Origin of the sequence: Microbispora sp. NPDC046933 (assembly GCF_040644635.1) — a bacterium.
Classification (GTDB): domain Bacteria; phylum Actinomycetota; class Actinomycetes; order Streptosporangiales; family Streptosporangiaceae; genus Microbispora.
The window spans coordinates 1-55,987 of the sequence record NZ_JBEYWW010000048.1 but is presented as its reverse complement, the minus strand read 5'-3'; the positions used below and the strand labels follow the sequence as shown (position 1 = coordinate 55,987).

Below are 55,987 nucleotides of genomic sequence, written 5' to 3'. Positions count from 1 at the left end.
GCCGGTCGCCCGCCTGACCACGCTGGGCATCCTCGGCGTGGAGCTGTTCTTCCTCATCAGCGGGTTCGTCATCCTGATGAGCGTCTGGGGGCACACGATCGGCGAGTTCGCCGTCTCCCGGGTGTCGCGGCTGTATCCGGCGTACTGGTTCGCCGTGCTCGTGATCTTCATCATGTACCGCTTCAGCGGGGTCGCGAGCTTCGACCCCAAGCTGAGCGACGGCGAGTATCTGCTCAACCTGACCATGTTCCAGGGCGCGTTCGGCGTGGGCCACGCCGGCGGCGTCTTCTGGTCCCTGTGGGTGGAGCTGCGGTTCTACGTCCTCCTGGCGCTGTTCTCCCTCGTGGGGATCACGCTGCGGCGCTGCCTGGTGTTCCTGGCGGCCTGGTCCGGCCTGGCGCTGCTGGCCGAGTTCACCCAGAACGAGACGCTCGTCTTCGTCTTCATGCCGCGGCAGGCGCCGTACTTCATCGCGGGCATGGCCTTCTTCCTGATCCACCGCTTCGGGGCGCGTTCCGGGGCCTTCGTCCCGTGGCTGCTCGTCGCCGCCGGCTACGGGATGTCCCTGCACGCCGCCACGGAGCGCGTGGGGGAGCGGGTGCGCCTGGTCGGCATCGCCCACTACCCGGCGCCCCCGGAGGCCGTCGTCGTCGCGATCACGGTCGTCTACCTTCTGATGGCCGCGGTCGCCCTCGGCTGGCTGCGGTGGGTGCGCTGGCGTCGCCTGGTCGCCCTCGGGGCCCTCACGTATCCGCTCTATCTCCTGCACCAGACGGTCTCGGCCGTCCTGATCCCCGCGTACCGGGACGTGCTGGACCCGTGGCTGCTGGCGGGAATCACGATGGCGGTCTCGATCGGGCTCGCGTACCTGGTCTACCGTATGGTCGACAAGCCCGGTCAGCGCTGGCTTCGCGCCAGGCTGGGGGCCCTGCTCGACCGCTCCCGGCGGTCCCGGCCGCGTGGCCGCGGCGGTACCTCCCGGACTGCGACGGCGATTCCGGCGCAAAGTCCCGAGGCATCTGTGCCGTAACTGTTCGGTAGCAGGGCATAGAGAAAGGGCTAGGCTCGGATATGACGGCGACGGATTTGATCGACGGCCTGAAACAGGCGGGGTGCGAATGACGGTTCGGCGGGTGATGGGCATCGAGACCGAGTACGGCATCGCCGTACCCGGTCAACCGGGAGCGAACGCGATGGTGACCTCCTCACAGGTCGTCAACGCGTACCTGGCGGCGTCGGCCGCCCGGGCTCGCCGGGCCCGGTGGGACTTCGAGGAGGAGAACCCGCTCCGCGACGCCCGAGGGTTCGACCTCGCCCGTGAGGTGGCCGACCAGAGCCAGCTCACCGACGAGGACCTCGGGCTCGCCAACGTGATCCTCACCAACGGCGCGCGCCTGTACGTCGACCACGCGCACCCGGAATACTCCACGCCCGAGTGCACCAACCCCAGGGCCGCGGTGATCTGGGACAAGGCGGGCGAACGGGTGATGTACGACGCCGCCGTGCGAGCGTCCTCCATGCCCGGCAACGCCCCCATCCAGCTGTACAAGAACAACACCGACGCCAAGGGCGCGTCGTACGGCTGCCACGAGAACTACCTCATGCGCCGCGCGACGCCGTTCGCCGACATCGTCAGGCACCTGACGCCGTTCTTCGTGTCGCGGCAGGTCGTCTGCGGCGCGGGCAAGGTCGGCATCGGCCAGGACTCGCGCGGCGAGGGCTTCCAGATCAGCCAGCGGGCCGACTTCTTCGAGGTCGAGGTCGGGCTGGAGACCACGCTCAAGCGGCCGATCATCAACACCCGGGACGAGCCGCACGCCGACCCGGAGAAGTACCGGCGGCTGCACGTGATCATCGGCGACGCCAACATGTCGGAAATTTCGACATATTTGAAGCTGGGCACGACGGCGCTGGTCCTGGCGATGATCGAGGAGGGGTTCCTCACCATCGACCTGACCCCCGAGTCGCCGGTCGCGGCGCTGCGCGCGGTCTCCCACGACCCGACCTGCAAGTACGAGATCGCGCTGCGCAACGGGCGGAAGATGACCGCCGTGCAGTTGCAGATGGAATACCTGGAGCAGGCCCGCAAGTACGTCGAGGACCGCTTCGGCTCGGGCGTGGACGACCTCACCAAGGACGTGCTCAACCGCTGGGAGTCGGTGCTCACCCGGCTCGCGGAGGACCCGATGCAGCTGTCCCGGGAGCTCGACTGGGTCGCCAAGCTGGAGATCCTGGAGGGCTACCGCACCCGCGACAACCTGCCGTGGTCGCATCCGCGGCTGCAGCTGGTCGACCTGCAGTACTCCGACATCCGCCCCGACCGCGGCCTGTACAACCGGCTGGTCGCCAGGGGCCGCATGCAGCGCCTGGTGACCGACGAGGACATCGAGCGGGCGGTCGAGACGCCGCCGACCGACACCCGGGCCTACTTCCGCGGCCGGTGCCTTCGGCAGTACAGCGAGTCGGTCGCCGCCGCCTCCTGGGACTCGGTCATCTTCGACATCCCGGGTCGCGAGTCGCTCCAGCGCGTGCCGACCCTGGAGCCGCTGCGCGGCACCAAGGCGCATGTGGGCGACCTGCTCGACCGGTGCCGTACGGCCGCCGACCTCGTCGCCGCCCTCACCGGCGAGGGCTGAGGCCCAAGCGGGGGAGGGGCGCCAACGGACCGGGCGGCCCGGTCAGCCGTGCCGGGTGACGCGCGGCACCGGCACATCCCCGGCGCAGCGCACCTCGACCTCCAGCTTGCCCTCGTCCGACTCGAACTTCACGCGGGCGCGGTCGTCCGGTCCAGGGTCGACGTCGTCCACCTCGAAGCCCTGCGCCGGGGTCCACGACTGGAGCCGGACCAGCCCGCCGTCGCAGCGGGCGATCAGGCTGCCCCCTCCGGTGGAGATCAGCCTGCGTCCCGTCGCGGGCGCGGCGATCGGCGTCCCGTCGCCGGGGGACGTCGCCGCCGGTGCCGTACCGGCCGGCGTGGAACCGGTCGTGGGGTCGGCCGTGGGGGCCCGCACGGGCGGCTTCGGGGTGTCCCGGGCGAGCGCGAGGCGGATCTCCTCGGCCGTCATCGGCCGCTCCGCCGGTCCCGTGAGCGGGCGGCCGAGCAGGCCGAGCACCGCGACGCCCGTGCCGGTGGCGAGGGCGGCGGTCACAAGCCACCCGGCGACGGCGAATACGAGACGGCTGTTCACGCCGCCCACTCTCCCACCGCGAACGCTAAGGGATTGCTAAGGCTCGGATAACGGACTTATGCCGCTTTCGTCGTACGGCTACCGTAGCCCTCAAATGCCAAGAGTGCTGCTCATCGAAGACGACGCCCCCATCCGCACCTCCCTCACCCGGAGCCTGCGTGATCGCGGCCATGCCGTCTCCTCCGTCTCCACCGCCCTCGACGGCCTCCGGTCGGCCGTGGAGGACCGCCCGGACCTGATCGTGCTCGACCTCGGCCTGCCCGACATGGACGGCGCCGACCTGCTGCGCATGCTCCGCGCGGTGAGCCGCGTCCCGGTCATCGTCGCCACCGCCAGGGACGGGGAGGCCGACATGGTCCGCCTGCTCGACGCCGGCGCCGACGACTACGTGGTCAAGCCCTACAGCGCCGCGCAACTCGACGCACGCGTCCGCGCCGTGCTCCGCCGGGTCGACACCGGGCGTACGGACACCTCCCTGACGGTGGGGACGCTGCGCGTGGACCCGGGCGCGAGGGAGGCGACGCTCGACGGCGCGGTGCTGGACCTGACGCCGCGAGAGTTCGACCTGCTGCACTATCTGGCGGCGCGGGCCGGGCAGGTCGTCACCAAGCGCGAGTTGCTCACCGAGGTCTGGCGCATCCCCTACGGGGGCACCGACAAGACGGTCGACGTCCATCTCTCCTGGCTGCGCCGCAAACTCGGCGAGACCGCCCAGCGACCCCGCTACCTCCAGACGGTCCGCGGGGTGGGCGTGCGCCTGACCGCGCCGTCGTGAACGGCTCCCTGAGCGCCCCGGATCGACCGGACGAGGGGCGCGTGACCGGTTCCGGGAGCGACGCCCCGCACTTTCCCGTGAGCCCCGGGGTGAGCCGATGAGGCGCTGGCTCGCGGCCCTCGTCGCGGCGACCACGTCGCTCGTCCTGGTGTCGCTGCTGGTGCCGCTGGCGTTGCTGGTGCGGTCGGTGGCGCACAGCGAGGCGATCGCCTCCGCGACCAGGGCCGCCGAGTCCGTCGCGGTGGCCGTCGGCGCGGTCGACGAGGAGACGCTGCGGCTGACCGCGGAGCAGGCGGGCGCGTCGAGCGGCCACCCCGTCACGGTCTTCCTCGCGGACGGCCGTGTGCTCGGGGCCGCGGCGACCCGCACCCGCGCCGTCGATCTCGCCGCACGCGGCCGGAGCCTGACCGCGGCGGCGCCGGGGGGCCGGGAGATCCTGGTGGCGGTGCAGGGGGCGCCGGGCGGCACCGCCGTCGTCCGCGCCTTCCTCGGCGACGAGGACCTCGACCGCGGCGTCCACCGGACGTGGCTCGCGCTGCTGATCCTCGGGGTCGCCCTGGTCGGGCTCGGCATCCTGGTCGCCGACCGCCTCGCCCGGGCGGTCGTGCGTCCCACCACGGCGCTCGCGCAGGTCTCCCATCGCCTCGCCAAGGGCGACCTGACCGCGCGGGCGACCCCGCAGGGCCCGCCCGAGGTCCGTACGGCGGGCCTGGCCCTCAACCACCTCGCGGGACGCATCTCCGGCCTGCTCGCCGAGGAGCGCGAGATGGTGGCCGACGTCTCCCATCGGCTCCGCACCCCTCTGACCGGCCTGCGGCTCGAAGCGGAGTCGCTGACGGACCCCGGCGAGGCGGCCAGGATGGAGGCCCGCGTCGACGCGCTGGAGCGGGCGGTCACGGCCGTCATCAACGACGTGCGGCGGCGGTCGCGGGAGCGGGCCTCCTGTGACGCCGTCGCGGTGGTGCGCGGCAGAGTGGAGTTCTGGTCGGTGCTGGCGGAGGACCAGTCCAGGACCTTCGCGCTCGACCTCGTGCCCGGCCCGCTGCCGGTGGCGGCCCCGGCCGAGGACCTGGCCGACTGCGTCGACGCTCTCCTCGGCAACGTCTTCGCGCACACCCCCGACGGGACGTCCTTCCGCGTGCGCCTGGCCTCCGGGCCGGGTCACGCGGTGGCCCTGACGGTCTCGGACGCCGGGCCCGGCTTCGGCCCGGGCGATCCGCCGCGGCGCGGGCAGAGCGGCGCGGGCTCGACGGGACTCGGGCTGGACATCGCCCGCCGCGTGGCCGAGGAGTCGGGCGGCTCCCTGGCGGTCGGACGATCGGACCTCGGCGGCGCCGAGGTGCGCCTGCTCTTGGGCCCGGGCCCTGTTCCCGGGTGAGACCGGCCTCGGACCGGTGCCGGGCACGGCTGGGCCGGGGCTGGCACGGGGACCGATGTCCGTGCTGACACGGATCACTCTCAGCCGGTCGCGAGCCTAACTTGGGAGCCGTGGCCACGACCGCGATGCCAGTGGGGCGCCCGGGCCCGATCCTCGCGATGGCGAGAGACCATGCGTACTCCACTGAAGATCACGGTAGCCGCCGCAGCGGTCCTGGCCGCTCTTCCGGCGGTCGCACCGCCGGCGTCGGCGTACACCGGTGCCGGCGCCCGAGGCAAAGCCGGCCGGCAGCGGGCCGGCCGCCACGTTCGCCGCCATCTTCGAGAAGAAGGAGGGCGCGTTCATCGCCCGCCACGGCATCAGCGCCGGCGAGTTCGAGACGATCAGCTTCGACATGCTGAACGACAAGGGTTTCATCCCCGTCTCGCTCAACCTGTACGGTGCGCCGTCCGACCCGCGCTATGCGGCGGTCTGGGTGCCCAACCCGGCGGGCGTCGCCTGGACCTACACCCTCTCCGTTCCGGCATCCGCCTATCAGTCCCGGTTCGACGACAGGGTCAAGGCCGGATACCGGCCGTCCGTCATAGCGGTCGGTCCTGACGGCAAGACGTACTCGACCATCTGGGTCAAGGACAGGATCCGCACCTGGTACGCCTTCCACGGAATGAGCGCCGCCCAGTATCAGAAGCGGTTCGACGAGATGGCGGCCAAGGGGCTGTACCCGGTCAGCGTCGACATGGAGAACGGCGTCTACGCCGCTGTCTTCACCCCCAGGTGACAGGCGTTCGCAGCGCTGATCTTCGGCTCGAAGCTGGCGTGACCAGGGGACGGGGCCCGGCGACCTGCGGCTGCGCGTGTGGGCGCGCGTGACCGGAAGCGATGCCGCAGGCAGGCGGCGGCGGGGCCCGAGGGCCCCCGGCCGGGTGCCCGCCGGTGGTGTGTCAGACCATGGCGAGCCGGTCCACCAGCAGCTCCACCCTCGGCTCGGTGTCCTCCGGCGGAAGCCGTCCCGCTCGGGTCAGGGTGGCCAGCCCGTGCAGGGCCGCCCAGAACACCTCGGTGAACAGCGCCGGGTGGACGCCGTCCCCGGCGACCTCGCCGAGGCCTTCCAGCAGGGCGGCGAAGGCGTCCTTCAGAGGTTGTGGGGTGTCCTCGTGCGCGAAGGCCAGGCCGCCGTCGAGCTCGAACATCGCGTCGTAGACCGCCGGGTTGCGTGCGGCGAATTCGAGGTAGGCGCGGGCGAGGGCGGTGACCCGGGTGCGAGGTCCGTCCGCGGCGGAGGTCGCGGCCCGCAGCGCCGCGGCCATCTCGGTGGCACCCTCGATGGCGACGGCGCCGATGATCTCGCGCTTGCCGCGGAAATGGCTGTAGAGGACGGGCTGGCTGTATTCGATGCGCTCGGCGAGCCGGCGGGTGGTGACCGCGTCCCAGCCCTGCTGCTCGGCGAGTTCGCGGGCTGTCGCCACGATGAGGCGCTCGCGCTCCGCCCGTTCGCGCTGCTTGCGTTCCTGTACCGACATGGTCCGATCCTAGCATCGCTAGACAATCAAGCGGCAGCAGTACTAGCGTTGACCCATTGGCTAGCAACACTAGATGCCAGGAGGGTCGTCATGCTTGCACAGTCCCCCGGGCGGCAGCGGGCTGTCGATCTTCTTCGTGACCTCTCGCCTGAGCTTGCTCGTCTCGCCCGCCGGATGTGGCTGCACGCGGACGAACAGGGTCTCCTACAACAGCTGCGCGACCATCTCGGCGAACTCCTGCGGGGAAACGATCCGCACACCGAGGGATTCGGCCTTCGCCCGCTTGGACCCCGCGTTCTCTCCCGCGACGACCAACGAGGTCTTCGCCGACACGCTGGACGACGCCCGGCCTCCGGCCTGTTCGACGAGCTCGTTCATCTGGTTGCGGGACAATGCCGCCAGCTGCCCGCTCATCGCGCCCGTGACCACCACCGTCATCCCGGTCAGTGGCAGAGCACCCGGCTCGTCGCCGGCCGGCGTCGGGGTGGTCGTGCCGCCCTCGTCGGCGGCCACCCCCGCCACACCGGGTTCGATCGTGTTCACCCCGGCGCGGACGAGCTTGTCGATGAGGTCGCTCAGCTCGGCCAGCTCAGCGACGATCACGGGCGCCTTCTCCGGGCCGATGCCGTCCACCTTCTGGAACGCCTCGGCGTCGGCCGCACGGATGGCCTCCAGGGTGCCGAAGTGCCGGGCGATGCGGCGGCTCATCGAGCGCCCCGTCCCCCTGACCCCGAGCGCGCAGAACACCCGGCTCAGCGGTCTGGTCTTGGCCCTGCCGATGGCGGTCAGGAGGTTGTCGGTGGACACCTCCCCCATCCGCTCCAGGCCCAGTAGCTGCTCGCGGGTGAGGAAGAACAGGTCGCCGAAGTCGGCGATCAAGTCGGCGTCCAGCATCTGCTGGACGCGGTTGTCGGCCAGCCCTTCCACGTCCAGTTGGTCACGGCCGACCGCGTACCGGATCGAGGCGATCGCGCGGCAGTTCCGGCCTCGCACGCACCTCCACCGCTCCTGCGACGTGTCGATCTCACCGCCGCAGGTCGGGCACACCTCCGGGAACACGATGGGCTGCTCGTCGCCGGTGCGCAGGTGCACCACCGGGGACTCCACCCGAGGGATCACGTCGCCGGCCTTGTAGACGACGACGCTGTCCCTGAGCATCAGCCCACGGCGCCTGATGTCGGAGGGGTTGTGCAGCGTCGCGTACGTCACGACGGAACCGTCCAGCTCCACGGGCTCCAGAACCGCCCGCGGGGCGATCACACCGGTCCGGCCGGTGTTCCACTCCACGTCGAGCAGCTTCGTGATCTTCTGCACGGCGGGCAGCTTGTACGCGATCGCCCACCGCGGCGCCCGCGAGCCGAACCCGGCCTGCGCCTGATCCGCCGCGTCATCCGCCTTGATCACGATGCCGTCGATCCCGAACGGCAGCTCCGGCCGCGCGGCCGCGATCTCCTCGATCCGCTGCTGCACCTGCTCCACACTCGTCGCGACGATCCCGGCGACCGCGGTGGCGGCCGTGGTCTGCACACCCTGCCCGGCGACCCAGTCCATCACCTGGCTGTGCGGCAACTCCCGGAGCCGCGTCGCGAGGTCGGAGGTGTCATCGGGCAGCGGCAGCGCGCCGTACCCGAAGAACGTCAGCTCGCACACGTACGGCCGGTCCTGCGCCCTCAGCGTGCCCGCGGCGGCACTGCGCGGGTTCGCGAACGTGGTCCCGTCATGCGCCTGCCGTTTCGCACACGCCTCCTCGAACTGCCGGGCGGTCATCATCACCTCGCCACGCAGCTCCACGGTGACCGGGTCGGCCAGCCGTCCGGGGAGACCGGCGATCGTGCCGATCGCGTGTGAGACGTCCTCGCCCGCGCTCCCGTCGCCACGGGTGACCAACCGGACGAGGCGGCCGTCACGGTAGCGGGCGGCGATCGCCAGCCCGTCCAGCTTCGGCTCCACGGACCACGCACTCACCGGGCGGCCGAGCCGGCGTTCCAGCGAGGCGGTCCAGCCGGCCAGCTCCTCAGGCCCGAACACGTTGTCCAAGCTGAGCATGGGCACGGTGTGCGGGACGTCACCCACGACTCCGGCGACCTTGCCCGTCGGCGAGGCCTCCAGCACCTGATCGGGGTGGGCCTTCTCGTAGGCGGCGATGCCACGGACGAGCCTGTCGTAGGCGTCATCGTCCAGCGGGGAGGTGCCGTCACCGTAGTAGGCCGCGGCTGCGTCGGCCGCCAGCTGGACCGCCTCGGCGTAGGCGGTCTCATCGGGGATCGCGTCGATCGGGGGCGCTTCAGTCATGCGGCAATCGTGCCGGGCGGGTCCGACAAAAGCGTCCGTCGCCTCTGCCGCGCATCCCACGACCAGTCCGCGCGCCGCATCCGGCAGCGCCGCGGTCAGGTGCCCGGTGTGCCGGTTCCACACCGGCCCGTACGGCCTGTGCGGGGCGAGCAGCGCTCCGACGAGTGAAGTCCCGCGACGAGCGGGCGGAAACCACGCCTTAGGGACCGCTTAGCGCGGCCATAGCGTGATCGCTGCGAGCCTCGGGGCATGAGACAGACAACGAAGATCGCTCTGGCCGCCGCCGTCACCGTCGCCGCCCTGGCCGCCGGGGGAACCGCCGTCGCCGCCGCCGTGCCCGCCCCTCTCTCCTCGACCGCCTCCGCTGCCGTCTCCCAGACCTCGGTCAGCCGGAGCCAGGCGATCGCGATCGCGATGAGGAGGGTGCCCGGCGCGCGGGTGACCGAGGTCGAACGCGAGTGGGAGCACGGCCACCGCACCTGGAAGGTCGAGTTGCGCAACGGACACCGGGAGTACCGGGTCTACGTCGCGATCGCGACCGGACGCATCGTCAAGTTCCGCGCACACCACGACGACTGACCACAGGAAGGCGGGCACGGGCGTCTCCTCCGGCCGCGTTCCGGAGGAGACCCCGGCGACCCCCGTCTCCGCGCGCCGGAGGCCGGGCGGCGTGAGAGCCTACGGGAGGCGCGGAGGGCCGTGCCGGCGGGGCCGGGTCGTGGGGGAGGGCCAGTAGGGATTGTCCCGGCGTGGCGGATCTACGCCGTAAAGGCCCCCACTCGTGAGTTCCCCGGGCGCCACGGGCCAGCCGTGACCGGGGGAGTGGGCGGAGGGGTGCGCCCCGGTGGCCCCGGTACGGCTGGGCAGCTCGCCGGCCGTCCGGCCCGGTGCCGCCGCCGGGATGCCCTGCCGCCGCAACACGTCCACGAGCATGTGCATCGCCTGGTCGGTGGTGAGCCGTTCCTCCGGGTCGTGCCGCAGCAGGCCCTCGATCAGCGGTCGCAGGAGGCCCGCCCGGCGCGGCGGCTCGGGCTCACGGCCGAGCAGCGCCGCGGCCGGCAGCGGGCCCATGGTCGGGTACGGCGGCCGCCCCTCGACCCCGCAGTACAGCGTGGCGCCGAACGACCACAGGTCCGCGGAGGGGGCCAGGCCCTTCCCGCGCAGCCGCTCGGGGGCGAGATAGGCGCCGGACCGCGCCACGGGCACCGTCGTCGACCCGGCCGGATCCCGATCGAAGGCGGCGATGCCGAAGTCGGTCAGCACCACCCGGTCCTCGGTCAGCATCACGTTGGTGGGCCGGATGTCCCCGTGGACGACGCCCATCGTGTGCGCGTGCCGTACGCCCGACAGGAGCTGGAAACCCACCCAGGCGGCCCAGTGGACCGGCAGCCGCCCGAGGTGGCGCACGGTGTCGCCCAGCGTGAGGCCCTGCAGGAGCTCTGTCACGATCCAGAGCCGGCCCTTGTCCTCCAGCAGGTCGTGCACGGTGATGACGGCCGGGTGGCTGAGCCGGGCCGCGGAACGGGCCTCCCGCAGCGCCTGCCGGCGGGCGGCGGGCAGGTCGGCCACGTCCACACGGTACGGCGGCTGCACTTCCTTGATCGCGACGTCGCGTTTGAGGCGGAGATCGTGTGCCTGCCACATGATCCCTCCGCCGTCGCGCCGGAAGGGCGTCAGCAGCTTGTACCGATCCGCCAGCAGTTGCCGTGCGTGCGATGCCATCGACCACCCGTGCGCTAGGTCCGTGATCCATCAATTGTCGTCCCGGACGCGGTCGCTCTGCGCCGAAAGGCGGCCACGGGGCGTGTGACGTCCATAACGATCCGGTCTAAAGAAGGCGGTTCCGGTGGGCGGGCGTGCCCGCCGCCGGGCCGGATCCCGCGCGTTTGCCTTCCCGGCGCTCACCGGGTTGTCTGGCCACAGTGGCCGGCCGAAGATCGCGCGCTCTTTCGCGCGCATTGTCGGTCGGTTCGGGGAAGATATGGGGAGAGGCGTCCCCCCGAGCAGCGGAGGTGTCAGGGATGGCGACCAAGGAGACCGGCGGCCAGAAGCAGACCGGGCGCCAGGAGCACGAAGTCGAAGAGGTCGAGGCGCAGGCGTCCCCGGACGTCCAGGAGCGCCACGAGAAGCTCACCGACGACGTGGACGCGATCCTGGACGAGATCGACGAGGTCCTCGAGGAGAACGCGGAGGAGTTCGTCCGTTCCTACGTGCAGAAGGGCGGGCAGTAGCCCCGGAGGGAGGCGTCCGGGCCGGTGGCGGCCGTGCCGGGGGGACCACCCGCCGGCAGGGCCGCCGCCCGGCCCGGAAAGCTCCCGTCGAACGCATCGCGGTGACCGGCGCATCGGGCGGGTCTGCATCGGGCGGGTCTGAATCGGGCGGGTCTGAATCGGGCCGGCCGGCGCCGGCGGCCTCGGCGCCGATGCCATCCGTTCCGCGGGTGTGCCCGTGACGCCCGTCATGCCGGGACGTGGGTGGCAACGCCACAAGCTCGGTCAGGCTGTGCCGAGATGAATGGTCGCGATCTCGAAGGGCCTCAGCGGGACGCGCACCGTCCGCCGTGACGCCGCGGGCCCAAGCCCGTCCGCACCATCGTTGGGGACCACCTCGTCGCGGGACACCTCCAGAGGGCTCAGGGGAGAGCCCGGCACGCCGGCCGTCCAGGCCGCGGTGAAATCTCCCCGGACGACCGCCTCGGTGGCCGTGGGATGCTCGGCCACCAGGCGGACCTCCAGCCGTCCGTCCCGCTCGCGCAGAGCGGTCATCATGACGCCGTCCCCGCCGATCGCGAGGCGGCCCTCTCCGCCCGGGCCGTCCGTCCCGGCGGCGCCGGTGCCCGGCACGGCGAGCAGGTCGTGGCGGAACTCCTCCGCCAGCCGGGGCAGCCCGGCCTCGTGCCACTCGCCCGCGTACGGCAGGACGGCGAAGCGCACGGTCAGCGGCCCCTGGCACTGGGCGGCCGGGGTGGGCACCTCGGGCCCGGCGGGCTCGTCGCGGTAGGGGTTGCGGTTCCTGGACAGGTAGCCGACGGACCGCACCAGCGTCAGCGCCATCTCGGTCCCGTCCCCGCCGATCTCGTATTCGGTGACGTGGTCGAGCAGCACGGCCAGGCCGCCGGCGGCGGCGAAGGACTCGGCGGGAAAGGTCGGGATCGGCCGCTCGCCGCCCCCGCCCTCGGCGGTGAGACCGCGCCGCACCACGGCGAACTGCCCTTCGGCGTACGACTCCGCCGCCGGGCGGGGCAGCGGCGCGTGCCAGCGGACGCGGTGGTCGCGGCAGCGCACGTCCATGGTGATCTCGCACCGCGCGAACGGCTCGCCCGCCCTGAGCTCCACCCGGGTCGTGACGGCCGTCGGCACGGTCTCGCCGTCGCCGTCGCCGAGGCCGGTTGGCCAGTCGTACACCCGCGTGATCTCGTACGCGCCGGTCAGCGGGCCCGAGCAGATCTCCTCGACGAGGACCCGGGAGGGCCGGTCGAGGAGCCGGTCGTCCGGCGGGGGCGCGTGGTTGTAGGTGTCCCCGGCGTCCCCGCCGTGGACGATCCGCCCGACACCGTGGACCTCGACGCCGTCCGCGCCGCGCAGCGAGAGCGTCCCGTCGCCGGCCACGCGCACCCGCAGCAGCCCGTTGTCCAGCACCGGCTCGAACCCGTACGGGTCGCTTCTCAGAGCGCCCGTGACGGGGGCGGGCCGGCCGGGCGCGGGCGGACGGGGGGTGAGGACGGCACGGCCGAGCGGCGGCACGGTGACCAGCGCGGCCACGGTGACCACGGGCTCGGCCAGCGTGCGGACCACCCACGGCCCGGGACCGGCCTCCAGGACGGCCCGGCGCAGGTCCTCGTAGGCGTACGCGCCGGAGGCGTGCCGGCTGACGGTGATGGTGAACACGCCGTCCCCGGCGTGCCAGGAGACGATCTCGTGGCCGTACAGTTCCCGCTCGTGGACGCGCCCGAGGAGCCGGGTGAGGTCGTCCATGACGGTCTCGTCGAGCAGCGTGGGAGCGTGTTCGAGCCGCTGCACGGGGACAGGCCGGCCCGAGGCGTCCGCCAGGGACGCGCGGTCCTCCGGCAGGTCGGCGAGCACCAGGCCGGTCCGCTCGAACGGGGACGGGTTGACGACCGCGAGCGCGCCCCTCGGCGCGGCCTCGGCGAGGGACGCCGCGACCAGGTCCACGACCGCCTGGGCCGTCTGCCCGGCCTCGGCGATCCTGGCGGCCACCTGCTGGGCGGTCTCGTCGGAGCCGCACCCTGTGACGGAGTCGTGCCCGCTGCAGGCGATGACCGACCGCCAGGCCATGTCGATCAGGCGTTCGCAGGCGGAACGGTCGGCGAGCCACAGCGCCGACAGCGGTTCCGCGTAGCGGATGAGGACCCGCTCGGCCCGCGCCATGGCCTGCTTCAGCGGCACCCGGGCCGAGATCACACCGGGCAGGATGTTGGCCCGCGCGTGCGAGCGCAGCTCGCCCGCCACCCGCGCCACCTCTCCATCCGCCGGATCGCCGGTCAGGGCCTCGGCGAGGGTGGCGACGCGGAGCCCCGACGCGGTGATCTCGCGGGTCGGCGCCGAGTGGTCCGCGCCGTACATCGCCAGTAGCGTCTCGCCCGCCGCCCAGCCCTCCGCCGTGGAGACGAAGGCCGTCACCCGGTCGGGCATCCCCTCGGCCGGGCCGGTGAACAGGCCGAAGGCGTTGCCGTACCCTCCGGGCAGATATCTGGTCCTGATGGTGGTGCCGTCGGCGCCGGTCCAGTCGAAGGCGTCGCGGTCCACGTGCGCCGGCACGCCGCGCCACAGGCACGCCAGGCGCAGCCCGGCCAGCGCCAGCATCTGCGGCATCTGGGCGCAGTGGCCGAACTGGTCGGGCAGGTAGCCGACGGGCATGGCGCCGCCCAGCGCGGCGGCGCCCCGCATGCCGTACTCCAGGTTGCGCAGCAGGGTCTCGCCCGAGCACAGGAACTCGTCGGCGAGGATCAGCCAGGGCCCGACGGCCAGCCGTCCCTCGGCGACGAAGCGGGCGACGTCGCCGCGCCGCGCGGGCCGGATCTCCAGGTAGTCCTCGATCGCCGCGAGCTGGCCGTCCATCGTGAACCGGTAGGCGGGGTCGGCGGCCATGGCGTCCAGGACCTCGTCGAGCACCCGCACCAGCCCGACCCGGAACCGCTGGAAGGGCAGGTACCACTCGCGGTCCCAGTGCGTGTGCGGGACCACCACGATCCTGTCGCTATCTGCTGAGGCTCTCCTCGGCGTGACCGCTGGCTCCACTCCCGCCCTCCTCGGCGTAGCTGCTGTCGGCCCCGGCGGTTGCCTCCCGCGGGGCGCCGGTGACCTCCTGGGCGCACTCCCCGCCGATGGGGATGCCCGCCCACCGCGCGTACCGGTGCACGATCCGCTGCGCCGTGACGATATCCTCCAGGGCCCCGCCGAGTCCGGTGAGCGGCGGTTCCTCCTGCGTGACGAAGCGGTGGAAGGCGCGCAGCTGGCGCTCGAACGCCTCGGCGACGTCCTCGTTGACGACCGTCCGCTCGGTGGTGCCGACCCGGCAGGTGACCGTCAGCCGGGTGGGCGCGTTCAGCAGATAAGGGGAGGGGAAGCGCAGCTCCAGCGTGCCGTGCTCGTGGTGCAGCGTCATGACCTGGTGGTAGGCCGGGTAGCTCGGGAGGTAGTGCCAGCGGATGCCGTACCTGCCGGAGCACTCGCCTCCGAGCGTCCCGCTGACCTCCAGGGACGGGGGGAACGCCTCCACCGGCCACACGGCCACGTGGTCCACCGTGTCGGGAGACCCGGTGAACAGCCGCATCAGCGACAGCTCGTGGCAGAGGCTGCTCAGCAGGACCTCCGCGTACAGCCGCCGCAGCCGCTCCGACGACGTGCCGAGCGCGGCGGTGAGCGCCCGCTCGTCGGCCTCCGCGTACGGGGCCAGCCGCTCGGGCGCGGGATGTCCGGTGCGCGCCCGGGCGAACAGCAGCTGCGACTCCTCCGACGGGTGGAGCACGGTGGCGTCCAGGTGGCGGACGACCTCCGGCCCGCCGGCCTCGTGCAGCGCCTCCAGCAGCCGCTGGGAGGCCGGGTCGTACTGCTTCATGTAGCCGGCCATCAGCCGTTCGCCGGAAAAGCCGCTCAGCTCGGCCCGGCTGTAGGCGAGGGGCTTCTCGCACAGCACCCACAGGCCGCGTTCGAGGGCGGCCCGCACCAGCGGCCCGTGGGACCCCGGCGTGAGCACGATCAGCGCGTCGAACCCGCCCCTGTCCAGCATCGCCAGCGGGTCGTCGTACGCCGGGACGCCCGCCTCCCGGCCGACCGTCTCCGCGTGCCCGCGGTCGAGGTCGCACACGGCCGCGACCCGGAACAGGTCGCGCCGCCGCGCCAGCAGGGGCAGGTAGACGACCTGCGCGACCACGCCCAGCCCGGCGATCCCCACCTTCACCGTCTCCACGTCCTCACCCTCCTCCGCTCGGCGACCTGCCCTGCACCTCCCCATCGGTGGTGGAGCGCAACCCCGTCAGGTGCAGACGGCCATCACCTCGTTGGCCGGCGTCTCCAGCCGGTGCACCCCGGGCCGGGCCGGCAGGAGGGCGAGGTCCCCACGGATCACCCGCCGGGTCTGCGGGCCCCACAGCACCAGCCCGTCGGCGTCCACGGCGAGGAACTCGTCCTCCAGCCGCAGCAGCAGCGGGGCGCCGGGGGAGGCCGACACCGCCGTCCGCCCCTCCGCCACGGCCCGTATGATCGCCCCGGCCGCCTCGGGGCCGCGGCCGTCGCCCTCGGCGAGCACCCACGTCGTCGGCGCGCCGGGCGGGTGGCCCTCCTCGGGCCGGTGGTAGTCGCCGCCGCCCACGACCACGAGGTCGCCGGTTGGGTCGCCGATCAAACCGTGCGTCCACGCCTGCGACCAGGCCAGCGGCGCGCCCCAGCTGCGGTCCTGCCAGCTCCAGTGCCACAGCTCGACGACCCGCGGCCGGTCGGTCATCGGGTGCCGCCAGGCGCAGTCGGCCGCCACCGGGTGGTTGACCGACAGCACCCCGCCCCGGTCCCGTACGGCCTTCGCCCACTCGTCGGGGGGCCGCCGGAAGTCGATCCAGCCGACGTCCCCGAGCGCGCCGGCGTGCCCGAGGTCGGTGGTCACCTCCTGCCCCGGCACGAGCACGAGACCGGCCAGCGCCGCGGCCGCCGCGAGCTCCGCGTGGTGGCTGACGGTGTTGTGGTCGGTCACCGCGAGGAAGTCCAGCCCGGCCGCGGCCGCCACGCAGGCCAGTTCGTAGACGCTCAGCGTGCCGTCCGAGTGGTCGGTGTGCGCGTGCAGGTCCCCGGCGAGCCAGCGGTATCCGGGCGGCGACGGCAGGCGGCGCCGTACGGCGGCGGGCTCGGGCGGGACGGGTCCCGGCACGCGGGAGAAGCGGGTGCGGCGCCGGCGCGGCCGGGCGGGCGGCCGCACGTGCCTGATCACCCGGATCTCGTACGGCAGGCCGCCGAGGGGCACCCGGTGCAGTCCCACCAGCACCCGCCACACCCCCGGCTCGATCTCACCGGGCAGGTAGCCGGGCGTGGCCCAGGAGGGGGCGATGGTGTACTCGGAGCGCGCGCCGCCCGACCAGCCGCGAAACCCGGAAGGCCCGGCGCAGCCGAGGTCGAGCACGCCGGCCGACCGGTCGTAGGACAGGCGCACCGTGAGGGCGGCCGTGCCGGGCCGCACCTCCACCGGCACCTCCGCCACCGGCCCGGCCAGCCGGTCGTCAAGCGTCCACGTCCCGCTGATCGCGGCCCTGGTCGTCACGCGCCACCCACCAGGGCGTCGTCGCGGTAGAGCAGCGCCCGGCCGGGACGGGGCACCGCCCAGGCGGCCGTCCCCGGCGGGGGATCGGCGCCCTCGGGGACCACCACCTGCAACAGGTGGTCCGCGCACTCCAGCGTGACGAGATGGGCCGTGCCGAGGTTCTCCACCACCGCCACCTTCCCCCGGAACGCCCCCTTCTCCCCGGGCGCCCGGGTGGTCAGGTCGGCGTACTCGGGACGCAGGCCGTACAGGACCTCGCCGTCGCGGAAGCCGTTCAGCAGGCGCGCGCCGTCCGGCAGGGGGAACTCGGCCCCGGCCACCCGCAGCACGCCGCCCTCGGCGACGCCCGGCAGCAGGTTCATCGGCGTGGACCCGATGAAGGAGGCCACGAACGGCGTGGCCGGGCGGCGGAATACCTCGGACGGCGTGCCGAGCTGCGTGATCCGCCCGGCCGACATGACCGCGATGCGGTCGGCCAGCGCGAGCGCCTCGCTCTGGTCGTGCGTGACGAACACCGTGGTCACCGCCAGCTCGCGTTGCAGGCGTTTGAGGAACGTGCGGGCCTCCAGGCGCAGCCGCGCGTCCAGGTTCGACAGCGGCTCGTCGAACAGGAACGCCTTCGGGTGGCAGGCGACCGCCCGGGCGAGCGCCACCCGCTGCTGCTGCCCGCCGGACAGCTGTCCGGGCCTGCGGTCCAGCAGCTCCGACAGGCTGAGCCGGGACGCCGTCTCGGCGGCCTTCGCCTCGCGTTCGGCCCGCGGGATCTTCCTGATCCGCAGCGGGTAGGCGATGTTGGCGGTCACGTCCATGTGCGGGAAGAGTGCGTAGTCCTGGAAGACCATCGCGACGTCCCGCCGTCCCGGAGGCGTCCCGGTCACGTCCACGCCGCCGATCTCGATCCGCCCCGAGGTGGGGGTCTCCAGGCCGGCGATCGTCCGCAGCAGCGTCGTCTTGCCGCAGCCCGACGGGCCGAGCAGCGCGAAGAACTCGCCGTCGCCGATCTCCAGGTCGAGCGAGTCGACCGCCCGCACCCCGCCGGGGAACTCCTTGGTCAGGCCGCGCAACGCGATCACCGCTTGATCCCCCCGTGGAAGCGGAAGCCGTACCTCCGGCTGACGAACACGTACATCACCACCACCGGCAGCGAGTAGAGCAGCGAGAACGCCGAGATCACGTCGAGGCGCGGCGCGCCCCCCTCGGTGTAGAGCGTGTAGAGGATGACCGCGCCCGGGGCCTTGTCCGGGTCGCGCAGCAGGATGAACGGCTGCAGGAAGCCGCCCCATACGTTGGCGACCGCCCACACCGCGATCGTCGCCAGGCCGGGCCGCACCAGCGGGATCACGACGTGCCGCAGCACCTGCCCCGATGACGCGCCGAACACCCGCGCCGACTCTTCATAGGACGTGGGCGTGGCGTCCATGAAGTCCTTCAGGATGAAGATCGCGGCGGGCAGCAGGCCGCCCGACAGCGTGAGCACGACGCCGAGGTGGGTGTCGATCAGGTTCAGCCGGGTCGCCAGCTCGAACAGCGGCACCATCGCCGCCGTCCCCGTCACCACCGACGACAGGAGCAGCAGCACGTAGAGCAGCGCGTCGCGGCCGGGCACCCGCGCCCGCGACAGCGCGTACGCCGCCAGCGCGGCCAGCGTCACGACCAGGGCCGCGCTGCCGCACGCCTGGATCAGCGAGTTGCGCAGCGAGCCCAGCGCGTACGGGTTGTCCAGCAGCGCCCGGAAGTTCGCCAGCGTGAACTCCGGCACCGAGGCCGTGATCGACGGGTGGGCGTCGAACGGCGCCGAGGCCAGCCAGAGCAGCGGCAGCGCGAAGAACCCCAGCACCAGGGCCAGGAACGTGGCCCGCCCGATGGTGCCGAGCACGTGGCGCAGCGGCGTCATCACGGCCTCACCTCCCCCCTCGATCGCAGGAGGCGCAGGTAGGCGAACGCCAGGACCAGGTTCACCACGAGGACGAGGAACGAGACCGCCGCGCCGAAACCGAGCCTGCCACCGCTCATCGCGACGTTGTAGATGTAGACGGGCAGGATCTCCGACCGCCCCTCCGGGCCTCCCGCGGTGAGCTGGAAGGCCGTGAAGTCGTTGAACGTCCAGAGCGTGATCAGCAGCAGGTTCGTCAGGACGTGCCCCTTGATGTGCGGGAAGACCACGTCCCTGAGCTGCTGGAACGTCGACGCGCCGGCGAGCCGGGCGGTCTCCAGGTGCGACGGCGGCACGTTCTCCAGCGCGGCGCCGTACAGCATCATCGAGAACGCCGTGCCCCGCCAGACGTTGAACACGATGATCGACGCCATGGGGTGGTCGAGCAGCCAGGCGAAGCCGGGCGTGTGCAGGATCGCGTTCAGCGTCCCGCCGTCGCGGTCGAGCAGCGCGATCCACAGGAACGCGACGACCGACGACGGCAGGATCCACGCGAGCAGCACCAGCCCCTCGGTGACGCTCTTCAGCGGCCCCCGCCGGTCACGCAGCGCCCACGCGATCGCGAAGCCCAGCACCGCCTGCCCGAGCACGGCCGAGCCGAGCACGAACTGCACGGTGAGCCACAGCGACGTGCGGAACCGCTCGTCGCCCAGCGCCTCGGCGTAGTTGGCCGCTCCGACCACCTGAGGATCGGCCGCCGCCAGGCCCGTGAGCCGGTAGTCCGTGAGGCCCAGATAGACGGTCCACAGCGCCGGGAAGACCAGGAACACCCCGATCAGCACCAGCGCCGGCAGCACGAAGGCGACGGCGGGGCGGCGGCCCAGCGTGCCGGGCTCAGCTCGCGACATGGGCGGGGCCGCCGACGAGGGACTCGACCTCGCGCTGGTAGGCGGCGGCGGCCTCGTCCACGCTCGTGCCCGACACGACCGCGGCCGTGGCCTCCTGCAGGGCGACCGACACCTGCGGGTAGACGGCCAGCGGCGGCCGGTACGCCGTGAGGGGCAGCACCTGGTCGGAGACGAACTTCAGCATCGGGTCGGCCCCCAGAACCTTGTCGTTCACGTCCTTGCGCGCCGTGATCCTGGCGGCCCCGGCGAGCTGCGATGTGGTGGCCTCGGCCGAGTGCATGAACGACAGCAGCTCCCAGGCCAGCTTCGGGTTCTTGGAGTTGGGGTTGAGCACGCGTACGGCGCCGCCGGACATGCTGACGAAGTCCTGGCCGCGGATGCCCGCGCCGGGGCGCTGGGCGGGGATCAGGGCGTAGCCGACGACGGAGTCGCGGTCCTTCATCGGGGCGACCCCGGCCTTCGGCTCGATCACCGACCGCCAGAAGTAGTCGCCCTCCGCCAGGATCGCGATCTTGCCCTCGGCGAACTGGGCGAACGACTTGTCCCGCCCCCGCGCCTCCTGCTGGAGCCTGGGGTCGCCGAGGCCGCCGGAGTAGACCTGCCGGTAGAAGCCCAGCACGTCCCTGAGCGCCCGGGAGGCGCCGGTCCACTTGCCGTCCGCGTAGATCTGCGCCCCCGCGCCCGCCAGCAGCGGCAGCGCGCCCTGCATGGTCGTCGCCTCGCCCATGGCGGTGCCGGCGTCGATCTGGATCGGGACCGGGACGCCGGCCCTCTTGAGGGCCGCCGCGGCGTCGAGGATCTCCTGCCAGCTCCGCGGCTGCCAGCGGTCCGGCAGGCCGGCCTTGCGGAACAGGTCCCTGTTGTAGAACAGCACCCGCCCGTCGGTGCCCTGGGGCAGGCCGTACCTCCTGCCCTCGAACGTGCCGAGGCCCTGCACGGCCTGCGGGATCCGGCTCCAGCCCTCCCACGAGTCCGCCTCGGGACCGGCCACCTCGGCGAGCGGCTTGATGTACCCGGCCTGGGCGAACTCGCCCACCCAGATGCCGTCGAGGTCGATGACGTCGGCGCCCGCCCGAGACTTGAGGTCGAGGGCGACCTTCGTCTTGTACTGCTCGTCGTCCACGCCGCTCGGCTGGAACACCACGCGGACGTCGCGGCCCTTGGCCTTCTGGGCGGCCTCGAACCGGGGGATGACCCACTTTGCCGTCCAGTCGGCGGTCTCGGCGTTCTTGCCGCCCGAGATGGCGTTGGCCGTGATCGTGAGGGTGACGGCGCCGCCGCCGGATCCGCCGCCGGTGCCGCAGGCCCCCAGGGCCGGCAGGGCCAGCAGGGCCGCCGCCGTCATCGCGAGCGCAGGTCTCATGGCCGACCTCTCCGTAAGTCCTGACGTACGGACAAATCGACCCTCGCACGCGATTACCAACACGTAAAGAAACGGTTTGGTGAACGAGTAAGGGACGCGTGCCCGGCCTCTTGAGGGATGTCTGGTTCGCGCTGAGCTGATCGGGAAGAGTGCAACCAGCGCTGAGACCTGAGTATGGTCGGGCGTAACAACGCACGCTTGGAGGGAGTCGCGTGGCATCTCAGCCAGCCTGGATGAACAGCCTCTTCACATATACGGGATCGTCGTCGTTCTCGGAGTTCCTCGGCGTGCACGCGCCGAACCTGCTGCCCGCCCGCGGTGAGACGCTGGCGGCGCCGGTGGGCGACGAGATCCCGCACGCGACCACCATCGTCGCGGCGACCTGCGCCGGCGGCGTGGTGATGGCGGGCGACAGGCGTGCGACCTCCGGGAACATAATCTCGCAGCGCGACATCGAGAAGGTGTTCCGCACCGACGACTACTCCTGCATGGGCATCGCGGGCACCGCGAGCACCGGCCTGGAGTTGGCCCGGCTCTACCGGGTCGAGCTGGAGCACTACGAGAAGACCGAAGGCCGCTCGCTGTCGACCGAGGGCAAGGCGCACCGCCTCGCCACCATGATCCGCGGCAACCTGCCCATGGCCATGCAGGGCCTCGTGGTCGTGCCGCTGTTCGCGGCCTACGACCCGGCCCGCGACGTCGGGCGCATCTTCAGCTACGACGTGGGCGGCGGGCCGTACGAGCAGAAGGAGTTCCACTCGATCGGCTCGGGCTCGATCTTCGCCCGGGGCTCGCTCAAGAAGCTCTACCGGGAGAACTCGAGCCCGCAGGACACCGTCCTGACCTGCCTGCACGCCCTGTACGACGCCGCCGACGACGACTCGGCGACCGGCGGCCCCGACGTGATGCGGAAGATCTGGCCGGTCGTGGCCGTCATCACCGCGGACGGCTTCCGCCGCCTTCCGGACGAGGAGGTCGCCGAGTTCGTGGAGTCAATGCTGGAGAGGCGGATGACCGCCCCCGAAGGCCCGACCGCGCCGCTGCGCTAACCCAAGAGAGGATCACCCCCGGTGTCCATCCCCTTCGGAGGATATGCCTCGCCCGAGCAGATCATGCGGGACAGGGCGGAGTATGCCCGCAAGGGCATCGCTCGCGGTCGCAGCGTGGTCGTGATGCAGTACGCCGACGGCATCCTGTTCGTGGCGCCCAACCCGTCCAAGGCGCTGCACAAGATCAGCGAGATCTACGACCGCATCGGTTTCGCCGCGGTGGGGCGGTACAACGAGTTCGAGTCGCTCCGCCTGGCGGGCATCCGCTACGCGGACATCAACGGCTACACGTTCAACCGCAACGACGTCACCGGCCGCGGCCTGGCGAACCTGTACGCCCAGCACCTCGGCATGATCTTCACCGAGTCGATCAAGTCGTTCGAGGTGGAGATCGTCGTCGCGGAGGTCGGCGACGCCCCTGAGGACGACCAGATCTACCGGATCACCTTCGACGGCTCCGTCTTCGACGAGCAGGGCATGGCCGTGATCGGCGGCCAGGCCGAGGCGGTCGGAGGACGCCTGAAGGAGCGCTACAGCGACGGGCTTCCGCTGCCGCAGGCCCTCGACGCCGCGTTGACCGCCCTGACCGAGCCGGGAGGGGAGCGTCCCCCGGCGACCCAGATCGAGGTCGCCGTCCTCGACCGGGGCAGGGAGCACCGCAAGTTCCTGCGCCTGACCGGGCCCCGCCTGGAGAAGCTCCTGGAGGCCGCCAAGGAGGGCCGGGAGGGCGGGCAGCAGCCCGCCGCCGAACAGGCCCCCACTGAGCAGACCGGGGCCGAGCAGACCGGGGCCGAGCAGGCTCCCGACACCGCCCCGCCGATCGCCCCCGACGGCGACATCGACACGGGCTCCGGCGAGTAGCCCGTCGTCCCGTTCGTACGGCCGCCGCGCCGCGCCCCTCGGAAGGGGGCGCGGCGCCGCCGTGTCCGCCGTGTCCGCCGTGTCCACCGTGTCCACCGCGTCCGCTGTGTCCGCCCTGTCGCGGCGCGGTGCCCGTCACCGCATCCGGAGGGGTGGTCGTGCCATGACCGGCAGCCATGACCGGCAGCCATGACCGGCTCAGGCGTTTCGGCTCAACCTAACTCCGATTTCGCTAGTCTCATCCGGTTATGACGACTTTTGATCTCTTTCGGCGAGCGGGCGTTCCGGCCGTCGCCGTCGCCCTCCTGTCGCTGACCGCCTGTTCCGGATCCTCCGGCACCTCGGCCTCGCCCACGGTGACGGTGACCGTGACGGCGTCGCCGTCGCCGTCGCCCGCGGAGCCGTCCGCCGACCCGGCGGCATCCGGCACGCCGGCGGCGGAGACGCCCACCGACTCGGGCACGACCGCGCCGACGCGGAAGCCGGGCAAGGCCGGGCCGCCGATCACGGACAAGACGCCGGCCCCCTTCGGCGGGACCCTCCAGTCGGACCCCGGGCACGACTTCACCAAGGGGCTCAGCCCCAGCAGCGACGGTGTCGTACGCGGTCAGCTGGTCGCCATGCACGACGAGAACGTGGCGGAATACCGGCCCGTGAAGTTCGTCAGGGAGTACGGCGGCAGCACCAGCGGCCACTTCGAGGGGCCGCCCGAGGGCGACGTGACGGCCTTCGCCGCGCCCATCGCGAAGAACGTGGTGTTCTTCAGCGCGCTCGGCTGCGACGGCAAGGACCAGACCATCGACGGCCAGTACCTCGGCACCCAGCGCTGCTCCCGGGACAAGCTGGTCCTGCGGGCCGACGCGGGCGACCTGCGGGCGCTCATCACCGTCCGGGGCGGGCAGATCGTCAAGGTGACGGAGATTTACGTCGCCTGACCGCTCCTTCTCCGCATTCCACCGCCCGATCACTGTTCGGCCGCCGGTTTATGGGAATAGTGTGAGGTGATGGATCGACGCATATTCGGGCTGGAGAACGAGTACGGCGTCACCTGCACGTTCCGCGGGCAGCGGAGGCTGTCGCCGGACGAGGTGGCGCGGTACCTGTTCCGGCGAGTGGTGTCCTGGGGCCGATCGAGCAACGTCTTCCTGCGCAACGGCGCACGTCTCTACCTGGACGTGGGCAGCCATCCCGAGTACGCCACCCCTGAGTGCGACAACGTCGTGGAGCTGGTCACCCACGACAAGGCGGGGGAGCGGATCCTGGAGGGCCTCCTCGTGGACGCCGAGAAGCGGCTCCGCGAGGAGGGCATCGCGGGAGACATCTACCTGTTCAAGAACAACACCGACTCGGCCGGCAACTCCTACGGCTGCCACGAGAACTACCTCGTGGGCCGGCACGGGGAGTTCGGGCGGCTGGCCGACGTCCTGATCCCTTACCTGGTGACGCGGCAGATCATCTGCGGCGCGGGCAAGGTGCTGCAGACCCCGCGCGGAGCCGTCTACTGCGTCTCCCAGCGGGCCGAGCACATCTGGGAGGGCGTCTCCTCGGCGACCACCCGGTCCCGGCCGATCATCAACACCCGTGACGAGCCGCACGCGGACGCCGAGCGGTTCCGCCGGCTGCACGTCATCGTGGGCGACTCGAACATGAGCGAGACCACGATGCTGCTCAAGGTCGGCGCGACCGACCTGGTGCTGCGCATGATCGAGGCCGGTGTGGTGATGCGTGACCTGTCCCTGGAGAACCCCATCAGGGCGATCCGGGAGGTGTCCCACGACATGACGGGCCGGCGCAGGGTGCGCCTGGCCAACGGCCGCGAGGCCTCGTCCCTGGAGATCCAGCAGGAGTACCTGACCAAGGCGCAGGACTTCGTCGACCGGCGCGGCGGGGACGCCACCGCCAAGCGGGTGCTGGAGCTGTGGGAGCGCACGCTCCGGGCGGTCGAGACGGGCGACCTCGACCTCGTCTCGCGGGAGATCGACTGGGTCACCAAGTACCAGATGATTGAACGTTACAGACAGAAGTACGACCTGCCGCTGTCGTCGCCGCGCGTCGCGCAGCTCGATCTGGCCTACCACGACGTCCACCGCAAGCGCGGTCTGTTCTACCTTCTGCAGAAGCGGGGGGCCGTCGAAAGGGTGGCCGACGACGTCCGCATCTTCGAGGCCAAGTCGGTTCCGCCGCAGACCACGCGGGCGAAGCTGCGCGGGGAGTTCATCCGCAAGGCCCAGGAGAAGCGGCGCGACTTCACCGTCGACTGGGTCCACCTGAAGCTCAACGATCAGGCCCAGCGGACGGTGCTGTGCAAGGATCCGTTCCGCAGCGTGGACGAGAGGGTCGACAAGCTCATCGCGGGCATGTGATCTCTTACACCGCTCTGACGGCGGGTTCGGGTAGCCTGGCCCGGACCCGCTGTCTGTTTGAGGATTCCCATATGCGCCGTCGTACGGCACTTGTCGCCGCCCTACCCCTGTTGCTCGCCGCCGCCTGCGGAACCGCGCAGAAGAGCGCGTCCAGCGCGAGCCCCACCTCCAGTGGCCAGGCCGCCGCCTCGGCCATCAAGGTGACGGGAGAGGCCGGCAAGAAGCCCACCCTGACCTTCCCGGCGGGCAAGCCCTCGCTCACGTCCGCCTCCGTCAAGGTCATCGAGGGCCAGGGCACCCCGGCCAAGGACGGCGACGTCCTCACCGCCAACGTCACCGTCTACAACTGGGACGGCAAGGAGAACAAGGCGGCCGGCTCCGACTACGACCAGGGCAAGTCGGAGTTCGTCTCGGTCAGCCCGCAGCTGCCCAAGGCGCTGCACGAGGCACTGGTCGGCGCCAAGCCGGGCGGACGGGTGATGGCGGTGGTCGCCAAGGACAGCCTGAGCGCGGAGCAGCTCGACCAGGCCAAGCAGCAGGGCCAGGACTTCAACACCACGTCCCAGGTGCTGGTCATCGACGTGGTGTCGGCCACGCTGAAGTCCGTCGAGGGCACCGCCGTCGACCCCGGCGTGAACGGCGTGAAGGTCGAGAACCCCGGCGGTGAGAAGGCCCCGGCGCTGACCACCAAGACCAGCGAGAAGGCGCCCAAGAAGCTGGTCGTCAAGACCGTGATCAAGGGTGGCGGCCCGGAGGTGAAGGCCGGTCAGACGGTCCTCGCCCACTACGTCGGCAAGATCTGGGGCACCGACAAGCAGTTCGACTCCAGCTGGGAGCGCGGCCAGCCCGCGACGTTCGCCCTCGACCAGGTCGTCAAGGGCTGGGCGCAGGGCCTGACCGGCGTTCCGGTCGGCAGCCGCGTCCTGCTGACGATCCCGCCGGACCTCGGCTACGGCAAGGAGGGCAACGCGCAGGGCGGCATCAAGGGCACCGACACGCTCGTCTTCGTCGTGGACGTCCTCGGCGCGGCCTGACAGCCGCCTACGACCACAGGCCCCTCTCGCCGGACGGCGGGGAGGGGCCTGTGTCGCATGGGGCGTCAGCCGAGGATCTGATAGCTGTCGCCGTAGACCTTCCAGCGCAGCGGCGGGTCGAGGTCGAGGTTGCCGTTCCTGAGGAACACCCGCTGGGCGGTGTCGACCCGGCTGGTGTCGCTGTGTGCCTCCTCGGTCTTCATCGCCGCCTTGCGGGCGTCGAGGAACGCGTTGAGGTAGGCGACCTCGTCGCCGCCCTGCGCCGGGGTCTTCGCCTTCTTCATCGCCGTCTTTCGGATGCCGCCGAAGCTGACCGGGTCGGTGCCGGGGCCGTGCATCACCATGGCGTCGTAGTAGACGAACTGCCCGAGGGCGCGCAGCCCGTCGGCCTTGGCCTGGGCCACGGAGGGGTTGAAGTAGACCCGGTCGCGCTCGTCGTTCTGCGCCTGCTGGAACGCGGGATCGGCGGCGGCGGCGCGCCAGTCCCTGGGGAAGTCCGGGTCGAGCCCCTTGTGGGAGTCGGTGCCGTTCACCTTCCGCAGCGCGGGCAGATACCTGGCCAGCACGTTGCCGGGCTTGCGCTTGGTGTAGAGCTCGACCAGGTCGAGCATGTCGCCGGTGCCCGAGCAGAAGCCGATGATCCCGGCGGTGTAGCCGCGCCCGTCGTCGATGTCCTCGATGTACTTGTACTGGGCCTTCCAGTCGAGCGAGGAGTTCTCCGCGCTGGAGACGAGCTCCATCGCGATCTCCTTCTTCTTCGGGTCCGTGAGGTCGGCCGGTGCGGCCCTGGCCGTGACCTGCAGGATCTCCACGGCGGGGGCGGCAGGGGAGGGCGGGCCGCCGGCGGCTCCCGCCGCGCCCGCGGGGAGTACGGCCGCGGCGGCGGCCACGAGCAGCAGAGCCGCGCGCCGGGGAGCGTGCCTGATCAGCGGGTCTTTCACGTGTGTCGCTCCGTTCTCCGCCCGCGGCCTGCTGGTTCGGGGGAGGCGGCGGGGCGGGGGGTGAGCCCTCCGTGAGGGGGATTTAGTTAGGAAGGTTTCCTAATGAAAGCAGGGCCTCGCGACGGTGTCAACGGCGCCCTTGACCGGCCGTCCGATGGTCCAGGCCGGGCGGCCTAGACTCCGGCTGTGACGAGCGACGACCTGGAGTCGATCAGCGTGCTCGGCGATCCCGTACGGCGGGCGCTGTACCGGTTCGTGGCCGAGCAGGGGCGGGACGTGGGCCGCAACGAGGCGGCCGAGGCGACCGGCGTCCAGCGCACGCTGGCGGCCCACCACCTGGACAAACTGGTGGAGGCGGGCCTGCTGGAGGCGGGCTTCCGGCGGCTCAGCGGCAGGACCGGCCCCGGCGGCGGCCGCCCGGCCAAGGTCTACCGGCGGGTGCGCGAGGAACGGACCGTGAGCCTGCCGCCCCGCGACTACCAAACGCTCGCGCTCGTGCTGGCGGAGACCGTCGACCTGCTGGGCGGCGAGGAGAAGGCCGAGGAGGCCGCCCGTCGGGCGGGGGAGCGCCTTGCCGCGTCCGATGCCGGTTCCGCCGATCTCCTGGAGGTGCTGCGTGCGCGCGGTTACGAGCCGTACGAGGAGGACGGACGGGTGCGGCTGCGCAACTGCCCCTTCCATGCGCTGGCCGGCAGTCATCCGTTGCTCGTGTGCTCGATGAACCTCGCGCTGTGCGAGGGGCTGCTGGCCGGCCTCGGGGAGAACGGTGTCACCGCGGCGCTCGACCCGAGACCGGAGGAGTGCTGTGTGTCCTTCGGGCCTTCTAAAAACAACGTAGATTGACATAGAATCGGGGCATGCATCTCGCCCAGCTCAACGTCGCCCATCTCAGGGAACCCCTCGACTCCCCCGCGCTGGCGGACTTCCTCGCCGCTCTGGGACCGATCTACCAGGTGTCGGACGCCGCGCCCGGCTTCGTCTGGCGCATGAAGGAGGGCGATGAGCCCACGGACCTGATCCAGCACGACTACGGGCCGATGCTGGTCGTGAACCTCTCGGTCTGGGAGTCCCGCGACACGTTGTGGAACTTCATCTACCGCAGCGCCCATCTGGAGGTGATGCGGCGCCGCCGGGAGTGGTTCCACCGGATCGCCGAGCCGTACACGGTGATGTGGTGGGTGCCCGAGGGCCACCTGCCGCCACTCGACGAGGCCATGGCGCGCCTGGACCTCCTCCGGACCCAGGGGCCGGGGCCGGAGGCGTTCACGTTCAAGGATTTCTACGACAGCAGTGACGCCGCGTGCCTCCCGGCGGCGGCGGAGGTCACGAAGTAGGCCAGATCCTCATCCAGGCCGCGGCCCATGGTGGACAGCCGCACCGGTGACGCCTTGAGCGCCTCGTGCAGGCCGTCCACCGGCACCGTGACGATCTCGTGCCGGTCGGCGAGGGCCGCGGCCTGCTCACGCACGGCCGCCCCGAACGCGCCGGGCAGGTCCGGCACGACGACCTGGGCCGGGGCCAGCGCGACCCGGCCGTACGCGGTGAGCGAGTGGTGCGACACCCCGACGTGCCGCTCGCGGCGGTCGCCCTCGCTGACCCGCAGCGCGGCCACCGGCCGCCCCGCCAGCACGGCGGCGGCGTTCACGGCCTCGCCCGCGGCGACGCCGGAGAAGCCCCAGCGGGTGCCGGTGCCGAGGTTGCCCGGCCCCTGCGCGACCACGGCGACGTCGGCGCCGAGCACGTGGCGGGCGGCGAGCAGGCCGGTGTGGAGCGTGACCGCCTCGACGTCCCCGCCGAAGGACTGGCCGGTCGTCACCACCCCGCACAGCCAGTCGCGCTCGCGCAGCGCCGCGCAGGACATCGAGAACCAGGCCGGCAGCGCACCGCCGTCCTGCATCACGTACGCCACCCTGATCCCCGGGGAGTCCGCGATCCCCGGGGAGTCCGCGTACAGACCGCACAGGATCGCGGGCAGGGCGGAGTGCAGGTCGGCGACCACCACGGGCATCCCGCCGACCGAGTCGGCCTCCCGCAGCGCCTCGTGGTGCGGGGACCCCTGCTCGTCCGCGCCGAGCACGGTGGCCTGCAACGGGGTGTAGCGTGCTTTCACCAGGTGACCGGGGCCGGAAGGATCTTGCGGTAAACGGTCCGGGACGGCCACCACCATGGCGTACCCTCCCGTACCGAGACCCATGGCGAGGGCGGTCGTGTTGAGCAGCACGGTGTCGCCCACTTCAGGGCGTCCCACCAGCGGGGGATAGGCGAGCGCCCGGCACTCGCCCTCGGCGACGGCGACGTCGAGTTCCACCGCCCCCGGCCACTCGCGCCGGACCCGCACCACCTCGCCCTTGCGCCATCTGATCACGCCGAAAAGGGTAGCGTTCTCCACGGGAAGGGAGGCCCGGATGTCGCGGCGGAAGACCGAGCGGCTGCTCAACCTGGTTATCTGCCTGCTCGCGACGCGGCGGCCGTTGAGCGCGGAGCAGATCCGGCAGGCCGTCCCCGGGTACGACCCGGACAACGACGAGGCCTTCCAGCGCATGTTCGAGCGCGACAAGAACGAGCTGCGCGAGATCGGCATCCCCATCGAGGTCCACAAGGACCCCTGGGAGGACGACCCCGGCTACCGGATCGTGCGCGAGGCGTACGAGCTGCCCGAGATCACGCTGGAGCCCGACGAGGCCGCCGTCATCGGCCTGGCGGCACAGGTGTGGCAGCGGGCGAGTCTCGCGGAGGCGGCCAGCGGGGCGCTGCTGAAGCTCACGGCCGGCGGCGTGTACGCCGACCTCGCGGAAAGCCCCCTGGAACTGCGGGTCGACACCCGCGACCCGGCGTTCCCCGCCCTGTGGGAGGCCGTGCGGGACCGGCGCGCGGTCGCCTTCGGCTACCGGTCGGCCGGCAGCGAGTCGGTGCTGCGGCGGACGGTCGAGCCGTGGGGGGTCGTCAGCAGGCGCGGCCGGTGGTATCTGGTCGGGCACGACCGCGACCGCGGCGCCGCCCGCGTCTTCCGGCTGAGCCGGATCACCGGTGCCGTGTCCACGCTCGGGCGGCCGGGGGCGTTCACCGTGCCCGAGGGGCTGGACCTGCGGGCCATGGTGGGCTACCAGGAGCTGCCGAACGAGCGGGTCGCGCTGGTGCGCGTGCGCAAGGGCACCTGCCTCGGCCTCCGGCACGCCGCCCAGGCCGTGCGTACCGGGCCGGGAGAGTGGGACGAGGCCGAGGTGACCTTCGCCGACCCGGAACGGCTGGCCGGGTGGCTGGCCAGCCTCGGCCCTGACGCCGTCGTGCTGGACCCGCCGGACGCGCGCGAGGCCGTGATCCGCCGTCTGAAGGGGGCGTTGCAGTGAGCTCGGACCGGCTGCCGCGGCTGCTGGCGCTCGTGCCGTACCTGATGTCGCATCCGGGCGCGCAGGTGCCCGAGGTGGCGCGGCTGTTCGGCCTGTCGGAAAAGCAGCTCATCGACGATCTCCAGCTCGTCTGGATGTGCGGCCTGCCCGGGCACACGCCCGGCGACCTGATCGACGTCTCGTGGGACGGCGGCGAGATCCTCATCGACAACGCCGAGGCGATCGCCCGGCCGCTCAAGCTCGGCGTGGACGAGGCGAGCGCGCTGCTCGTCGCGCTGCGCATGCTCGACGAGCTGCCCGAGTTCCAGGGCCGCGACGTGCTCGGCCGCGTCATCGCCAAGCTGGAGCAGGCGGCGGGCGAGGGCGCGGCCACGGTGAGCAGCCAGGTCCAGGTGGAGATCGGCGCGGCCCCGGACGCCCACGCCGTCATCACCGACGCCGCCCGCAGGGGCCGCAGGCTGTCGCTGCGCTACTACGTTCCGGGGCGCGACGAGATCACCCCCAGGGAGGTCGACCCGCTGCGGGTGGTGCTCGTGGACGGGCGGCACTACCTGGAGGGCTGGTGCTACCGCGCCGAGGCGATGCGGATGTTCCGCCTCGACCGGATCATCGAGGTCGAGGTCCTCGACGTGCCGGCCGATCCGCCGGCCGAGGCCGAGCCGATGGACGTCGCCAAGGGCGTGTTCCGGCCGTCGGACAGCGACGAGCTGGTGGAGCTGGAGCTGACCCCGGCGGGCCGCTGGGTGGCGGAGTACTACCCCTGCGAGGAGGTCGCCGAGCTGGGCGAGGGCCGTCTGCGCGTCTCGCTGCGGGCCCGCGACCAGTCCTGGCTGGTACGGCTCGCGCTCCGGCTGGGTGACAGCGGCCGGGTGCTGTCCCCGGCGTCCCTGGCCGAGCGGGTCACGGCCACCGCCAAGCAGGCTCTGGCCAACTACGAGACCGTCTGACCTGAAGAAGGACCGGCATGACATGGATCTTCGCCCTGTCCGCGGTGGCCGTGGCCGGGCTCGCCGTCCTCGCGTGGCCCGCCGCCCGGGTGCTCGCCGCGGCGCGGGACCTGCATGCCGAGGTCAAGCGGGCCAAGGGGCGGCTCGGAGTGCCCGAATAGGGGACTTTGCGCACGATTGATGTGATTTTGAAGCCCGAGGACAGGTGAACTTTGGCGTGCGGTGCGCGTACGATCGGGGGGTAGTACCCACGGCCCTCGCGGTAAGGACATGACATGCCCAACCTCGGACCCATGGAATGGATTCTGATCCTCCTGGTTCTGATCCTTCTTTTCGGCGCCAAGAAGCTCCCGGACACCGCGAAGGCCCTGGGGCAGTCGCTGCGCATGTTCAAGAAGGAAACCAGCAAGATGAGCGAGGAGGACGAGGCGCGGCAGACGGTCAAGGCGCAGGCCGAGCCCGTCGCTCCGCCGGCGGCGCAGATCCCGCCGGCCACCCCGTCCGTCGAGGAGCGGCTGCGTGCGCTGGAGGAGGAGAACCGGAAGCTGCGTGAGAGCCAGCAGCCGGTGAGCTCGCAGAACGAGCAGCGCTCCAGCTAGGCACCCGCCGCCTCTCACCCCCAATGAACCCAGGACGAGCTAGATGGCGCTGCTGAAACGGTCGACTCCCGTCACGCCGGAGGACGGGCGGATGACGCTCATGGAGCACATCCGCGAGCTGCGCAACCGGCTGATCAAGGCCATTCTGGCGGTGGTCGTCGGGACCGCCGTCGGGTTCATCTACTTCGAGCCCATCTGGAACTTCCTCAAGCAGCCGTACTGCCGGCTGCCGCAGGCCCACCAGATCAACAAGGACCAGTGCACGCTGGTGGTGAACGGGGTCTTCGACTCGTTCTTCGTCAACCTCAAGGTCGCCGTGATCTTCGGCGTGGTGGTCTCGGCCGTGTTCTGGATCTACCAGATCTGGGCGTTCGTGACCCCGGGCCTGTACCAGAACGAGCGCCGCTACACCATGGCGTTCCTCGGGCTCTCCGTACCGCTGTTCACCGCCGGCTCGGCCCTCGCCTACGTCACGATGGACAAGGGCCTGTCACTGCTGCTCGGCTTCGCCCCCGAGGGCACGCTGACACTGGTGAGCATCAACGAGTACCTTAGCTTCGCCCTCGCGATGCTGATCATCTTCGGCGTGTCCTTCCTGATGCCGTTGTTGCTCGTGTTCCTCAACGTCATCGGGGTGCTCCGGTTCAAGACGGTGTCCAAGCACACCCGCATGGTCGTGTTCCTGATGTTCGTCTTCGCGGCCGTCGCGACGCCGAGCCAGGACCCCGTCACCATGCTGGCGCTGGCACTCCCGATGGTCGCTCTGTTCTTCGTCGCGGAGGCGTTCATGTACTTCCACGACAAGAAGCGCGACGCCGCCGACGCGGCGCACGCGCGGGCCATCGAGGAGGAGCTCGACGGGCCGTCCGCCGCCGAGGGCACGGCGGGCTCGGTCGACGTGAGGGACTGAGACAACATCCCTCTGGTGCCGCCTGGTGGGCGGCGGTAGGTTCCGCGTATGGCCGATGAGATCGTCGTCCTGGTGAACCCCGCCGCCCGCGGCGGCCGTACGCTGCGCCTGCTCGACCCGGTGCTCCGGCGGCTGCGGGCGGGCGGCCGCCCGGTCTCGGTGATCGTGGGGATCTCGGCGGCGGACGCCCTCGGCCGGGCCCGCGCGGCCGTCGCCGCCGGGCCACGCGCGCTCGTCGCCTTCGGCGGCGACGGCCTGGTCCACCTGGCCGTGCAGGCCGTGGCCGGGACGGCCGTGCCGCTCGGAATCGTGCCCGCCGGGACCGGCAACGACATCGCCGACGCCCTCGGCATCCCGCGTAAGGATCCGCTCGCCGCGGCGGACATCGTGACCGCGGGCGACTGCCGGGTGGTCGACGCGGCCAGGCTGGGCACCGGGGAGTGGTTCGCCGGCGTCCTCGCCTGCGGGTTCGACTCCCGCGTCAACGAGCGGGCCAACGGCATGACCTGGCCGCCCGGAATGGCGAAGTACCTGGTCGCGCTCGTGCACGAGCTGCGGTCCTTCACGCCGATCCCGTTCCGGATCACCCTCGACGGGGAGGCCGCCGAGCGCGAGGCGATGCTGGTGGCGGTGGCCAACACCCGGTCGTACGGCGCCGGGATGCGGGTGTGCCCGGACGCCCGGCCCGACGACGGCCTGCTCGACGTGCTCGTGCTCGGGGCCGTGCCCAAGGGCGAGTTCCTGCGCACGTTCCCCCGCGTCTACCGGGGCAGCCACACCGGGCATCCGGCCGTGACGCTGCGGCGGGCCCGGCGGGTGGAGATCGAGGCCCTGGACGCAGACACTGTCGTCGCGTACGCCGACGGCGAGCGGGCCGGCCCGGCCCCGCTGACCTGCGCCGTCGAACCGGGAGCGCTGCGGGTCCTGGCCCCTGATCGACGAGGCTGATCTACGGCGTAAAGGCGGCCGCGTAAAATGATCACCGATGACGGACGCCCGGAATCCCGTTATCGGTAGGGTTGACGGTATGAGTACGCCAGCGGAACGCTATGCCGCCTTCCGTGAGGGGCAGTCCGGAGCCGGACCCGCTCTCGCCTCGTTCCGCGAACTTTACGACTTCGAGCTCGACGAGTTCCAGATCGACGCCTGTCAGGCGCTGGAGGCCGGGGACGGCGTGCTGGTGGCCGCGCCGACCGGGTCGGGCAAGACCGTGGTGGGGGAGTTCGCCGTCCACCTGGCGCTGGAGCAGGGCCGCAAGTGCTTCTACACGACGCCGATCAAGGCGTTGTCCAACCAGAAGTACAACGACCTGGTAAGGCGGTACGGCGCGCGTAAGGTCGGCCTGCTGACCGGCGACAACAGCGTCAACGGCGAGGCCCCGATCGTGGTCATGACCACCGAGGTCCTGCGCAACATGCTGTACGCGGGCTCGAACACGCTGACCGGCCTGGCGTACGTGGTGATGGACGAGGTCCACTACCTGGCCGACCGGTTCCGCGGCGCGGTCTGGGAAGAGGTCATCATCCACCTGCCCGAGTCGGTGCGGGTGGTGGCACTGTCGGCCACGGTCAGCAACGCCGAGGAGTTCGGCGAGTGGCTGGGCGAGGTACGCGGCGACACGACGGTCATCGTGGACGAGCACCGGCCGGTCCCGCTGTGGCAGCACATGCTGGTCGGCAACAGAATGTACGACCTGTTCGTCGACGAGGGCGACGGCACCCTGCGGGTCAACCCGTCCCTCATGCGGATCGCCCGCGACGAGATGCGGCTGGCCCAGGCCAGGGGCAGGCGGGGCTACTCGCGGCCCGGCCGGGGCACGACGCCGAGCCGGTCGGACGTGATCGAGAAGCTCGACGCCGAGGGCCTGCTGCCGGCGATCACCTTCATCTTCTCCAGGAACGGCTGCGACGCCGCCGTCATGCAGTGCCTCTACTCGGGGCTGCGCCTCACCACGGAGGCCGAGAGCCACGAGATCCGCCAGATCGTGGACGAGCGGACCGCGCACCTGCCCGACGAGGACCTCGCGGTGCTCGGCTACCTCGAATGGCGCGACTGCCTGGAGCGCGGCCTGGCCGCCCACCACGCGGGCATGCTCCCGGCGTTCAAGGAGGTCGTGGAGGAGCTGTTCACCAAGGGGCTGGTGAAGGCGGTCTTCGCGACCGAGACCCTGGCGCTCGGCATCAACATGCCGGCCAGGTCCGTGGTGATCGAGAAGCTCGACAAGTGGAACGGCGAGACCCACGCCGACCTGACCCCAGGGGAGTACACCCAGCTCACCGGCCGGGCCGGGCGGCGCGGCATCGACATCGAGGGCCACGCGGTGGTGGTCTGGCAGCCGGGGATGGATCCCCTCGCCGTCGCCGGTCTCGCCGGCACCCGCACCTATCCGCTGCGCTCCAGCTTCAAGCCGTCGTACAACATGGCGGTCAACCTCGTCGGCCAGGTCGGACGGGAGCGGGCGCGGACCCTGCTTGAGGACTCCTTCGCCCAGTTCCAGGCCGACCGCGCCGTGGTCGGGCTGGCCCGCCAGCTCCGCAAGGCGGAGCAGGCCCTGGAAGGCTACGCCGAGGCCATGACCTGCCACCTCGGCGACTTCGAGGAGTACGCCGCGATGCGCAGGCGGCTGTCGGACCGCGAGGCAGAGCTGTCGCGCCAGCGGGGGGCGGCCCGCCGCGCGCAGGCCGTGCAGTCCCTGGAGGTGCTCAAGCCCGGCGACGTCATCCGGGTGCCGGGCGGCCGCCGCGCGGGCATCGCGGTCGTGCTCGACCCCGGCGTCAACGGCCGCGGGCACGACGGCCCCGCGCCGCTCGTGCTGACCATCGGCAAGCAGGTCAAGCGCCTGTCGGCGGCCGACTTCCCGGTGCCGGTCGAACCGGTCGACAAGGTCAGGATCCCGAAGGGCTTCAACCCGCGCTCGCCGAAGGAACGGGCCAACCTCGTCTCCACCGTGCACGCGAAGCTGGGCGACCGCGACCTCGGCAAGCCGCCGCGGGCGCGCGACCACGCCGCGGAGGACGAGGAGGTCACGCGCCTGCGGCGGGAGCTGCGCCAGCACCCCTGCCACGGCTGCGACGAGCGCGAGAACCACGCCCGCTGGGCCGAGCGCTACCACAAGCTGCTCAGGGAGACCGAGGGGCTGCGCCGCCGGGTAGAGGGGCGCTCCCACGTCATCGCCCGGACCTTCGACCGGGTCTGCGGCGTGCTGGACCAGCTCGGCTACCTGGACGGCGAGACCGTCACGGAACAGGGCCGCAGGCTCGCCTCGCTCTACACGGAGCTGGATCTGCTCACGGCCGAGTGCCTGCGCGCGGGCGTGTGGAACCGCCTCGACCCCGCCGAGCTGGCCGCGTGCGTGTCGTCGCTGGTGTACGAGTCGCGGCAGGCCGACGACGTCCGCAGCCCCAAGATCCCGGCCGGGGCCACGCGCGAGGCGCTCGGGGAGATGGTGCGGCTGTGGGGCGAGCTGGAGGGGATCGAGGAGGACCACGGCCTGTCGTTCGTCCGCGAGCCCGACGTGGGCTTCGCCTGGGCTGCCTTCCGCTGGGCCAAGGGCCACAGCCTCGACGCCGTGCTGACCGACTGCGATCTCGCGGCGGGCGACTTCGTCCGTTGGGTCAAGCAGCTGCTCGACCTGCTCGGCCAGCTGAGGGACGCCGCGCCCAAGGGGAGCAAGGTCGCAGAGAACGCCGTCAAGGCCATCGACGCCATGCGCCGCGGGGTCGTCGCCTACTCCTCCGTCAGCTGATCCCCGGGAGCGTCGACGCTGTGAAGGGAACATCGTGAGCGACACTCTGGACGACCGCGACCGCCGTCTCGGCGGCTTCGTCGCGCATCCGAAGCTCGACGACTACGCGACCAGGTACCGCGAGCATTTCGTCATCCGGAGGGAAGCGGGGATCGCCGAGGTTCGGATGCACACGGGCGGTGGACCCGCGGTCTTCTCCCGCGGCCTGCTCAACGCCTGGGGACAGGTGCTGCGGGACGTCGGCGCCGACCGGGACAACGAGGTGCTGATCATTACCGGCACTGGCGGGCGATGGATCGGCGGATTCGACCCCCGGTCCTTCGCCGAGCCCGTCTCCGAATGGCCGGCCGACGTCCTGTACGAGCAGTACTCCGACGGCGTCAAGCCGCTGGAGCGGCTCGCCTTCGACGTCGACATCCCCGTGATCGGCGTGCTGAACGGGCCCGGGCCGCGCCAGGAGCTGGCCCTGATGTGCGACATCACCCTGTGCGCCGACGACACCGTGATCGGTGACGGCAACTTCGCCGCCGGGTCGGTTCCGGGCGACGGCATGCACCTCGTTCTGCGGGAACTGCTCGGCGCCAAGCGGGCCGCCTATCTGGCGTACACGGGAGAGCGGATCGACGCCGAGACCGCGCTGCGGTGGGGGCTGGTCAACGAGGTCCTGCCGCACGACCGGCTCATGGCCCGCGCCTGGGAGATCGCGGCGGCCGTCGCCGCCACGCCCAGGGCCGCCCGGCGGCTGACCCGGACGGTCGTCCGGCGATCGTGGCAGCGGCGGATCGTCGAGGACCTCCGGGAGGCGTACGCCCACCAGTTGCTGGCCGCGGCGGGCCGCTGAGAGGCTGCCGCGGCTTTCCTGCCGCTGCGGGGACCCCTCAGGCGGCGGTGAAGCGGACCTCGCGGGTGGCGGGGTCGGCGCGCGTGAGCCGTACGGGGACGCGCTCGCCGAGCGGCAGGCGGTCGCCGTCGCAGCGGGCGATGACGGCGGGCTCGGCGACCTGCACCTGCCCGCCCGGTTTGCCGTCGGTGACGTCGATGACGACCGCCTCGAAGACCTCGCCGATCCTGGGCCGCAGCACGGCCGCCTCGACCAGGTCCACGCAGGCCCGCTCCACCGCGCCGGCCCGCCTGCCGCCCGCGGCCATCTGCTCCGGCAGCTCGGGCAGCGCCCGCGCGACCTCCTCGGCGACCGTGCGGCCGGCGGCCACGGCCAGGCAGACCTCGGTGCCGTATCGGTCGACCAGCCGCCGCAGCGGCGCGGTGACGTGCGCGTACGGCGCCCCCAGGGCGGCGTGCAGCACCTGCGCGGGTGCCGAACCGTCGAGGGCGACGTAGGCCGCGCCGCGCAGCAGCACCGTGGACTCGTGCAGGAAGGCGGCGTGGCCGGGGATCTTCGGGTCGAGCCCGTGCACGACCTCGGCGTACGACGTGCCGTCGGGCCAGGGCACGCCGAGCGCGGCGGCGACTCTGCGGACCTTGCCGACGTCCTCCGGACCGGCCTGCGGCAGGACCCGGAGCACCCCGACGCCCGCGTCCAGCATCATCCGGGCCGCCGCCATGCCGGTGAGCAGCGAGATCTGGGCGTTCCACGCCTCACAGGGGTGGTTCGTGCGGAACTCCACCCGGTAGCCGCCGTTTCCGTCGGGGACCACCTGCTGCTCGGGGGTCGGCAGCGACAGCCCGCCCCTGGCCCGCTCACGTTCCAGCCGCAGCGGCCCCACCTCGGCGAGCAGCGCGATCGTCCCCTCCGCCCGGCCGGTGTCCACGGCGGCCTGGACCGTCTCGTAGTCGAGCCGCTCCCGGCTGCGCACGAGGGCCCGCCGCAGGTCCACCGCCTCGATCTCCCCGTCGGAGCCGAGGTCGAGCCGCCACAGCGCCGCGGGGCGGGTCTGCCCGGGCAGCAGGCTGGCCGCGCCCTCCGACAGGACCGGCGGGTGCAGCGGCACCCGCCCGTCGGCCATGTAGACGGTCTCGGCGCGGATCCTCGCCTCGCCGTCGATCGCCCCGCCGGGCCGGACGAACGTCCCGACGTCGGCGATCGCGTACCAGACGCGGTAGCCCGTCCCGCGCCGCTCGATGCACAGCGCCTGATCGAGGTCCATCGAGCCGGGCGGGTCGATGGTCACCAGCGGGAGATCGGTCCGGTCGTCCCGGGGTAAGGCGGGGGCGGCGGCGGCCCGCTCGGCCTCCTCTCGCACGGGGGCGGGGAAACCGTCCGGCAGGTCGAAGTCGCTGCGAATGCGGGCGAACCCGTCGCGAAGCCCGTTCGCGGTGTCGTTCAGGTGGATCATCGTGCGCGGCACGCGATCAACCTACCCGAGTGCGGACATTCCAGGCTGTAAACGGCCTCCCTAGGTCAATGCGGAGAGCAGGCGGTTGAGCGGGCTGTCCAGGCCGTACTTCTCCGACAGCGCCACCAGCCGCTCGGGGTCGCGCGGCGCGGCGGGCAGGGTGATGTCGACGTCCGGGACCGGGACGTCGTGGGCCACCCGGACCACGGCGGGGGCGACCTCCAGGTAGTCGCGGGCGGCGGCGAGCTTGTTCCGGGCGCCCGCGGGGAAGCCGTCCGCGCCGCCGTCGTCCAGCGCGGCCAGCAACGCGGACAGCGACCCGAAGCGCGTGATGAGGGCCGCCGCCGTCTTCTCCCCGATGCCGGCGACGCCGGGCAGGCCGTCGCTCGGGTCGCCGCGCAGCGTCGCGAAGTCGGCGTACGCCCGGCCCGGGATGCCGTACTTCTCCCGGACGAACGCCTCGTCGATGATCTGAAGGTTACGAATGCCCCGTACTGTGTAAAGGGCGCGGCAGGGCTTCTCGTCGTCGACCAGCTGGAACAGGTCGCGGTCGCCCGTGACGACGTCCACGGCCGCGGTCGCGGCGGTCGCGTAGGTGCCGATCACGTCGTCGGCCTCGTACCCGGCGACGCCGACGCGGGCGATGCCGAGCGCATCCAGGACCTCCTCGATGACCGGGACCTGCGGGGCCAGCGTGTCCGGCACCTCCTCCTCGTCGCCGCTCGCCACCCGGTGCGCCTTGTACGACGGGATCGCGGCCACCCGGAACGCCGGCCGCCAGTCGGCGTCCATGCAGGCCACGATCTGGGCGGGAGAGTGCTGCCGGACCAGGGTGGCGATCATGTCGAGGAGCCCGCGCACCGCGTTGACCGGCATGCCGTCCGGCGAGGTCACCGACTCCGGGACTCCGTAGAAGGCGCGGAAGTACAGCGACGGGGTGTCGAGAAGCATCAGCACCCTGCCATTGTCACGCCTGTCAGGGGTGCCGCGGACCCTCTCCGGTCACCGCGACGGCCAGCAGGCAGGTGTCGTCCTCGGGGTTGGGGCCGCCGATCGCCTCCAGCAGCCGGTCGAGGCCCGCGTCGAGGTCCGCCCCGGCCCCGCCGAGGCCGGTCGCCGCGGCCGCCTCCACAATGAGGGACACCCCCGCGCCGATGTCGCGGGAGCGGCGCTCGACCAGGCCGTCGGTGAACATCAGCAGCAGGTCGCCGGGCTCGAGGCGGACGTCGGCCACCCCGTACGGCAGGCTCGACGTCGCCCCGAGCACGACTCCCCGGGGCGCCCCGAGCTGGCGCGCGCCCCCGCGACGCACCAGGATCGGGGCGGGGTGACCCGCCTGTGCCCACGTGAAAAGGCGGGTCGCCGGATCGAAGTGGCCGCACACGGCGGTCGCGGTGGTGTCGTCCAGCCGCGTGAGGACCAGGGCGTTCAGCCACGTCAGCAGCATGCCGGGGCAGGCCCCGGTCATGCTCAGGCCGAGCAGCGCGTGCCGCAGCTGCGCCATCTCGGCGATCGCGGGCAGGCCGTGCCCCGACACGTCGCCGACCGCGAGGAACATGCGCCCGTCGGGCAGTGGCGCGGCGTCGTACCAGTCGCCCCCGAGGCTCGACGCCCGGCCCGCCGGGACGTACCGGACGGCGATCCGCGCGTAGGGCAGGTCGATCGACGCGCCGGGCTCGGGCAGGATCGCCTCCCGCAGCGCCAGGGTGACGCGGCGCTCCTCGGCGGCCCGCTCGCGAACCTCCGCCGGCTGCCGTCTGGACTCGGTCACGATCCGCTCCGCCCACCGCCGTCCGCCGATGTCCTGAACAGTGAGGGTGCCGACGGGGGCGGCGCCGGGCGTCGTGTCCGGGTCGCGGTCGTCCGCGGGGGGAAGGGCCGGCCTCGCGCCGCCCACTACGCCGACCATTTGTCTCGCTCTCGATGCCGCTCTTGCACTGCCGTGCGGGCGTTCTGTGATCGCCCTGACGCGGAGCGTAGCAGTCCTGCATTCCGCAGGGGTTGGTTTTCTTCTATGGCGTGGAATAAGCCAGAGCCCCGCGAAGCTCGCCCGCGTGGCTGCTGTGGTATGAGCACCTGAGTGGGTCGCTGGGGCCTGCGCTCGTTAGATTAGGTCGCGTGACGACGATGTCCCCGGAGATGTTCCCGGAGCCCTCCGACCTGTATCCGACGACCCGCCCGGCCGCAGTGAGCGAGGCCCTCGACCGCGCCGGCCTCGACGCGCTGCTGCTGACGCCGGGCCCCGACCTGCGCTATGTGACCGGCTACGACGCGATGCCGCTGGAACGCCTGACCTGCCTGGTCGTGCCGGCGTCCGGCGAGCCGTTCCTGATGGTGCCGCGCCTGGAGCTGCCGGCCGCCGAGCACTCGCCCGCATCCCGGCTCGGCATCGAGTTCGTCGCGTGGGACGAGACCGACGACCCGTTCGCCGAGGTGGCCCGACGTCTGGGCCCGGTCGCCCGGGTCGGGCTCGCCGACCGCATGTGGGCGCTGCAGTCGCTGCGGTTCCGCGCGGCCATGCCCGGTGCCGAGCAGGTGCTGGCCGGGAGCGTCCTGCGCGAGCTGCGCATGCGTAAGTCGCCCGCCGAGGCCGCGGCGCTCGCGGAGGCGGGGGCGGCCATCGACGCCGTGCACACCCTGGTGCCCCGGTTGCTCAAGGCCGGTCGCACCGAGCGCGAGGTCGGCAAGGACATCGCGGAGGCGATCATCGACGCGGGGCACGCCCGGGTCGACTTCGTGATCGTGGGCTCGGGGCCGAACGGCGCCAGCCCGCACGCGGAGCTGACCGACCGCGTCATCCGGCCCGGCGAGCCCGTCGTGGTGGACATCGGCGGCACGATGCCGAGCGGCTACTGCTCCGACTCCACCCGGGTCTACTGCGTGGGTGAGCCCCCGGCCGACTTCGCGGCGTACTACGAGGTGCTCAAGCGCGCCCAGGAGGCCGCCTGCGCCCACGTCAGGCCCGGCGTCAGCTGCGAGTCGGTGGACGCCGCCGCCCGTGAGGTGATCGCTGAGGCGGGGTACGGCGAGTACTTCGTCCACCGCACCGGGCACGGCATCGGTCTGGAGACGCACGAGGAGCCGTACATCGTCGCGGGCAACACCGAGGAGATGCGGCCCGGATTCGCCTTCTCCGTCGAGCCGGGCATCTACCTGCCCGGCCGTCACGGCGCCCGGATCGAGGACATCGTCGTCTGCGGCGAGACCGCCGGGGAGCGGGTGAACCACACCACCAGGGACCTGGTCGTCGTGGACTGATCGCGGAACTGTCGGCGGGGTCTGGTAGGACGGACCCGCCAGATCCCCCCGACGAGAAAGCCCGCCCATGATTCCGTACGACGCCCATGTCGACCCCTGTCATCGGTACGAGGACAGTTACGCCGGTCTGCCGGTGACCGAGGTGATCCCAGGACAGGACAAGGAGATCCCCGACCCGGGCGCGGCGGCGCTGCGGATCAGCTGCGGATGGAACGACTGGACCTTCGACGAGGCGTTCGCCGCGCTGCTGGACCGGGTGGACACGACGCTCGTCCCCGCGCTCGTGATCGGCGGCTGGGACGACTGCTCAAGCGACTCGTCGGAGCACGTCGTCGGCCTGCTCGCCGACAACGCCACCAGGTTTCCGGGGCTGCGCTCGATCTTCCTCGGCGCGATCAGCTTCGAGGAGTCGGAGATCTCCTGGATCAAGCAGTCGGACGTGACGCCGCTGCTGGAGGCGTTCCCGCTCCTGGAGCGTCTTGAGGTGCGCGGCGGCGACGGGCTCGCGCTGAGGCCGGTCCGGCACGAGCGCCTGCGGATGCTGCGCTTCGAGACCGGCGGGCTGCCCGGCGAGGTGGCGCGCGCGGTCGGCGCGTGCGATCTGCCGGCTCTGCAGCACCTGGAACTGTGGCTGGGCATCGAGGAGTACGGCGGAAACGCCACCGTCGCCGACCTGGCGCCGATCCTGTCCGGCGAGTCGCTGCCTGCGCTGCGCCACCTCGGTCTCCAGGACAGCGAGATCCAGGACGAGATCGCCACGGCCGTCGCCTCCGCGCCGGTCGTCGCCCGGCTGGAGTCCCTCGCCCTGTCGATGGGCGTGCTCACCGACGACGGGGCCGAGGCCCTGCTCGGCGGCCAGCCGCTGACCCACCTGCGCCGGCTCGATCTGCACCACCACTTCCTCGGCGACGAGATGATGAGCCGGGTCGCCGAGGCGCTGCCCGGGGTCGAGGTGAACCTGTCCGACCAGCAGACGCCCGAGAGCGACGAGTGGCTCGACGAGGACTCGCTTTACGTGGCGGTGAGCGAATGACGGCCGCGCCCGACCCCGGCGAGATTTTCGTCCACGAGGACCTCTATCTGTACGGCCTGGAGTGGGAGGAGCACGCGCAGTTCTTCGCCGGCAGGCCGCTGGCGGAGCCGGGAGAGACGGTCGCCGATCCCTCGGCGGTCGCGTGGGCTCTCACCAACGGGTTGTCCGACCGTGGGGGAGAGCCGGGACTCGAGCAGGAGCTTCGGCGCCTGCTCGACTCGGTGGGCGGCGACGCGATCGAGTCGATCGTGCTGGTGCACTACGGGCGCGACGTGCCCGCGTTCCTGGCCGCCAACGCGGCGCGGCTGCCTCGTCTCCGGTCGGTCTTCCTGGGGTTCGTCAGCGCGGAGCTGATGGAGATCTCCTGGATCGAGCAGGGGGACATCACCCCGCTGCTCGAGGCGTTCCCCCACCTGGAGCGGCTGGACGTCCGCGGCTCGGAGGGGCTGACCCTGCGGCCCGTACGGCACGAGCGGCTGCGGGTGCTGCGGTTCGAGTGCGGCGGGCTGCCCGCCGAGGTGGTGCGGGCGGTCGGGGCCAGTGACCTTCCGGCGCTGGAGCACCTGGAGATGTGGCTCGGTGTGGAGCAGTACGGCGGGAACGCCACCGTCGCCGACCTGGCGCCGATCCTGTCCGGTGAGCGGCTGCCCGCGCTGCGGCGGCTCGGCCTGTGCGACAGCCCGGCGCAGGACGAGATGGCGGCGGCCGTCGCCGCCGCCCCCGTGGTGGCCAGGCTGGAGGAGCTCAGCCTCTCGATGGGCGAGCTCACCGACGCCGGGGCTGAGGCGCTGCTCGGCGGGCAGCCGCTGACCCATCTGCGCCGGCTCGACCTGCACCACCACTACCTCAGCGGGCCGATGGCGGCCAGGATCGCCGCGTCCCTGCCCGATGTCGACGTGGACCTGTCCGAGCGGCAGCCGGATTACGAGCGCTACGTGGCGGTGAGCGAGTGACACCGAGCCTCGCCGTGGTCGGGGTGCCGGGCAACCGGCGGGTGACGATGTTCCGCGACGCCGTCGTGTCCCGGAGGCTGCCCGAGCCGCGGGTGGTCCCCTGGCGTGACGTGCTGACCGGACGCGAGGTCGGCCTCCCGCCGGGGACGCTCGTGCGGATCGACTCGCCGGGCGAGGACGCCGAGGCCGACGCGCTGCTGCGCGGACCCGGGGACCCCGCCCGGGTCGGCGGGGGCGCGGCCTGGTATGCCGCCTTCACGGCGGGGCTGCGGAGGATCGCGGCGATTCCCGGTGTCCGCCTGCTGGGGGACGTCGAGGAGATCGCGGTGATGTTCGACAAACGCCGCTGCCACGCCCGGCTGGCCGCGGCCGGGGTGCCGGTGCCGCCCGCCTTCGAGGCCGGCTCGTACGGCGAGCTGCGCGAGCGGATGGCCGAGCGGGGCTGGGCCCGCGTGTTCGTCAAGCCCGCCCACGGCTCGTCGGCGTCCGGGGTGATCGCCTTCCAGGCCCACGCGGGGCGGGTGAAGGCGGTCACGTCGGCGGCCTGGATCGGCGGCACGCTGTGCAACTCGCTGCGGGTGCGCTCCTACGAGGACGAGGCCGACGTGAAGGCGCTGGTCGAGGCGCTCGCCCCCGATGGGCTGCACGTGGAGCGGTGGTTCCCGAAGGCGTCGGCGGGCGGCAGGACGTTCGACCTGCGCGTCGTGACCGTGGCGGGGAACCCGACCCACGCGGTGATGCGCACGAGCAGGACGCCGATCACCAACCTGCACCTCGGCGGCGCCCGTGGCGACCTCGGGGTGGTCCGGGCGCGGCCCGGCCTGTGGGAACGGGTGCTCGACGTGGCCGCCCGGACCGCCGCGTGCTTCCCGGGGAGCCTGACCGCCGGTGTCGACCTCATGGTCGGCGCGGACCGGCGTTCGGTGGCCGTGGCGGAGGTCAACGCGTTCGGCGACCTCCTGCCCGGCCTGGGCGACCTGGCGGGCTTGGGCAGGGACACCTACGCCGAGCAGGCCGAGGCGATCCTGCGGGCACATCGGCGATGAACATGAACGAGATCGTGGGGACCCACGACATCCTCCTGGTCACGCTCGACACGCTCCGCTACGACGTCGCGGCCGAGCTGGCCGACGCCGGGCGGCTGCCCAACCTGCTGCCCGGCGGCCGGAGGTGGGAGCGGCGGCACAGCCCCGGCAGCTTCACCTACGCGGCGCACGCCGCGATCTTCGCGGGGTTCCTGCCCACGCCGGTCACGCCGGGGCCGCACCCGCGCCTGTTCGCCGCGACGTTCCCCGGCAGCGAGACGACCGGGGCGGGCACCTGGGTGTTCGACGCGCCCGACCTGCCCGCCGGGCTCGCCCGCGCCGGCTACCACACGGTCTGCGTCGGCGGGGTCGGGTTCTTCAACAAGCTGACTCCACTGGGCTCGGCCCTGCCCGAGCTGTTCGCCGAGAGCCACTGGGAGCCGGCGTTCGGGGTGACCAGCCCCCACTCGCTGGAGCGGCAGATCGACCGCGCCGAGGAGGCGCTGGCCCGGCGGGACCGGCCGGTCTTCCTGTTCGTCAACGTCTCGGCGCTGCACCAGCCCAACCACTTCTACCTCCCCGGCGCCACCCGGGACGGCCGGGACACCCACGCCGCCGCGCTCGAATACGTCGACCGGCACATCGCCAGGCTGTACGCGCTGATGCGCCGGCCCTGCCTCGTCATCGTCTGCTCCGACCACGGGACGGCGTACGGCGAGGACGGACACGTCGGGCACCGCGTCGGCCACGAGGTCGTCTGGACGGTGCCCTACGCCGAGTTCATCCTTGTTCATCCCGATGAGGAGCACGATGACCCCCTATGAGGGACCTTATGAGGGATACGTCTACGCCTACCCGCACAAGACGGCCTATCGGCCGCTCGATCCGCGCCCGGCCCTGGGCGAGGTCTGGGCGGGGGAACGGGCGGGCGCGCTGTACGTCCACATCCCGTTCTGCGAGATGCGGTGCGGGTTCTGCAACCTGTTCACCCGCACTGGCGCTCCCGAGGGCCTGACCGGGGCCTACCTGGACGCCCTGGAACGGCAGGCGCGAGCCGTACGGGCCGCCCTGGACGAGCCGCGCTTCACGACGGCGGCCTTCGGCGGCGGCACGCCCACCTACCTGGACCCCTGGGAACTGACCCGCCTGTTCGACCTCACCGAGCACGCGATGGGCGTCGACCTGCGGGACATCCCGCTGTCGGTCGAGACCTCCCCGGCCACCGCCACGCCCGATCGTCTCGCGGTGCTGGCCGAGCGGGGCGCGAGCCGGATCTCGATCGGCGTGCAGAGCTTCGTGGACGCCGAGGCCCGGGCGGCCGTACGGCCGCAGAAGCGCGCGGAGGTGGACGCCGCGCTCGACGCGATCCGCGCGTCGGGCATCGCGACCCTCAACATCGACCTGATCTACGGCATCGACGGGCAGACGCCGGACTCGTGGCGCGGCTCGCTGGACACCGCGCTGACGTGGAAACCGGAGGAGCTGTACCTCTACCCGCTGTACGTCCGGCCGCTCACGGGGCTGGGTCGGCAGTCGGGCGAGCAGGGCCGGGCCTGGGACGACCAGCGGATGGAGCTGTACCGCCTGGGCCGCGACCAGCTGCTCGACGCGGGGTACGAACAGGTGTCCATGCGGATGTTCCGGCTGCCCGATTCAGCGGCGTCCACGGACTACTGCTGCCAGACCGACGGCATGGTCGGCCTCGGCTGCGGCGCTCGCTCGTACACGAGCACCCTGCACCACTCCTTCGAGTACGCGGTCGGGGCCCGGCACGTGCGGGCGATCATCGACGACTACGTGCGGCGCGACGACTTCGGCATGGCCAACGTGGGATTCGCCCTGGACGAGGAGGAGCGCAGGAGGCGGCACCTCATCCAGTCGCTGCTGCGGACCGAGGGGCTGTCGCGCGACCTCTACCGGTCCAGGTTCGGCACCGACGTGCTCGGCGACTTCCCCCTGCTGGACCGCTTCCCGGGCTGGCTGACGGCGGACGCGTCCGCCGTGCGCCCGACCCCCGACGGGCTCGCCCACTCCGACGCCATCGGCCCCGCGCTGTTCTCACCGCGCGTGAGGGCGCTCATGGAGGGATACGCCGCATGCTGACCATCCTCTACCGGGGGCCGCTGGCGAGCTGCGACTACGACTGCGGCTACTGCCCGTTCGCCAAGCGCAGGGACACCCCGGAGCAACTGCGCGCCGACCGGGCCGCCCTGGAGCGGTTCACGGCATGGGTGGCGGCCCAGGACGTCGAGATCTCGGTGCTGTTCACCCCGTGGGGCGAGGGGCTGGTGCGGTCCTGGTATCGCGAGGCGCTGGTGCGGTTGTCCTGGCTCGGCAACGTGCGCCGGGTGGCCATCCAGACGAACCTGAGCTGCCGCACCGGCTGGCTCGCGGAGGCGTCGGACCGGGCGGCGCTGTGGGTGACCTACCACCCCACCCAGGTGCCCTACGAGCGGTTCCTGCCCAAGGTCCGCTCCCTGCCCGTGCGGCACAGCGTCGGCATCGTCGGCGACCCCGCGCACCTGGCGGACGCCCGCAGGCTCCGGGCGGACCTGCCGCCGGAGACCTATCTGTGGGTCAACGCGCAGGAGGGCCGGGTCTACAGCGACGCCGAGGCCGCGGACTGGACGGCCGTCGACCCGCTGTTCGGCTACAGCAGGCACGCGCACCGCAGCCTTGGTCTGCCGTGCCGGACCGGCGACAGCGTGATCTCGGTGGCCGGCGACGGGACGGTCAGGCGCTGCCACTTCGTGCCGGAGGTCCTGGGCAACCTCTACGACGGCTCGTACCGGCCCGCGCTGCGGTCCCGCGCCTGCCCGCTGCCCGTCTGCGACTGCCACATCGGGTACGTCCACCTGGAGCCCCTCGGCCTCTACGACGTCTTCGCCGGAGGCGTGCTGGAACGCGTCCCCGCCGCCTGGCCGCCTCAGGTCTCCCGCTCGGGGTGGTAGTCCTCCTCGCGTACGCCGAAGGTCCACGCCACCCCCTCGCGCGCCCTGGTCACCCACGGCGGAACCCGCAGGAAGTAGGTGCGCCGGGTGCCGTCCGGCTCGGGCGTCGAGTTGACCACCTCCACCATGACCACCGGCTCGTCGCCCGGCAGGTCGATCCGCCACAGGACGCCGGTCTCGTCGGAGTGCCGCGGACGGGCGCCCGACTCGGCGAGGTAGCGGTCGAGGCCGAAGTGCTCCAGCATCACCCGGCGCAGCTCCGCGTTCTCCTCCGCGCGGATGCGCTCGGGAGTGAGCGCGGTCATGGTCGCGCCGAACCCCGCAGGGACGGGCATGCCGTGCCAGGCGTGCAGCGCGAAGCCGTCGGCGTACGCCAGGGCCGGGCCCTCCGCCCGGTGTAGCCGCCCCACGTCGTCCAGGTGCAGCTCCACCGGGCGGTCGGTGACGATCGCGACCCGCTCGTACGGCCACCACCAGCCCGCGTGCCGCGCGACCCTCTTGAGCCCCTCCAGGCCCTCGTACGGGCCCTCGAAGGCCGACAGCCAGGGCGCGTCGTGCTGGCCGAGCACCGCGTCGAGCGTCGCCTGCCGCAGCACGTCACCGCCGAGGTCGCCGATGGCCCTGCGGATCTCGGTGACCAGCCGGTCGACCCGCGGCCACAGCCGGCCGCCCGTCTCCTCCCACAGCCGGGCCCAGCCGGCGGGCCCGGCGGCGGCGCTCACCTCCGCCCTGGCGCTCTCCCAGGGCACGGTGCGGACCTCGTACCGCACCGGGACCCCCGGATCGATGCCGTCGAGGGCCCGCAGCCGCCCGAAGCCGATCTCCTCCATCGCGGCCCGGACCTCCTCGGTGCCGAGCAGCCACACCGCCGCGATCGCCCCGGCGGCGGGGGAGGCCAGCCGTACGATCACCTCCGGCTCGGGCAGGCCCGCCTCGCGGTAGGCCAGCCGCACTCCCGCCGACGCCTCGTCGTGGTCTCCCGCATCGACCGCGAACGCCACCCGCTCCCAGCTCAGGGTCTCCATCAGCCGGCCCATCAGTCGGCAACCGTCCGGAACGAGCCGGGCACGTACTCCCGCTGGCGGATCACGCGGAACCACCCCTTTGGCAGCGCGATCGGGTCGTGCTCCTCGTGGACGAGGCGTCCGCCGGCGGGCAGGTGCAGGAAACCGGGGTACAGCGTTCCCGGGCCCGGGATCGCATGGCAGTGCCCGGTCGCCTCGCCCTCCGCCAGCACCAGCCTCCCGCGCGGGTCGCGCGGCACCGGGCGCAGCCCGCGCGGCACCGCCTCCTCCGCCACGGGCACGATCAGCACGTCTCCCTGTCGGTACATGAGTCGACCTCCGGTCTCGGCGATGATCGCAAGCTAGCCGTGCCCACTGACATTTCTAGGAAGACGGCAATTCGGTGGCTTCGGGACGAGACAGTCTCGGGCGGCGCTACCGTTGCTGGGGTGGAGGAGATCGATCGCCGAATCGTCACCCTGCTGGCGACTGACGGCCGGATGAGCTTCACTGATCTGGCCAAGGAGACCGGGTTGTCGGTCTCCGCCGTGCACCAGCGGGTACGCAGGCTGGAAAAGCGTGGTGTCATCCGCGGATACGCCGCTCTCGTGGACTACGACGAGATCGGTCTGCCGATGACCGCGTTCGTCTCGATCAAGCCGATCGACCCCTCCGCGCCGGACGACGCGCCGGAACGGCTGAGCCATCTGACCGCCATCGAGGCGTGCCACAGCGTCGCGGGCGATGAAAGTTACATTCTCAAGGTCCGCGTCGCCTCCCCTCTGGCACTGGAGGAGCTCCTCCAGCAGATCCGCGCCTCGGCCAACGTCAGCACGCGTACGACCGTCGTCCTCAGCACGCCGTACGACTACCGCTCCCCGGTGATCGAGAAGGAGCCGGAAGAGGACGCCGCCGAGGGCTGAGCGCCGCCTCCATTCCGGAGGAAGTGCGCACGCACCCGGGCGTACGCCTCGGGGGACGCGCCGAGGCGGTCGAGGCCGAGCAGGGCGGCGCCCACGATCGGCGGCACGTCGGCCACGACGAGCCGGGCGAGCGGCGCCCGTTCGGCGTAGTGCCGCTCGACCAGCGACGTCAGCAGGGGATGCCGGGCGGTCAGCACGCCGCCGCCCAGCACGACCTCGCAGGGCGCGGCGAGCAGGCCGAGCCGCCGCATGGCGACGACGCCGAGCAGCGCGATCTCCTCGGCCTGCCGCTCCACCAGCGACCCCGCGATCGCGTCGCCGTCCGCGGCGGCGGCCAGCAGGGGCGGCACGAGGGCGTGCAGCCGGTCGGCCGGCAGGTCGCCGAAGTGCAGCCCGACGACGGCCTCCTCGACCGTGGCGGTGCCGAAGCAGGCGCACACGACGTCGGTCAGCACGGTCGCGGGGCCGCGGCCGTCCTCGGCGCGCACGGCGTGCCAGAACGCCTCCTCGCCCAGGTGGTGCCCGCCGCCCCAGTCGCCGCTGAGGCGGCCGAGCGCCGGGAAGCGGGCGACCTGCCCGGCGGGGGAGACACCCACCGCGTTGATGCCCGCGCCGCAGACGACGGCCACGCCCCATCCCGTGCCCGACCCGGCCCGCAGCAGGGCGAAGGTGTCGTTGCCCACGGCGACGTCGGCGCCGTAGCCGCGGGCCAGCAGTTCGGCCCCCAGCAGCTCCTCCTCGACCGGCAGGTCCGCGCCCGCGACGTACGCCGCGACGTGGTCGGCGTACGGGGGTGAGGCGGTCTCGTCGGCGAGGGCGCGCCGTACGGTCCGGCCGATCACCTCGACGGCGGCGGCGGTTCCCGCGCTCTGCGGCAGGAACGCGGGCCCGCGCGCGGTGGCGAGCACCGTGCCGTCCTCGCGGACGAGGGCGACGTCGGTCTTGCTGTTACCGCCGTCCACGGCGAGCACCGTACGGGTCACCGGGCCACCGCCCAGGGCAGGAAGGCGCGGTTGGCCTCCACCAGGCGCGCGGCGAGGTCGTCGGCGAGGGAGGCCTGGCCGACCAGCGGATGGGCCAGCAGGGCGTCCCTGACGCGGTCCTCACCGCCGTGCAGGGCCGCCTCCAGGGCGAGCGACTCGTACGCCGACACGTGGGCGATCAGGCCGCGATACAGCGGCTCCACGGGATCGACGGGCAGCGGGACGGCCCCGGCGGCCCCGACGGCGGCGGGGACCTCGATCACCGCGTCGTCGTCGAGGAACGGCAGCGTGCCGTTGTTGCGGGTGTTGACCACCTGCACGTCGCCCCGGTCGCCCACGAGCGAGGCGACCAGGGCGACGGCGGCCTCGGAGTAGAAGGCGCCGCCGCGCCCGTTCAGCAGCTCGGGCTTGGTGTCCACGGCCGGGTCGGCGTACATCTCCAGCAGCGCCGACTCCATCGCCGCCACCTCGGCGGCCCGCGACGGCGAGGTCCGCTGCTCGGCCACCACGCGGTCGTGCTCGTAGAAGTACCGCAGGTAGTACGACGGCACGGCGCGCAGGTGGCGGACCAGGGCGGCCGGCAGGCCGACGGCGCCGGCGATGCCCTCGCCGTGCTCGTCCAGCAGGCGGGGCAGCACGTCCACGCCGTCGAGCACGACGGACCGCTCCCAGGTGAGGTGGTTGAGCCCGACGTGGCCGAGCGCGATCCGCTCGGGGGCCACGCCGAGGAGGGCGGCGAAGCGGCGCTGGAACCCGATGGCCACGTTGCACAGCCCGATGGCCCGGTGCCCGGCGTCGAGCAGCGCCCGGGTGACGATGCCGACGGGGTTGGTGAAGTCCACGATCCACGCGCCGGGCGCGTGCGCGCGCACCTTCTCGGCGATGTCGAGCACCACCGGCACGGTCCGCAGGGCCTTGGCGAGGCCCCCGGCGCCCGTGGTCTCCTGCCCGACGCAGCCGCACTCCAGCGGCAGGGTCTCGTCGACGTTCCTGGCGGCTTGGCCGCCGACGCGCAACTGCAGCAGCACCGCCGCGGCCCCGGCGACGCCGTCCTCCACGCGGGTGGCGGTGGTCAGCGCGGCCGGATGCCCGGCGCGGGCGAGCATCCGCCGGGCCATCCCGCCGACCGTCGCGAGCCGCCGCTCGTCGGGGTCGACGAGCGCGATCTCCGACAGCGGCAGCTCGCCCCGCAGGCGGGCGAAACCGTCGATCAGCTCCGGCGTGTACGTGGAACCGCCCCCGACAACGGCCAGCTTCATTTGACTCCCGTCAGCTTGACGCCCTCGATGAAGACCTTCTGGGCGAAGAAGAACACGATGATCACCGGGGCCATGGCCAGCAGCGTGGCGGCCATCGTGAGGTTCCACTGCACGCGGTGCACCGACCGGAACGCCGCCAGCCCCAGCGACAGCGTCCAGTTGTCCAGGTCGGTTCCCGCGTACAGCAGGGGTCCGTAGTAGTCGTTCCAGCAGTAGAAGAACTGGAAGAGCGCGACGGCGGCGATGGCCGGGCGGGCCATCGGCAGGATCACCCGCACGAGCGTGCGGAACTCGCCGCATCCGTCGACCCTCGCCGCGTCGGAGTACTCGCGCGGGATCGTCACGAGGAACTGGCGCAGCAAGAAGATCGAGAACGCGTCGCCGAGCAGCATAGGGAGGATCAGCGGCCACAGCGTGCCGGTCAGGTGGAAGCGCGCCCAGATCAGGTAGATCGGCACCGCCACGACCTGCGGCGGCAGCATCATCATGGTGATCACGAGCAGCAACGCCAGCCGGCGGCCGGGAAAGCGGAACCGCGCCAGCGCGTACGCCACGGGGATCGACGACACCAGCATGAACGCGGTGGCGAGCACCGAGTAGAGCAGCGTGTTGCCGATCCAGGTCAGCAGCGGCGCCTTCTCGAAGATCTCGGCGAAGTTGCCCCAGTTCCAGGTGTGCGGCCACAGGTCGGAGGTGAGCGCCTGCCGGTCGCTCATCAGGGCCGTGAGCGCGATGAACACCAGCGGGCCGAGGAACATCAGCGCGAGCGCGATCCCCAGCGCGTGCCGGGCGACCCACAGCAGCAAGGTGCCTCTCGTCATATGTCCTCCCCGTCGATGTCCTGGCCGAGGCCGCGGAACTGCCGCAGCAGGATGAGCGTGAACACCATCGAGACCGCGAACAGCACCAGCGCGAGCACGCAGGCGTAGCCCATCGCGTAGTCGCGGAAGCCCTGCTGGAACAGCCACTGGGGGAACGTCAGCGTGGACTGGTCGGGGTAGCCGGGGGTGAAGACCGACCCGGCCGAGTCGGTCGCCCCGGACGCGACCCGCGCGGCGACCTCGGCCTGGGTGAAGTACTGCAGCGTCTGGATCACCCCGGTGACGAGGGCGAACATCAGCACCGGCCGGATCACCGGCAGGGTGATCGACGTGAACTGCCGCCAGCCGTTCGCACCGTCGATGGCGGCGGCCTCGTAGAGCTGTTTCGGCACGTCGAGCAGGGCGGCCATGAAGATGACCATCAGGTCGCCGACCGACCACAGGCCCAGCAGAGTGAGGCCCCACTTCGACCATGCCGGGTCGCCGAACCAGTCCGGCGCGGGCAGCCCGACGGCCGACAGGATCGCCTGCACCGGCCCGGTGCCGGGGTTGAGCAGGAACACGAACCCCAGCGTCCCGGCCACCAGCGGCACCAGGGCAGGCAGGTAGAAGATCGTGCGGTAGACCCCGGCGCCAGCCTTCAGCCGGGTCACCAGCTGGGCGACGCCGAGGCCGAACAGCACCCGCAGCGGGACCATCACCACGACGAGCCACAGCGTGTTGCGGATCGCCGTCCAGGCCGCCTGGTCCTTGAGGAAGTACTCCCAGTTGAGCAGCCCGACGGGCTCCAGGGTGAACAGGTCGTACCGCTGGAAGGAGAAGTAGACCGTGGACACCAGCGGGTAGACGAAGAAGATCGCGAACCCGGCGAGCCAGGGGGACAGGTAGAGCAGGGCGCGCAGATTTCCCCGGCCGGGGTTCTTGTGGCGCAGCGCCGTTGTCGCCATCGGCTCAGCCGCCCGCCGTCAGCTTGAGCTTCTCGTCGATCTTCTTGTCCACCTCGGCGAGCAGCGCGTCCAGGTCGGACGCGCGGCCCGACTCCCACTTGATCTGCGCCTCCTGCAGCGTCTGCTGGTTGAAGACGGAGTTGACGTGGGCCGGCAGCGTCGTGCTGTTCGGGTTGGCGAAGACGTCGAGGAAGGTCTGGAAGTTCGAGTCCTTCTTGAGGTCCGGCGACTGGAGCGCGGGCAGCGTGCTCGGCACGTTCCTGATCGCGTTCGACAGCGTCACCAGCGAGCCGGTGTCGGTGGTGAGGTACTTCACCAGCTCCCAGGCGGCCTCCGCGTGCTTGGCGCCGCGCGGGATGCCGATGACGGTGCCGGTGATGAAGCCCGCGCCGTACCGCTGCGGCTGGTCGTCCGCCACCGGCAGCGGAGCGGTGCCGTAGTCGAGGTCGGGGGCGTCGGCGGCGAGCATGGCCGTGCGCCACTCGCCGTCGATGGCCATGGCGACCTTGCCCGTGTTGAACGGGTTCTCGGCCGACCACTCGTCGCCGAAGCTCTTGCGGAACTTCTCGAGCCTGTCGTAGCCGTACCAGTCGGTGAGGTCCTTCTGCCAGGTCATCAGCTTCTTCCACTGCGGGTCGGAGCCGATGGCCGAGGTGCCGTCGGGGTTGGTCCACTTCGCGCCGACCATCACGCCGGTGTGGATGGGGGCGTTCTCGTACATCTGGCTGATCGGGACGAACCCGGCGACCTTGATGTCGCCCTTGTCGTCCTTGACCGTCAGCTTCTTGGCGAGGTCGGCCAGCTCGCTCATCGTCTTCGGCGGCTGGTGGCCCTTCATGAGCGCCTTGTTGTAGTAGAGGCCGTACGCGTCGGCGAGCATGGGCATCACGCAGCGCTTGCCCTGATACTGCGTGTATTCGGCGATCACCTTGGGAAACAGCGACGCCGGGTCGATGCCGCTCGCCTTCAGGTACGGGTTGAGGTCCTGGAAGATCCCGGCCTTGCAGAACTCGGCGACGCTGTCGGTGGTGAACGACAGGGCCACGTCGGGCGGGTTGCCGCCGCGCACGGACTGGAGGATCTGGCCGTCCTGGACGGCCTTGGTCGGCTTGACCGTGATCCAGGGGAACTTCTTCTGGAACCCGGCGAGCGTCTCGTCGAAGGCCTTGAGCTCGTTGTCGGCGCTGAAGCCGTGCCAGAACTCGATGGTGACCGGCTCGTGGCTCGCCCCGCTCTGGGCCACCTTGGGCGGCCCGCTCTCGGTGCCGGCCGTACAGGCGGTGAGCGCGGCCAGCCCGGCCGTGGCGGACAGTGCGGCGGAGAAGAGGAGAAGGCGTTTCATGGGGGGTGCCTCCCTAGCGGATTGAAGGGGATTTGTTCACCGCGCCGAACAGCTCCTCGCGTACGGCGCCGAGCGCGAGGTCGAGGGCCCCGGTGAGGACCGGGTTGCCCTCCAGGGTGGACAGCAGCACGCGGGGCCGGGGGATGGTCAGCGCGTGCAGTTCCCGCTCGACCGTCTCCCGCAGGACCTCGCCGCCGGCGAGCAGCACCCCGCCGGACAGCACGACGATCTCGGGATCGACCACGGCCGTGATCGCGGCCAGCCCCAGCGCGAGGCGGCCGGCGAGGTCGCCGAGGGCTTCGCGCGCGCTCTCGCCGTCGGGGCCGCCGCGTCC

Annotated in this window: 54 protein-coding genes (1 of these 54 cut by a window edge); 30 read left to right on the top strand and 24 right to left on the bottom strand. The window is 72.1% G+C overall.

Translation table 11 applies throughout. The features are described 5' to 3' along the window. Together ABZ857_RS39765 and dop are read left to right on the top strand one after the other, a co-directional pair. On the top strand, positions 1-1,030 hold the 3' portion of the coding sequence (locus ABZ857_RS39765; RefSeq protein WP_357054599.1) for an acyltransferase. 227 nt of this gene lie to the left of the window's left edge; only the last 1,030 of its 1,257 coding nucleotides appear in the window; its start codon lies beyond the left edge, outside the window; it ends in the stop codon at positions 1,028-1,030. An 88-nt stretch (positions 1,031-1,118) separates the two neighbouring features. Continuing rightward, a complete protein-coding gene (dop, locus tag ABZ857_RS39760; RefSeq protein WP_357054596.1) occupies positions 1,119-2,636 on the top strand; it encodes a depupylase/deamidase Dop in 1,518 nt (505 codons plus the stop codon). Between the two features lie 42 nt (positions 2,637-2,678). On the opposite strand, the gene ABZ857_RS39755 is transcribed toward dop, so the two are convergent. Next, the gene (locus ABZ857_RS39755) at positions 2,679-3,188 is read right to left on the bottom strand and encodes a hypothetical protein (protein ID WP_357054593.1); all 510 of its coding nucleotides are present in this window, start codon (positions 3,186-3,188) and stop codon (positions 2,679-2,681) included. A 94-nt stretch (positions 3,189-3,282) separates the two neighbouring features. On the opposite strand from ABZ857_RS39755, the gene ABZ857_RS39750 reads away from it, so the two are divergent. The 3 genes from ABZ857_RS39750 (at position 3,283) to ABZ857_RS39740 (ending at position 6,119) form a co-directional block, all read left to right on the top strand. Then, complete coding sequence (locus tag ABZ857_RS39750) at positions 3,283-3,963, top strand: response regulator transcription factor (protein ID WP_357054590.1); 681 nt, start codon at positions 3,283-3,285, stop codon at positions 3,961-3,963. Between the two features lie 97 nt (positions 3,964-4,060). Continuing rightward, positions 4,061-5,341 (top strand): HAMP domain-containing sensor histidine kinase, encoded by a 1,281-nt coding sequence (locus tag ABZ857_RS39745; protein WP_357054587.1) that lies wholly within the window; start codon positions 4,061-4,063, stop codon positions 5,339-5,341. Positions 5,342-5,600: 259 nt separating this feature from the next. Further along, positions 5,601-6,119 carry a hypothetical protein gene (locus ABZ857_RS39740; RefSeq protein WP_357054584.1) on the top strand — a complete coding sequence of 173 codons (519 nt, stop codon included), beginning with the start codon at positions 5,601-5,603 and terminating at the stop codon, positions 6,117-6,119. A 163-nt stretch (positions 6,120-6,282) separates the two neighbouring features. Here the strand turns inward: ABZ857_RS39740 and ABZ857_RS39735 are convergent, their stop codons facing one another. Next, on the bottom strand, positions 6,283-6,861 hold the full coding sequence (locus ABZ857_RS39735; RefSeq protein ID WP_357054581.1) for a TetR/AcrR family transcriptional regulator: 579 nt from the start codon (positions 6,859-6,861) through the stop codon (positions 6,283-6,285). A gap of 204 nt (positions 6,862-7,065) precedes the next feature. Continuing rightward, entirely contained in the window at positions 7,066-9,153 is a 2,088-nt protein-coding gene (gene ligA / locus ABZ857_RS39730) for an NAD-dependent DNA ligase LigA (protein ID WP_357054578.1), read from the bottom strand. Positions 9,154-9,402: 249 nt separating this feature from the next. On the opposite strand from ligA, the gene ABZ857_RS39725 reads away from it, so the two are divergent. Continuing rightward, complete coding sequence (locus tag ABZ857_RS39725) at positions 9,403-9,732, top strand: PepSY domain-containing protein (protein WP_357054575.1); 330 nt, start codon at positions 9,403-9,405, stop codon at positions 9,730-9,732. Positions 9,733-9,831: 99 nt separating this feature from the next. Here ABZ857_RS39725 and ABZ857_RS39720 read toward each other — a convergent pair whose 3' ends face one another. Beyond that, on the bottom strand, positions 9,832-10,875 hold the full coding sequence (locus tag ABZ857_RS39720) for a serine/threonine-protein kinase (RefSeq protein WP_357054572.1): 1,044 nt from the start codon (positions 10,873-10,875) through the stop codon (positions 9,832-9,834). 299 nt (positions 10,876-11,174) lie between these two features. On the opposite strand from ABZ857_RS39720, the gene ABZ857_RS39715 reads away from it, so the two are divergent. Continuing rightward, a complete protein-coding gene (locus ABZ857_RS39715; protein ID WP_357054569.1) occupies positions 11,175-11,384 on the top strand; it encodes a ubiquitin-like protein Pup in 210 nt (69 codons plus the stop codon). Between the two features lie 264 nt (positions 11,385-11,648). Here ABZ857_RS39715 and ABZ857_RS39710 read toward each other — a convergent pair whose 3' ends face one another. From ABZ857_RS39710 to ABZ857_RS39680, 7 genes are all read right to left on the bottom strand, one after another. Further along, positions 11,649-14,360 carry an alpha-mannosidase gene (locus ABZ857_RS39710; protein WP_357054567.1) on the bottom strand — a complete coding sequence of 904 codons (2,712 nt, stop codon included), beginning with the start codon at positions 14,358-14,360 and terminating at the stop codon, positions 11,649-11,651. A 10-nt stretch (positions 14,361-14,370) separates the two neighbouring features. Beyond that, positions 14,371-15,582 carry a Gfo/Idh/MocA family oxidoreductase gene (locus ABZ857_RS39705; RefSeq protein ID WP_357054564.1) on the bottom strand — a complete coding sequence of 404 codons (1,212 nt, stop codon included), beginning with the start codon at positions 15,580-15,582 and terminating at the stop codon, positions 14,371-14,373. 66 nt (positions 15,583-15,648) lie between these two features. Next, complete coding sequence (locus ABZ857_RS39700; RefSeq protein WP_357054561.1) at positions 15,649-16,920, bottom strand: CehA/McbA family metallohydrolase; 1,272 nt, start codon at positions 16,918-16,920, stop codon at positions 15,649-15,651. Then, positions 16,917-17,993: an ABC transporter ATP-binding protein gene (locus ABZ857_RS39695; RefSeq protein WP_357054559.1), complete on the bottom strand. Its 1,077-nt coding sequence runs from the start codon at positions 17,991-17,993 to the stop codon at positions 16,917-16,919. The genes ABZ857_RS39700 and ABZ857_RS39695 overlap by 4 nt, the downstream gene beginning before the upstream one ends. Then, positions 17,990-18,814 (bottom strand): carbohydrate ABC transporter permease, encoded by an 825-nt coding sequence (locus tag ABZ857_RS39690; RefSeq protein WP_357054556.1) that lies wholly within the window; start codon positions 18,812-18,814, stop codon positions 17,990-17,992. Before ABZ857_RS39690 ends, ABZ857_RS39695 begins: the two co-directional genes overlap by 4 nt. Continuing rightward, positions 18,814-19,701: a sugar ABC transporter permease gene (locus ABZ857_RS39685; protein ID WP_357054553.1), complete on the bottom strand. Its 888-nt coding sequence runs from the start codon at positions 19,699-19,701 to the stop codon at positions 18,814-18,816. Before ABZ857_RS39685 ends, ABZ857_RS39690 begins: the two co-directional genes overlap by 1 nt. Continuing rightward, the gene (locus ABZ857_RS39680; RefSeq protein ID WP_357054550.1) at positions 19,688-21,064 is read right to left on the bottom strand and encodes an extracellular solute-binding protein; all 1,377 of its coding nucleotides are present in this window, start codon (positions 21,062-21,064) and stop codon (positions 19,688-19,690) included. Before ABZ857_RS39680 ends, ABZ857_RS39685 begins: the two co-directional genes overlap by 14 nt. A 233-nt stretch (positions 21,065-21,297) precedes the next feature. Here ABZ857_RS39680 and prcB point away from each other — a divergent pair, with 233 nt between their 5' ends. From prcB to ABZ857_RS39655, 5 genes are all read left to right on the top strand, one after another. Beyond that, positions 21,298-22,113 carry a proteasome subunit beta gene (gene prcB / locus ABZ857_RS39675; protein ID WP_357054617.1) on the top strand — a complete coding sequence of 272 codons (816 nt, stop codon included), beginning with the start codon at positions 21,298-21,300 and terminating at the stop codon, positions 22,111-22,113. Between the two features lie 21 nt (positions 22,114-22,134). After that, the gene (gene prcA, locus ABZ857_RS39670; protein WP_357054547.1) at positions 22,135-22,974 is read left to right on the top strand and encodes a proteasome subunit alpha; all 840 of its coding nucleotides are present in this window, start codon (positions 22,135-22,137) and stop codon (positions 22,972-22,974) included. A 248-nt stretch (positions 22,975-23,222) separates the two neighbouring features. Next, positions 23,223-23,909: a hypothetical protein gene (locus tag ABZ857_RS39665; RefSeq protein WP_357054544.1), complete on the top strand. Its 687-nt coding sequence runs from the start codon at positions 23,223-23,225 to the stop codon at positions 23,907-23,909. Between the two features lie 69 nt (positions 23,910-23,978). Further along, a complete protein-coding gene (pafA, locus tag ABZ857_RS39660) occupies positions 23,979-25,337 on the top strand; it encodes a Pup--protein ligase (RefSeq protein WP_079315240.1) in 1,359 nt (452 codons plus the stop codon). 71 nt (positions 25,338-25,408) lie between these two features. After that, positions 25,409-26,371, top strand: coding sequence for an FKBP-type peptidyl-prolyl cis-trans isomerase (locus ABZ857_RS39655; RefSeq protein ID WP_357054541.1), 963 nt, complete (start codon positions 25,409-25,411; stop codon positions 26,369-26,371). A gap of 65 nt (positions 26,372-26,436) precedes the next feature. Here the strand turns inward: ABZ857_RS39655 and ABZ857_RS39650 are convergent, their stop codons facing one another. After that, a complete protein-coding gene (locus tag ABZ857_RS39650) occupies positions 26,437-27,312 on the bottom strand; it encodes a chitosanase (RefSeq protein ID WP_357054538.1) in 876 nt (291 codons plus the stop codon). Positions 27,313-27,498: 186 nt separating this feature from the next. Here ABZ857_RS39650 and ABZ857_RS39645 point away from each other — a divergent pair, with 186 nt between their 5' ends. Continuing rightward, positions 27,499-28,155, top strand: coding sequence for a transcriptional regulator (locus ABZ857_RS39645; RefSeq protein ID WP_357054535.1), 657 nt, complete (start codon positions 27,499-27,501; stop codon positions 28,153-28,155). Between the two features lie 14 nt (positions 28,156-28,169). Next, positions 28,170-28,646 carry a DUF3291 domain-containing protein gene (locus ABZ857_RS39640; protein WP_357054532.1) on the top strand — a complete coding sequence of 159 codons (477 nt, stop codon included), beginning with the start codon at positions 28,170-28,172 and terminating at the stop codon, positions 28,644-28,646. Here the strand turns inward: ABZ857_RS39640 and ABZ857_RS39635 are convergent. Next, positions 28,592-29,677, bottom strand: coding sequence for a DUF3866 family protein (locus tag ABZ857_RS39635; RefSeq protein ID WP_357054529.1), 1,086 nt, complete (start codon positions 29,675-29,677; stop codon positions 28,592-28,594). The genes ABZ857_RS39640 and ABZ857_RS39635 overlap by 55 nt on opposite strands. Positions 29,678-29,717: 40 nt before the next feature. On the opposite strand from ABZ857_RS39635, the gene ABZ857_RS39630 reads away from it, so the two are divergent. The 8 genes from ABZ857_RS39630 (at position 29,718) to ABZ857_RS39595 (ending at position 37,701) form a co-directional block, all read left to right on the top strand. Beyond that, on the top strand, positions 29,718-30,659 hold the full coding sequence (locus tag ABZ857_RS39630) for a WYL domain-containing protein (RefSeq protein ID WP_357054526.1): 942 nt from the start codon (positions 29,718-29,720) through the stop codon (positions 30,657-30,659). Then, complete coding sequence (locus tag ABZ857_RS39625) at positions 30,656-31,606, top strand: WYL domain-containing protein (protein WP_239109250.1); 951 nt, start codon at positions 30,656-30,658, stop codon at positions 31,604-31,606. Before ABZ857_RS39630 ends, ABZ857_RS39625 begins: the two co-directional genes overlap by 4 nt. A 17-nt stretch (positions 31,607-31,623) precedes the next feature. Beyond that, positions 31,624-31,767 (top strand): hypothetical protein, encoded by a 144-nt coding sequence (locus ABZ857_RS39620; RefSeq protein WP_357054523.1) that lies wholly within the window; start codon positions 31,624-31,626, stop codon positions 31,765-31,767. A gap of 114 nt (positions 31,768-31,881) precedes the next feature. Beyond that, positions 31,882-32,205 (top strand): Sec-independent protein translocase subunit TatA, encoded by a 324-nt coding sequence (gene tatA, locus ABZ857_RS39615; protein WP_357054520.1) that lies wholly within the window; start codon positions 31,882-31,884, stop codon positions 32,203-32,205. Between the two features lie 43 nt (positions 32,206-32,248). Next, positions 32,249-33,115, top strand: a complete 867-nt coding sequence (gene tatC / locus ABZ857_RS39610; protein ID WP_357054517.1) for a twin-arginine translocase subunit TatC — start codon at positions 32,249-32,251, stop codon at positions 33,113-33,115. A gap of 48 nt (positions 33,116-33,163) precedes the next feature. Next, positions 33,164-34,063, top strand: a complete 900-nt coding sequence (locus ABZ857_RS39605; protein WP_357054514.1) for a YegS/Rv2252/BmrU family lipid kinase — start codon at positions 33,164-33,166, stop codon at positions 34,061-34,063. 79 nt (positions 34,064-34,142) lie between these two features. Next, a complete protein-coding gene (locus ABZ857_RS39600; RefSeq protein ID WP_357054511.1) occupies positions 34,143-36,860 on the top strand; it encodes a DEAD/DEAH box helicase in 2,718 nt (905 codons plus the stop codon). Between the two features lie 34 nt (positions 36,861-36,894). Further along, positions 36,895-37,701 (top strand): enoyl-CoA hydratase/isomerase family protein, encoded by an 807-nt coding sequence (locus ABZ857_RS39595; RefSeq protein ID WP_357054509.1) that lies wholly within the window; start codon positions 36,895-36,897, stop codon positions 37,699-37,701. A 37-nt stretch (positions 37,702-37,738) separates the two neighbouring features. On the opposite strand, the gene ABZ857_RS39590 is transcribed toward ABZ857_RS39595, so the two are convergent. Genes ABZ857_RS39590 through ABZ857_RS39580 form a run of 3 tightly spaced genes read right to left on the bottom strand, consistent with a single transcriptional unit; the run spans position 37,739 to position 41,063 of the window. Then, positions 37,739-39,166, bottom strand: a complete 1,428-nt coding sequence (locus ABZ857_RS39590) for an RNB domain-containing ribonuclease (protein WP_357054506.1) — start codon at positions 39,164-39,166, stop codon at positions 37,739-37,741. Between the two features lie 48 nt (positions 39,167-39,214). Then, positions 39,215-40,105 (bottom strand): 5'-3' exonuclease, encoded by an 891-nt coding sequence (locus tag ABZ857_RS39585; protein WP_357054614.1) that lies wholly within the window; start codon positions 40,103-40,105, stop codon positions 39,215-39,217. A 25-nt stretch (positions 40,106-40,130) separates the two neighbouring features. Beyond that, positions 40,131-41,063, bottom strand: a complete 933-nt coding sequence (locus ABZ857_RS39580; protein ID WP_357054504.1) for a PP2C family protein-serine/threonine phosphatase — start codon at positions 41,061-41,063, stop codon at positions 40,131-40,133. Positions 41,064-41,281: 218 nt separating this feature from the next. On the opposite strand from ABZ857_RS39580, the gene ABZ857_RS39575 reads away from it, so the two are divergent. The 7 genes from ABZ857_RS39575 to ABZ857_RS39545 all read left to right on the top strand — a co-directional run bounded on the left by ABZ857_RS39575 (position 41,282) and on the right by ABZ857_RS39545 (position 48,374). After that, positions 41,282-42,412: a Xaa-Pro peptidase family protein gene (locus ABZ857_RS39575; RefSeq protein WP_357054611.1), complete on the top strand. Its 1,131-nt coding sequence runs from the start codon at positions 41,282-41,284 to the stop codon at positions 42,410-42,412. A 67-nt stretch (positions 42,413-42,479) separates the two neighbouring features. Then, the gene (locus tag ABZ857_RS39570; protein WP_357054501.1) at positions 42,480-43,445 is read left to right on the top strand and encodes an STM4015 family protein; all 966 of its coding nucleotides are present in this window, start codon (positions 42,480-42,482) and stop codon (positions 43,443-43,445) included. Further along, a complete protein-coding gene (locus ABZ857_RS39565) occupies positions 43,442-44,398 on the top strand; it encodes an STM4015 family protein (RefSeq protein ID WP_357054499.1) in 957 nt (318 codons plus the stop codon). Before ABZ857_RS39570 ends, ABZ857_RS39565 begins: the two co-directional genes overlap by 4 nt. Next, positions 44,395-45,444: an STM4014 family protein gene (locus tag ABZ857_RS39560; protein ID WP_357054496.1), complete on the top strand. Its 1,050-nt coding sequence runs from the start codon at positions 44,395-44,397 to the stop codon at positions 45,442-45,444. The genes ABZ857_RS39565 and ABZ857_RS39560 overlap by 4 nt, the downstream gene beginning before the upstream one ends. Positions 45,445-45,446: 2 nt before the next feature. Then, a complete protein-coding gene (locus tag ABZ857_RS39555; RefSeq protein WP_357054493.1) occupies positions 45,447-46,247 on the top strand; it encodes an STM4013/SEN3800 family hydrolase in 801 nt (266 codons plus the stop codon). Continuing rightward, complete coding sequence (locus tag ABZ857_RS39550) at positions 46,222-47,526, top strand: STM4012 family radical SAM protein (RefSeq protein ID WP_357054490.1); 1,305 nt, start codon at positions 46,222-46,224, stop codon at positions 47,524-47,526. Before ABZ857_RS39555 ends, ABZ857_RS39550 begins: the two co-directional genes overlap by 26 nt. Beyond that, entirely contained in the window at positions 47,520-48,374 is an 855-nt protein-coding gene (locus tag ABZ857_RS39545; protein ID WP_357054487.1) for an STM4011 family radical SAM protein, read from the top strand. The genes ABZ857_RS39550 and ABZ857_RS39545 overlap by 7 nt, the downstream gene beginning before the upstream one ends. Here the strand turns inward: ABZ857_RS39545 and ABZ857_RS39540 are convergent. Together ABZ857_RS39540 and ABZ857_RS39535 are read right to left on the bottom strand one after the other, a co-directional pair. Further along, positions 48,350-49,411 (bottom strand): DUF6745 domain-containing protein, encoded by a 1,062-nt coding sequence (locus ABZ857_RS39540; RefSeq protein WP_357054484.1) that lies wholly within the window; start codon positions 49,409-49,411, stop codon positions 48,350-48,352. The two genes, ABZ857_RS39545 and ABZ857_RS39540, sit on opposite strands and share 25 nt — an antisense overlap. Next, the gene (locus tag ABZ857_RS39535; RefSeq protein WP_357054481.1) at positions 49,411-49,707 is read right to left on the bottom strand and encodes a hypothetical protein; all 297 of its coding nucleotides are present in this window, start codon (positions 49,705-49,707) and stop codon (positions 49,411-49,413) included. The genes ABZ857_RS39540 and ABZ857_RS39535 overlap by 1 nt, the downstream gene beginning before the upstream one ends. A 120-nt stretch (positions 49,708-49,827) precedes the next feature. Between ABZ857_RS39535 and ABZ857_RS39530 the strand changes: the two genes are divergently transcribed. Next, positions 49,828-50,301: an Lrp/AsnC family transcriptional regulator gene (locus ABZ857_RS39530; RefSeq protein ID WP_030507112.1), complete on the top strand. Its 474-nt coding sequence runs from the start codon at positions 49,828-49,830 to the stop codon at positions 50,299-50,301. Here the strand turns inward: ABZ857_RS39530 and ABZ857_RS39525 are convergent. The 6 genes from ABZ857_RS39525 to ABZ857_RS39500 all read right to left on the bottom strand — a co-directional run. After that, positions 50,247-51,284, bottom strand: coding sequence for a BadF/BadG/BcrA/BcrD ATPase family protein (locus tag ABZ857_RS39525; protein ID WP_357054478.1), 1,038 nt, complete (start codon positions 51,282-51,284; stop codon positions 50,247-50,249). The two genes, ABZ857_RS39530 and ABZ857_RS39525, sit on opposite strands and share 55 nt — an antisense overlap. Further along, complete coding sequence (locus tag ABZ857_RS39520) at positions 51,281-52,543, bottom strand: 6-phospho-beta-glucosidase (protein WP_357054475.1); 1,263 nt, start codon at positions 52,541-52,543, stop codon at positions 51,281-51,283. Before ABZ857_RS39520 ends, ABZ857_RS39525 begins: the two co-directional genes overlap by 4 nt. Further along, positions 52,540-53,364, bottom strand: a complete 825-nt coding sequence (locus ABZ857_RS39515; RefSeq protein WP_357054472.1) for a carbohydrate ABC transporter permease — start codon at positions 53,362-53,364, stop codon at positions 52,540-52,542. Before ABZ857_RS39515 ends, ABZ857_RS39520 begins: the two co-directional genes overlap by 4 nt. After that, a complete protein-coding gene (locus ABZ857_RS39510; RefSeq protein WP_357054469.1) occupies positions 53,361-54,311 on the bottom strand; it encodes a sugar ABC transporter permease in 951 nt (316 codons plus the stop codon). Before ABZ857_RS39510 ends, ABZ857_RS39515 begins: the two co-directional genes overlap by 4 nt. A gap of 4 nt (positions 54,312-54,315) precedes the next feature. Next, positions 54,316-55,653, bottom strand: a complete 1,338-nt coding sequence (locus tag ABZ857_RS39505) for an ABC transporter substrate-binding protein (RefSeq protein ID WP_357054466.1) — start codon at positions 55,651-55,653, stop codon at positions 54,316-54,318. Between the two features lie 13 nt (positions 55,654-55,666). After that, a partial coding sequence (locus ABZ857_RS39500; RefSeq protein ID WP_357054463.1) for an ROK family protein occupies positions 55,667-55,987 on the bottom strand: 321 nt, incomplete at its 5' end.

What these genes read in the sequence shown, in the direction of transcription:
- dop (WP_357054596.1), top strand. Translation starts at nt 1,119, where the DNA reads ATGACGGTTCGGCGGGTGATGGGCATCGAGACCGAGTACGGCATCGCC.
- ABZ857_RS39750 (WP_357054590.1), top strand. Translation starts at nt 3,283, where the DNA reads ATGCCAAGAGTGCTGCTCATCGAAGACGACGCCCCCATCCGCACCTCC.
- ABZ857_RS39745 (WP_357054587.1), top strand. Translation starts at nt 4,061, where the DNA reads ATGAGGCGCTGGCTCGCGGCCCTCGTCGCGGCGACCACGTCGCTCGTC.
- ABZ857_RS39735 (WP_357054581.1), bottom strand. Translation starts at nt 6,861, where the DNA reads ATGTCGGTACAGGAACGCAAGCAGCGCGAACGGGCGGAGCGCGAGCGC.
- ligA (WP_357054578.1), bottom strand. Translation starts at nt 9,153, where the DNA reads ATGACTGAAGCGCCCCCGATCGACGCGATCCCCGATGAGACCGCCTAC.
- ABZ857_RS39725 (WP_357054575.1), top strand. Translation starts at nt 9,403, where the DNA reads ATGAGACAGACAACGAAGATCGCTCTGGCCGCCGCCGTCACCGTCGCC.
- ABZ857_RS39720 (WP_357054572.1), bottom strand. Translation starts at nt 10,875, where the DNA reads ATGGCATCGCACGCACGGCAACTGCTGGCGGATCGGTACAAGCTGCTG.
- ABZ857_RS39715 (WP_357054569.1), top strand. Translation starts at nt 11,175, where the DNA reads ATGGCGACCAAGGAGACCGGCGGCCAGAAGCAGACCGGGCGCCAGGAG.
- ABZ857_RS39690 (WP_357054556.1), bottom strand. Translation starts at nt 18,814, where the DNA reads ATGACGCCGCTGCGCCACGTGCTCGGCACCATCGGGCGGGCCACGTTC.
- ABZ857_RS39685 (WP_357054553.1), bottom strand. Translation starts at nt 19,701, where the DNA reads ATGTCGCGAGCTGAGCCCGGCACGCTGGGCCGCCGCCCCGCCGTCGCC.
- ABZ857_RS39680 (WP_357054550.1), bottom strand. Translation starts at nt 21,064, where the DNA reads ATGAGACCTGCGCTCGCGATGACGGCGGCGGCCCTGCTGGCCCTGCCG.
- prcB (WP_357054617.1), top strand. Translation starts at nt 21,298, where the DNA reads ATGAACAGCCTCTTCACATATACGGGATCGTCGTCGTTCTCGGAGTTC.
- ABZ857_RS39665 (WP_357054544.1), top strand. Translation starts at nt 23,223, where the DNA reads ATGACGACTTTTGATCTCTTTCGGCGAGCGGGCGTTCCGGCCGTCGCC.
- pafA (WP_079315240.1), top strand. Translation starts at nt 23,979, where the DNA reads ATGGATCGACGCATATTCGGGCTGGAGAACGAGTACGGCGTCACCTGC.
- ABZ857_RS39655 (WP_357054541.1), top strand. Translation starts at nt 25,409, where the DNA reads ATGCGCCGTCGTACGGCACTTGTCGCCGCCCTACCCCTGTTGCTCGCC.
- ABZ857_RS39640 (WP_357054532.1), top strand. Translation starts at nt 28,170, where the DNA reads ATGCATCTCGCCCAGCTCAACGTCGCCCATCTCAGGGAACCCCTCGAC.
- ABZ857_RS39630 (WP_357054526.1), top strand. Translation starts at nt 29,718, where the DNA reads ATGTCGCGGCGGAAGACCGAGCGGCTGCTCAACCTGGTTATCTGCCTG.
- ABZ857_RS39620 (WP_357054523.1), top strand. Translation starts at nt 31,624, where the DNA reads ATGACATGGATCTTCGCCCTGTCCGCGGTGGCCGTGGCCGGGCTCGCC.
- tatA (WP_357054520.1), top strand. Translation starts at nt 31,882, where the DNA reads ATGCCCAACCTCGGACCCATGGAATGGATTCTGATCCTCCTGGTTCTG.
- tatC (WP_357054517.1), top strand. Translation starts at nt 32,249, where the DNA reads ATGGCGCTGCTGAAACGGTCGACTCCCGTCACGCCGGAGGACGGGCGG.
- ABZ857_RS39605 (WP_357054514.1), top strand. Translation starts at nt 33,164, where the DNA reads ATGGCCGATGAGATCGTCGTCCTGGTGAACCCCGCCGCCCGCGGCGGC.
- ABZ857_RS39600 (WP_357054511.1), top strand. Translation starts at nt 34,143, where the DNA reads ATGAGTACGCCAGCGGAACGCTATGCCGCCTTCCGTGAGGGGCAGTCC.
- ABZ857_RS39585 (WP_357054614.1), bottom strand. Translation starts at nt 40,105, where the DNA reads ATGCTTCTCGACACCCCGTCGCTGTACTTCCGCGCCTTCTACGGAGTC.
- ABZ857_RS39580 (WP_357054504.1), bottom strand. Translation starts at nt 41,063, where the DNA reads ATGGTCGGCGTAGTGGGCGGCGCGAGGCCGGCCCTTCCCCCCGCGGAC.
- ABZ857_RS39575 (WP_357054611.1), top strand. Translation starts at nt 41,282, where the DNA reads ATGTCCCCGGAGATGTTCCCGGAGCCCTCCGACCTGTATCCGACGACC.
- ABZ857_RS39570 (WP_357054501.1), top strand. Translation starts at nt 42,480, where the DNA reads ATGATTCCGTACGACGCCCATGTCGACCCCTGTCATCGGTACGAGGAC.
- ABZ857_RS39565 (WP_357054499.1), top strand. Translation starts at nt 43,442, where the DNA reads ATGACGGCCGCGCCCGACCCCGGCGAGATTTTCGTCCACGAGGACCTC.
- ABZ857_RS39555 (WP_357054493.1), top strand. Translation starts at nt 45,447, where the DNA reads ATGAACGAGATCGTGGGGACCCACGACATCCTCCTGGTCACGCTCGAC.
- ABZ857_RS39550 (WP_357054490.1), top strand. Translation starts at nt 46,222, where the DNA reads ATGAGGAGCACGATGACCCCCTATGAGGGACCTTATGAGGGATACGTC.
- ABZ857_RS39545 (WP_357054487.1), top strand. Translation starts at nt 47,520, where the DNA reads ATGCTGACCATCCTCTACCGGGGGCCGCTGGCGAGCTGCGACTACGAC.
- ABZ857_RS39540 (WP_357054484.1), bottom strand. Translation starts at nt 49,411, where the DNA reads ATGGGCCGGCTGATGGAGACCCTGAGCTGGGAGCGGGTGGCGTTCGCG.
- ABZ857_RS39535 (WP_357054481.1), bottom strand. Translation starts at nt 49,707, where the DNA reads ATGTACCGACAGGGAGACGTGCTGATCGTGCCCGTGGCGGAGGAGGCG.
- ABZ857_RS39520 (WP_357054475.1), bottom strand. Translation starts at nt 52,543, where the DNA reads ATGAAGCTGGCCGTTGTCGGGGGCGGTTCCACGTACACGCCGGAGCTG.
- ABZ857_RS39515 (WP_357054472.1), bottom strand. Translation starts at nt 53,364, where the DNA reads ATGACGAGAGGCACCTTGCTGCTGTGGGTCGCCCGGCACGCGCTGGGG.
- ABZ857_RS39510 (WP_357054469.1), bottom strand. Translation starts at nt 54,311, where the DNA reads ATGGCGACAACGGCGCTGCGCCACAAGAACCCCGGCCGGGGAAATCTG.
- ABZ857_RS39505 (WP_357054466.1), bottom strand. Translation starts at nt 55,653, where the DNA reads ATGAAACGCCTTCTCCTCTTCTCCGCCGCACTGTCCGCCACGGCCGGG.